We start from the raw sequence: 41,244 nt of genomic DNA, 5'->3' as shown, positions 1-41,244 counted from the left end.
TGAGTTTTTGTTAGAAAGCGAAGTCCCTTCAGCGTAAGGGTACCTACGGTATAGGCTAGGACTGGGATTGCGATAAGGCCCCAAAGAAATTGCAGATAGTAGATGGCCATAGGGAATGAATGGTTAGAAGAACTGAAAGAAACAAAGATCCCGTATCCTACGCAAAAATCTGACGAGATCCATTCCGAGTGAAAAAGCGCCTACACCCCGGGCATGTGCCCAACCAAGTATCCACCAGGTATACCAGAGCCAGGTGACAGGCGGCCAGTACCGCTGGCTCCGCTTACCGGTGCATGGGTACTTTTATCTTCATCGACAGGCAGCTTCAGACTGAGGCAAGATAGGCAAAAGTATGCGCAAGAATGGTGATTTATGTTGTTAGAGGCCTCTCTAGCTGGAAGCATTCTCCAGAACAGGGGCTTAATGCCGCGAAACAGTGCCTCATGTTTCGGCCCATGCAGATGACATACAAAGCAGCCAATCGCATCCGAGCTGGCGCTCCCACTTGCCGTTGGTTAGAGGGAGTAAGATCTGGACGAAAGCATACGCACGTACAGAAATCGAATTCTGGAATCGAGTTTATCAGCTCATTGGGGCTCTTCCGGCGGTGTCGGTCCCTACATGTTCGCCCTCATCGGGCTGGGCTGTCTGCATCCGGGGTTTCATCGGGCTGGGTTTCAGGGCTCTCGTCTTCGGCCCCTTGTTCGTAGGCCGAGCTGCGCTCGCAGGCCGAGGGAGAATACTTTAGGCTAAAGCGGTTGAAAAACAGGGTCTTATCATCTTCCTTGCCTATCACCAGCTGGTAGGGATAGTCGTCGGGTTTTTTCTGCATCTTCAGCAGCTGCTCCTCCAGCACCTGGGTGGTGCCTATGTGGCTGCTTACCGCCTTTATGTAGCCCTCGGTTACCTCCAGGTATAGGTACTCAAAATCGTTAGCCCAGCCAATGTAGAGGAAAAGGGTATCGGCCCGTTGGTTTCCACGCGCGTCGGGGCGACCAAACACGTATGCTGCTCGAGCAGATACCTGCTTGTTCAGCGTTTCGCCAGCCATTGCCAGCAGGTTGGCATCTTCTGCGGTGTAGAAGGCATTGGCAGCCGGGCAGTAGCGCAGCTTCAGCCCGCTTATCACCAGGTCGTTTTCCATATACTGGCCTAGCTTCAGCTGTGCGAGGTCGTCCAGCTTTGGGGCTTGTTCCAGCCATACCTGGCTAGGTAGCTCATCGGGCTTCTCGGTTTCCTTGCCTGCTACCATCAGCTCCGACAGGTACTCCTGGGTGTGCCGTGCAGACAGGTCTGCAGGAAACTGGTTGAAGCCATCTCGCACCATACGACTGCCATATTTGTAGAAGGCGCTTCGCAGGTCCTTGGGAAAGTCCAGGGTAATGCTTACCTGCCCATCCATCTTTTCGGGGTCGCCATGCTGGGTCATTGCGCCCGCTACGCGCATCTTCAGGGTGTTGGCCAGTGGGTTATCCGGCACGGGCCAGGCCATCAGGCCCCGGGCGGTCTTCACCTCCAGTCTGTCGTCGGTCTCCATCACATTGCCCAAAAAGCTCTTGCCTAGTAGCTTATCCGTAGGGCCTATCCGAAACTTTCCTACGCTCTTGTCATAGGTTAGGGCGCCATAGGCTGTCAATATATCTCGATCCTTGGCCTGGCTGGCGCTCTTCTGCTCCAGGAATAGCTGGTAGAAGTACCGGTTGCGCAGCGAGGCATAGTAGCTCATCCCTACCGACTTTCCGCGTAGTTTCTGGGCATCTATCTTCACAATTACCGTATCCGGGTTTACAAATCCATCCTTGAAGGCGATCCATTCATCAAAGGTGGGGTTATCAAACTCTACTTTCACCTCTCCCTCAAAAGCCAGGAAGCGCTGATTGGCCGTTATGGTGGCGGTGTTGCGGAAGAGTATTTTTTCGGATAAGTAAAACTTGTCTGCCTCCAGTATTTCGCCATAGCCCACGCTCAGGCTATCTCCTAGCACCTTGATGGTATTGAAGTAGATCTCCTGTGGCTGGCCCAATACATTGGCATACAGGTACCTGGCCTTGGCCTTATAGTTGTAGGCATCCTGGATATCGGCTACGGCGCTATACAACTGGTGGTAGCGGGTGCTGTCATCAAAGACAATGCGTGCATTATTCAGGGTATTCATCTTACCACTAGGCAGGATGGTTACCTGTGCACTATCCGGGTAGAGGATGGCATCGGCCACGTGTATGCTATCTGCCTCCTTGATTTCCAGTCGCTGGTTCAGGGTATCAAATAGGGCAACCTGGCCCTCAAAACGGAGGCCCCGCATGGCCGGATTCGTACTCTCAAAGAAATTCAGCTGGGGATTGGTAGTGTTGCTTGCCAGGCTGATCTCGGCAGTTTTATGATTGTAGTGGCCCTTGCCCAGCGAGGTGCGGTACTGCAGGCCTGGGAAGCTATTGTTTGCCACGCCTGGCTCGCGGCTATAGAAGTTGGCTTGTCCCTCCTTTACATCATATTCGAGAACCGAATTCTCAGCCTGGAAGTACAGGCGTGTGGGCAGCTTTGGGTCGGCCACACGCAGGGTACCAGCAGCAGCCGTCAGCTTGCTATCGCTCATGTCGATCGAATCACTCTCCAGCTGCATATCTCCCATGGTCAGCACCCCGTCGCCATAGGCACCCCGGGGCGTTATCACAATTCTTCCCAGAAACTCCGCGGTTCCGTTGTAAAAAACAAACGGTTCCTTGTACGCACTCTCCAGCACCAGTCTTTCTGCCTTGGGGTACCAGGTATACTTGCAGTGCGCCACAGAGATATCCGGATAGCTAGCCCCTCCGTGGGCTCCGTCCTGTAGCCGCAGGTTTCTCGTCTTGGCCATTACGCTATCAAAGTGGAACGTGAAGGTATCGCTCTCGGCTTGGCAGGCCAGGTATTCTATCTTCCCATTTCCCCACAGGCCATAGCTGTCCATGGTCAGCTCGTTATAAAACCGTCCCTTGCCCTGGTAGGCCTGCCAGCCCGCTGGCGGCGTTAGCTGGTGCACGCCATAGGTGTCGTCTGCCACGGGCTTTAGCGTATCTCGAAAAGGCTCAAATATCTCGGCACATTCAAACTCGCCCAGAAACTCCAGCCCTCGGAGGTCGCAAGTTTCCAGGCTGTCTATCACAAAGGGATCGAGGATAAAATGTAGCTTGTCTCGGCTATACTGCCGGGCCTGTACGTCCTCCTCGTCCCAGTACACAAAGGCTTCGGTATGGCTATCGAACACCGGGTACATACCATGCGGCTTGTAAGCACTCTTATTGTTGGGCTGGGTAATGTAGATGGCGCCGGTAATGTCCTCTATGCGCAGGCGCTTCAGCGCACGCAGTACGCGGCTACTTAGCTGGTCTGGCTGGTAGAATTTGTCTCGCTCGGGTACAAAACGTATGTAGTCTATAGAGTCGCAGTCAATCTTGTTATCGGCATAGGAGTATCGAAAAGCCGAATGCCCCTTAGCCTCCAGGTTTGCCTTCCCAGCTTTTACCCCACCAGCCCAGTCCAGTGTTCGGTTTTCATACACGCTCACTTTATAGCTCTCCGGGTAGGCCGATACGAGCACGCTATCGTTTAGGTAAAAGAGCTCTACCCCACGCATGTTTATCTCTTTGCTAGGGTACAGCAGGTAGGCATTGTCTCCACCCTCCACATAGGTCTGTAGCACCAGCTTATCATAGTCTCGCCAGTGGTTTATGCTGGCACCCCAGCGGATCAGCTTGGGGCGTATGGTGATAATCTCGGTCTGTCGGTTGAAGTCCACAAAACCGGCACCCGACAGGATGCGCAGCTGCTCCAGAAAACTCGCCTTGCTCTTCTCGTGGCCAAAGCGCCGCAGGACTTCATCCACGCTATAGTCGTAGTGGGGCCGTACCTCCAGGGTCTGCGTCTTGGCATCGGGAGCCTGCTTAACTTCTGTGGGATTCGACTTGGCGGGCAAAACCTCTACCGACCCATAGCTTTCGTCCTGCTCCTCTTGCGCTTCTTGCTCATATTCCTCCGCTATCTCCTCGTCTTCCTGGCTGCCCACATTCCATTCCGACCCAAAGTCGGCAAAATCCAGGCTGCCCGGGTTTTCCTGCGTGTTTTCGTTGCTTCTGTCATTCCACTCAAAGCCACTCAGTTGGTCTTCGGCCTCGGCCTGGCGCTGCTGTATCTGCTTCTGGCGCACTTGGCTGGCTCTCTTTGCTTCGCGCTGGCGCTTTAGGTCCTCCAGATACACTTTGTAAATCATCCCGATGGGATTGAAGTACTGAGTTCCGTTTAGCTTCATGTAGGTCTGCGCATCGAACCAGTCCTGGCTCTGGAGGGCAAATTTCTTCCACTCCTGTGCAATGGCCGACCCAAAGTGCAGGGTATCATTGGCCAGGTTCCAGCTCACCTCATCTATGTAGAACTCCATGCGGTGGTGGCTGCTGTAGATGGGCTGCCAGCTGGCCGGCGAGTCGCGGTCTATGAGGAGGCGTAGCTGGCGGGTTCCGGTATCGAAAAACAGGTCGATCATGGGGTGATACAGCGAGTCTCCGCCGGGTAGCAGGAGTGATGCGCGTACAAACTTCTGGTTGATCTGTGGATCCTCCAGGCTTACCTCTCTTAGCTGGGCGCGCAGCACCAGGGTGTCGGCGCGCTTGATCCGCAGCTCAGCCGCATGCCGGTCATCGCTGCTGCCATATCGATGTTTCCCCTTCAGCGCAAAACCGCCCACATAGTCTACCCCTGGCAGGATATTGGGAATCTCTACGCGTTCGCCCTGGCTGTAGAACTGGGGGTACTGTAGCCTTTCCGGGTCCCCACCTTGGGCAAAATCCTCGACCAGCCTACCGGCCAGCTTAGCAGCCGGCCCACCCGCATAGGTCAGTGTTACCGAGTCTGCCGTCCAGGCGGTCTCGGCACAGTTTATCCGATAGCTCTTCAGGCTACAGTATACGGCCCCGCCGTCCAGGCCGGCACGCGTCCAGGCATAGGTGCCTCCCTGCCCCTCCCACAGCCAGCGCAGGGGGTGGTACAGCGCATTTGTTTCGGCCAGGGTGCCGCGGGTATAGGCATCCTCGTAGTGGAGAAAAGCACGATCCAGCCGGAGGAGCGGCTCTATAACCTCTATCTTGCGCTTGGCGTCGTACTGCTTCTGTGCTACCAGCCTGGCAGAGTCTGCCTCCACGGTCCAGCGAGATTTTTGCGTATCGTACAGCAGGCCCTGGCCTAGTACCTGGGCCAGGCGGTCGTTATAGCGCTGAAACTGCCCCTCTGCCGCCAGCCCGCCACGGGCCACATAAATGACCTTGAGGTAGTTATCCAGCGGTAGGCGGATGGAAAGCACACTATCCTTCAGCAAGTGGGTCATGTCCAGCAGCAGCAGGCCATGTGGCACCAGCTTGTAGCCCGGCTCCCGGAGTAGCAGGCCCAGGGTCTTGGCTATCAGGGTGCGTTCGCTGTCGCTCAGCGTGTCGCTCTCGTAGAAGGCCAGGTAATGGCCCAACCACTGGTTGTGTCCGTCGCTTCGCAGTTTTACCACCTCAGTGGCCAGCTCTTGGCCAAAGGTGTCGGCCTTACCTGTCAGCTGCGCCATCACCAGGCCCGGCAGCCAGCACAGTAGAAATACAATTGAATAGCGCATGGAGAGAGGAGCTGGTGCTTGTGTTCGTTTCTCTTGTCAACCCTTATCAAACCGCAGACACGCCCACTCCCCCTCAGCCCACTGATCCGCCAGCGCCAGGCCCAAGGCCTGAACGTGCCGGGAAAGTAGGGGCACATCATAGGTGTAGAATCCACTAAGATATAAACTTCCGCCGGGCTGTAGCAACTGTGCATAGGCCGGGGCATGCTGTAGCAGAATGTTTCGGTTAATATTGGCGAGGATGGTATGATAGAATGTGCCGTCCGGTATGGCCGCAGGCTCGCCCACCTGCACACAGTGGGCCTGCTGGCCATTCAGTGCCAGGTTATCGCGGGTGTTTTCTACACACTGGGGGTCTATGTCGTAGAAATCGCAGCGCTCGGCGCCATTGGCCAGGGCGTATATGCCCAGTATGCCCGTGCCGCAGCCCATGTCTAGCACGCGGCCATAGGGCTGCTGCTGCCGGGCCAGGGCCTGTATCACCAGGCGGGTGGTGGCATGGTGGCCAGTGCCAAAGCTCATCTGGGGCTGGATGCACAGCACGGTGGGATAGCCCTGGGCCGGGGGATGAAAGCGCGCATGGATGTAGCACACCCCGGGTATGGCAATGGGTTCATAGTGCTGCTCCCACGCCTGGTTCCAGTTCTGCTCGGGCATCTCCTCCCTACAATACTGCACGCCGGGGTAATGGGCCAGCACCGCCTGCAGGGCTGCTTCGTCAAAGTCTGTCTCGGCTATATAAGCCACCATCTGGTGGGGCTGCTGCCAGTAGCTGTCGTAGGCCAGGTCATCCAGCTCGGCTATCAGCAGCTCCTGCTGGGGTTCGGGGCATGGGCTCAGGGTTACTTGTAGCATCGCGAATCGTGGTATCGGCAGGTAAGGGGGCCGCAAGTAGCGACTTCAGGTTCAAGTAATGTATACAAAATCCGGTTTTAGGATCGCACACTTTACTTCTTCGATGGGGTTTCAGGTAAGATGGCAAAGCCATGCCCGGGTCTGTTACCACCCAATCCAGTTTATACTCTTGAACTAGCTTGAAGCGAACCTGATCTCTGGTAAGCCCTTTGTTCTCCGGGCGCTGCTTGTAGTTCAGGTAGAACAGTATGTTTCGAGTGGCATTCTGCCCGGCATCTGTGGAATCCCAGTTTATCTCATCATCAAAAAGACTTACAAAACCATAATAATTTGGGAGAACAGTCAATTCAAAAATAAAGTCCGTATAATAGGAGGTGGTAAAAATGTCTATATACCTATTGGATGAAGTATCCTGAATGTAGCCGCCTACTTTGCTCTTATGGTCTTGTAGTGCTACCTCCTCAAAAAAAGAATCTGAGAATGTACTATCGGGCGGCATTGAACTTATCGATCTATGTGTATTGAGCGAAACCAACGAATGATACAGATCTAATATAACAACGACGTAGCATAAAAATCTTAATGGAATCGAAAATCTATGAAAATGAACAGCAATCAATACTAGAAGAATCAAATAAAGCGAAAGGAAACTAAATCTCGTTAGTTGATCGGAATCTCCAAACAAAATTCCCTTAACGAGAAAGGAGCTTACACTACCCAATAGAAACAGAATAACAAAAAGTATCAACCCAATCTTAATTGTAATCGGGAATAGATCCCTAAATCTAGTTTTGTTCTGAAGGGCAAATAAAAGAACCAAAATAACCCATGGAAGTGTAGAAAAAAACAGAAAGCCCAGATAAATAATTTCTCTTCTCAAAAACTCAAAGGTCGCGATAGATTTTATAGTAATATAAAAATCTAAACTTTCTATGCTTTTATGACTACCACCTTGAATAGTTGTAATATTATAGAAAATATAGTAGAATAAAGACACAGAAATGACCGAAAAAGTTACATAAAATAACTTGTCCCATGGTTTTCCTTTATTCGTAAAATTTTTCTTAAATAGCAGAAATGAAGTGAGATAGAAACAAGAAAAAGTCCAGACAACTAAGGCGCCAGATATAAAAACAAGCCCTGTACTGATGCACACAGATAGAACCCTCATCTTCCTCTTCCATAGCAAGAGAATCAAAGAAAAGAATGCAGCTAAATAAGATACTTTTGTGAGATAAGATGGTCTCAGAAACAAGGCATAATCATGTAGGCCGGCATGGTGCTTTGGAGGAAGAAAATCATAGAATACAGGTGATGTTTGGCCAATAATGGAGAGCGAAATAAAGAGAAGAACCCAGTATGAAAGTGCGCTATACCATTGTACAACCGAGCAAACCCCAAGCAGGGTGATAAACAGAAACCAGGCCCGTTCATAGGTTTGTATGGTTTCGAGACCGGGAAGCCCTGTAAGATCCGAAAATGCAGCCGAAGTCCACGAATCAAAATAGTGATACATGGCATTTCCGTACTGACTGGGCTCAAGTAACGTGTAGACCGGAAGCCTGTTTTCTGCTAAACCTTCAGACAGGTTCTTGCCTATCTGCGCATAAAAGCCATGGTCGCTTTGCGAGCTAATAAATGGCAGATCGGGATGTCCGTTTAGATTTGAGAGGAAATAAATCCCCATATACAGGAGGTAGACGCCTCCCAATAAAATTGCAGGGCCTGCCTGAATAGGCTTAGGCTTGCCTTCTCCATGCCCAATTACAGGTTTGTCATACCGACGAAAGCCAATAAGTGCAAGGCCAAACGTAAGTAATAGCCCGCTCAGGATTGTATTGAAGCCGCTCTTGTACAGGGCGTATAGCAGCACGCCCAGCACCGTGCCCAGTAGCAGGCGGTAAAAAAGCCCCGGCAGCGTGTTGGGTGCGGCGGGCGTTGTTTGGGTAAGGAGGCCGGCGAGCCTGAGGCCGAATGTGCCCAACATAAATGCCAGTAGCGGAATAGCTACCAGCCCCCAGGCAAACTGCAAGTAGTAAATGGTCATAACAACAGTGCGCGGCGACCTTTCAGTCTAAAGCGAATCTATTTTAGATCAGTGCACTTAGGGGCATTTTCCTCGGCTCTGTGTAACCCTTGCCGAGACCAGGCAAAAGAAAAGTAAAAAGATGTACCACTGCCCCGCGGCAGCATGGCTACAACCGGGGTGGGTTGTAACGGATTCGAACCGTTGACCCCTGCCCTGTCAAGGCAGTGCTCTGAACCAGCTGAGCTAACAACCCATGGATTGGCACAAAAATAGAAGAAATGAGCGAAATGCTAATCGCTATCGGGGCGACCTGCCAGCGATACCGCGTAGTAGCGAACCCCGGCCAGGGGCGCGGGGGCATAGGCCAGCCGGGCCAAGGTATACTGAGCCAGGTAGGCAAACAGGGCTTCCAGGTCTGGCTGGTTCGAAAGATCCTTGGGTGCCTCGTCCTTCCGCAGCTGTGCCTGCAGGTCGCGCACGGCCATCAGCTGTAGTACCTCCAGCTGCTGCTGCGTAGCCGGGGCGGTCTCCGGCTCCAGGGCCTGCACATGGTAGCGGCTATACATCAGGTCGGCCTCTGGGCGCTGTAGCTGCCAGTCGCTATGGTGGCCACAGGCAGGGCACTCCACCCGTCCGCTCAGCTGTAGCACCGCTGTGTCTTCCACATCATAGTCTCCGGCGGCCAGTAGCTGGTCTAGCTTCAGCCTCAGCTGGCCGTCCAGCCGGATGGTCTGGTCGCCCAGCTGTAGCATCTCCACCAGCTGCGCACCCCGGATGTACAGGGGCAAATCTGTAGCACCCAGGAAGCGGGTATCGCAGGCGGGGCAGGCCAGCGTGTCCGGGCCGGGGGCGGCATATAGGGGTTTCATTGGGCAAAGGTACGGCTTCTGCCTGCAACCCCAAAAAGTGCGATAACAAGCCGTGGTAGCACCTGGCCGCATACCTACCTTTTGGTACACTTCTTGCTTATCTTTACCACACATTAAAAACTGAAATCCATGAAGACATCGCTGTTTCTATTTGCCTTGCTGTTTGTTTCTATGCTCACTGGCAGGGGCTATGCGCAAGAGGCCCCGGCAGAGACCTATGAGTTTCGCCGCCCGGTGGTGATGCTGGATGGCAAGGAAATTCTGGATCCGGATTTTGGGAAAGGCAAAAACCCACACCAGCTCACACTAAAGAACCTGAAGCCCGGATCGGAGGTGAAACTACGCTACATGAACCCGGTTCAGGAAAAAATAAAGGTAGTAAGCCTGGTGCCCGAAAGCGGCGAGCTAAGCCAGAGCCTAAACCTGCACCCCAAGCTGTACCTGAAAATGAAATACCGGAATATGGAAAACAAGCGGCAGAAAACCGAGATCCGGCGGTAGCGGGAGCAAGCAGCAGCCAGCGGACGATGCCACGGAAGGGACTAAAACCCGAACTGGCAGCAGCACCTGTACTGAGAGAGGACACGTGGAATACTGCCATAAGTTCTGGAAATCTGGCAAAAAAGACTAGCCGGGCAGCGTTTGGCTTTATCTTTGCAGATCAATAGAGAACCCTAGCCAAGTTATGCCACAGATATCTCAACGTGGGCTTGCCATGCCCCCATCGCCGATCCGTAAACTGGTGCCCTATGCCGAGGCTGCCAAAGCCCGGGGTGTGCACGTATATCACCTGAACATCGGGCAGCCCGACCTGCCCACACCCCAGCCATTCTGGGATGCTGTGCGCAGCTACTGCGACACACCCGTGCTGGAATATAGCCACTCGGCAGGCCTCATCAGCTATCGGCGGGCACTGGGCACCTACTACCAGCAGCGCCACGGGCTACACATACAGGCCGACGAGATACTGGTAACCACCGGGGGCAGCGAGGCACTCCGCTTCGCCCTGGCAGCCTGCCTCAATCCGGGAGATGAAATCATCATCCCTGAGCCCTTCTATGCCAACTACAATGGCTTTGCACTGGAAAACGGCGTGAAAGTGGTACCCATTACCACCCGCGTGGAGGATAACTTTGATCTGCCGGATATCCGTCAGTTTGAGGCACTGATTACCCCCCGGACCAAAGCCATCCTGCTGTGCAACCCCAGCAATCCCACGGGCAAGCTGTACAACCCACAGGACCTGGAGAAGCTGCGGGCACTGGTGCTGGCGCACGATTTGTTCCTGATCAGCGACGAAGCCTACCAGGAGTTTGCCTACGATGGCGAATCCTTTGTAAGTGCCCTGAGCCTGCCGGGCCTGGAGCAGCAGGTAGTGGTGGTAGACACCGTAAGCAAGCGCTGGAGCGCCTGCGGGGCGCGTATCGGTGCCCTCATCACGCGGAATAAAGCCGTGTACGATGCCACCATCCGCATGGCACAGGCCCGCCTAAGCCCCCCCACCCTGGGCCAGGTGGGCAGCGAGGCCCTATGCCGACTGCCCGACAGCTACTACGACGAAGTACGCCGCGAATATGTGGCTCGCCGAAACACGGTGCTCAGTGCCCTGCAGCAGATGCCCGGTGTAACCTGCCCCCATGTGAGCGGCGCCTTCTACGTAATGCCCCGGCTGCCGATTGACGACTCAGACACTTTCTGCCGGTGGCTGCTGGAGGAATTTGAGCAGGAAAAGAGCACCGTGATGCTGGCACCCGGCACCGGCTTCTACGCTACCCCAGGCCTGGGTAAGCAGGAGGTGCGCATTGCCTATGTGCTGGAGCGCCCCCAGCTGGAGCAGGCCATGCGCGTGCTGGCCCTGGCCCTGCAGCAGTACCCGGGCCGCACGCAGCAGGCCCACCTGGCCGACAGGGCTGCACAGTAGGCCACAGGTGCATTTGCACACAAGGGCATACTGCACCGACCGCGCGGGCTAAGCACGCTAGCTGCCATACCCCAGGCCCTACCGGGCTGCTGCCAAAATGCTGTATATTCGCGGCGAACTAGCCTGTGCATCATTAACTATTGAAAGAAATGGGATTACTAGACGGAAAAAAAGGGATTATCACCGGCGCATTGGATGAGCAATCCATAGCCTGGAAAGTAGCCGAAAAGGCACATGCCGAGGGTGCGCAGATCCTGCTGACCAATGCACCTGTAGCCCTGCGCATGGGCAAGCTGAATGAGCTGGCCGAAAAGACAGGCAGCCAGATAGTGGGGGCAGATGCCACCAGCCTGGAGGACCTGAACAAGCTATATGATGTGGCAAGTGAGCAGTTTGGCAAAGTCGACTTTCTGCTGCACAGCATAGGCATGAGTGTAAACGTGCGAAAGGGCAAGGCCTACACCGACCTGAACTATGACTGGCTGCAGAAGACGTATGACATTTCATCCATCAGCTTCCACAAGATGATGCAGCTGGCCTACCAGCGCGATCTATTCAACGAATGGGGCAGCATAGTGGCCCTTAGCTATGTGGCTGCTCAGCGCACCTTCCCAGACTATAGCGATATGAGCGAGGCCAAGGCCCTGCTGGAGAGCTATGCCCGCACCTTTGGCTACTACTATGGCAAGAAGGCCAAGGTACGGGTAAACACCATCAGCCAAAGCCCCACCCCCACCACAGCGGGCAGTGGCGTAAAGGGATTCCAGGAGATGCTGGACTTTGCCGAGAAGATGAGCCCCCTGGGCAACGCCACGGCAGACGACTGTGCAAACCTGTGCATCATGCTGTTTAGCAACTATACCCGCCGCATCACCATGCAGAACCTGTACAGCGATGGCGGCTTCAGCAGCATGGGGGTAAGCCCCGAGCTGCTGGGTGCCTAGGCCACCCCAATACCTCATCTACGCCCGAAGGAGGCATGAGCCCAGTGCTTGTGCCTCCTTCTTGTTTTGTACTGCAGCCTGGCCCAATGCTGCAGGCCATGGCGCAAATCACATGTAAATCAAAATTTTATTTTAATAATAAGATGTAAATAAGATATATTAAAAACTAAAAATTGATTAAAATAAAAATATAGAATTTTATTTCAAAAAACACTTGCATCCAGTAGCCTGGTGCCGTAGTTTTGTAGCGTAATCACAAAAAAGAAAATAAAATGAGCCATCACTTCGAAACCCTACAGCTGCATGCCGGGCATGCACCCCAGGAAGACCCCACCCGTAGCCGGGCCGTGCCTATCTACCAGACCACCAGCTATGTGTTTGATGACCATACCCACGGGGCCAACCTTTTTGGCCTGAAGGAGTTTGGCAACATCTACACGCGCCTGATGAACCCCACCACCGATGTGCTGGAGAAACGCATAGCCGCCCTGGAGGGGGGCGTGGCAGCCCTGGCCGTAAGCAGCGGGCAGGCAGCCCAGTTCCTGGCACTCACCAACCTGGTAACCGCTGGCCAAAACATCGTAAGCACCAGCTACCTGTATGGCGGCACGTACAATCAGTTTAAGGTACAATTCCCCCGCCTGGGCATCACCGTGAAGTTTGCCGACGGAGACAAGGCCGAGAGTTTTGAGGCCCTGATAGACGAAAACACCCGTGCCCTCTACCTGGAGACCATTGGCAACCCGGGCTTCAACATTCCGGACTTTGAGGCCATAGCTGCCGTGGCCCGCAAGCACGACCTGCCCCTGGTGGTAGACAACACCTTTGGTGCGGCAGGCTACCTCTTCCGCCCCCTGGAGCATGGAGCCCACGTAGTAGTGGCCAGCGCCACCAAGTGGATTGGCGGGCATGGCAACAGCCTGGGGGGCATCATTGTAGACGGGGGAAACTACAACTGGGGCAACGGCAAATACCCAGTGTTCAGCGAGCCTAGCCCCGGCTACCATGGTCTGAACTTCTGGGACACCTTTGGCACCGATGGCCCCTTTGGCAACATTGCCTTTATCATCCGCGCACGGGTAGAGGGTCTGCGCGACTACGGTTCGGCCCTCAGCCCCTTCAACGCCTTCCTGCTGCTGCAGGGGCTGGAAACGCTGAGCCTGCGTGTACAGCGGCACGTGGAGAATGCCCAGGCTCTGGCCGAATGGCTGGCACGCCACCCGGCTGTGGAGGCCGTAAACTACCCGGGCCTGCCCAGCAGCCCCTACCACGCACTGGCACAGAAGTACCTGAAGCGTGGCTATGGGGGCGTACTGAGCTTCCGGCTGAAGGGCGGGTATGACCACGCCGTATCCTTTATCAACGAGGTGAAACTGGCAAGCCACCTGGCCAATGTGGGCGATGCCAAAACCCTGGTCATCCACCCCGCCAGCACCACCCACCAGCAGCTGGCCGAGGCGGAACAGCGTGCTGCTGGCGTACTGCCAGACCAGATTCGGGTATCTGTGGGCATAGAACACATAGAGGACCTGAAGGCCGACTTTGAGCAGGCTCTGCAAAAAGTGGCCGTACGCGCCTAAAAAGTGCTGGTAGCACCAATCTGATTGAAAGAAAAAAGTGGCCCCAGACTTCGTTTGGGGCCACTTTGTGTATCCACATACTAGCAGCTAAATCCCTACTTTTGTGCAGAACCCCCTATCTCTGCACATGTCCTCTCCCGAGATTGATCAGCTACTTGCCCAGGCACATGCACTGCGTTATGAAAACCCGCTGGAGACCTGTAGGCTGGCCCGGCAGGCCCTGGCGCTGGCAGAGCAGGCCGAAGACCCAAAGGCCCGGGCACAAGCGCTGCGAATCCTGGGGGCAGGCAACGTTATTCTGTGCGACTTCCGAGAGGCTGTACAATTTCTGAGCGCGGCTTACGAGCTCTTCAAGGCACAGGACGAAGAGGAGGGAAAAATACACACGGCCAGCAACCTGGCAGCCGCTTTTCAGAAAATGGGGAACTATACCCTGGCCCTGCGCTGGAACCTGGAGGCCCTGCGCCAGCGAAACAGCACCCGGATAGACCCCATAACAGCCAATACCCTGATAAACCTGGCCACGGTGTACTACAAGCTGGGGCAGCTGGACCCCTGCGAAGAGTATGCCGAGCAGAGCAAAGAAGCCTTTCATGCCCTGAATGACCTGCACGGCCTGGCCATAGCCTACACCACCCTGGGCAATGTGGCCGAAAAGCGTGGCGACACAGATAAAGCCCTGAAATACCTCCAGATAGCAGAGGTGAATGCCCGAAAACACGACAACCCCGCCACACTGGCACCGGTGCTGCAGAGCATGGGCCTGCTATACCAAAAGACTGGAAAGGAAGGCAAAGCCCTGCTAAACTTCTGGGAAGCGCTGAACATACAAGAGGAGATAGGAGACAAGCAGGCCATGGGCAGCCTGTATGTAGACATGAGCCATGTGCACAATGCCGCAGGTGCCTATGCCGATGCCCTGGAGTATGGAGAGAAGGCACTAAGCCTGGCCCGGGAGATAGGCAACAAGGAAAATGAGTACCAGGCGCACAAGGCACTAAGCCAGCTGTATGAAAAGATAAACGAACACCATGAGGCCCTGTACCACTACAAGCAGTACCACAAGCTGCAGCGCGAAGTAATAGGGGTGCAAACCAGCATGCACCTGAACGTGAACACGGAGATGCAGGGCAGCCTGGACACCCGAGAGCAGCTGGAGCAGCTACGCTACCAGGTGCTGCAGGCCGAGCAGCTCTTCTACGAAAAAACACTGGAGGCAGAGAACCTGGCTGACCAGAAAGACCGCCTGGAGGCCGCCATGCGCCAGAGCCTGCGCATGCAGGAAGGTGCCTTTGCTACCGAAGAAGACCTGCTGGACTTTTTTCCGGACAGCTTCATGTACTATAGGCCCATGCAGGTGGTGCCCCAGACGGTGATGTGGCTGCACAAAACGGAAGACCGCAAGCTACTGGGCCTGCTAGAGTACCCCAATGATGAAGCCGCTACCTACGCCCTGGTAGCCATGCTGACGCACATGACGCGCCACATACTGAATGGAGCCCCCCTGCTAAGCAGTGGCGAGATGCTGCACAAGCTGAACGAAGAGGTAATGAACAATCCCATCTGGCAGCAGCAACTGGTAGCCAACCCGGTAAACGCTGCCTTTGTAGTAATAGACCCCGGGCTGGAGGAGCTGCAGTTCAGTGGAGTAAACCTGCCCCTGCATCTCTTCAGCGGGGGCAAGCACATTGTACTGCAGGGCGACAAACACCCCATAGGGGGTGGGGCCGAAAAATTCAACACCCGCAGCCTGCCGCTGGAGGACGTGGACCGGATCTACCTATGGAACGATGCGCTTGGCCACATTGGCACCGGCAAAAATGCCCTCACACATCAGCTGATCCTGCAGCTGCTAACTAGCCTGCACGGCCGCACCATGCAGAAACAGCGGGTGGAGCTGGAGGAAAGACTGGATGTGCTGCTGGCCGAGCATAGCCCCAGCCACGACCTGGCACTGGTGGGCATACGGCTAAATGGAGCTGGCGGCTAGCAGCTGCGGTCCGAAACTGTATCTTTAGCAGATGCGCACGCTGCTGCTCTCCGCCCTGGCCCTGCGGCTGGCCCTGGGCCTGCTATACTGGGCTGCCACCCCCTGGGAGGTGGTGCCGCTGGCGGGCATACACCGGCCCTATGCCGGTACCGACGGCTACCTGCAGCTGTCTCGCACCGTCTGGGAGGCGGGCCGATGGGCCTACACCCCCACCGGACCTGCCGTGCACAACCGGCCACCCCTGCCCAGCCTGCTTATGCTGCTGGCCAGCTGGGACGCGCAGCACTGGTATGGCTGGTGGCTACTGCTTACTACCGGCCTGCACGTGCTGGGGCTGTGGGCACTGTGCCAGGCTGCCCGCACAGCGGGCAGTACCCGCAGGCAGATCCGCTGGCTGGGCTGGGCCTTTGCCCTGCACCCCCTGCTGCTGGCGGCTGTGCGGGCCAGCACCTTTGTGCCCCTGGCCACGGCCCTGCTCTGCCTGCTCATCTGGGCCTGGGTGGTGTACTGCAAACAGCCGAAGAGGAGGGGGGCGGTGCTACTGGGCCTGCTGTGTGGGCTGCTAGCCCTCACCCATGCTACCCTGCTGGTGGCCGCCCCACTGGTGGCCCTGGGCCTGCTGCCCCGCTGGCGGGCCAGCCTGTGTGTACTGCTGCTGTGCACGGCCTGCCTGCTACCCTGGACCCTGAGAAATGCCTGGGTGTTCCACCGCTTCATACCCGTGGCCACCGGCGCAGGCATCCAGTATTGGAAAGGGGAGAGCGCACTATATGGCCCCACAGACCTGGAGCACCGGGTGTATACCCAGGCCACTGGCCAGCCACTGCACCAGGTATACTATGGCACAGCTACCCTGGCCGAGGAAGACACCCTACTAGCCCTAGCCCGGGCAGACGTACGGGCACGCCCGGGCCACTACCTGGCGCGTACGCTGCACAGCTACCTACTGTTCTGGCTACCCCTGTACGAGCCGTTCTGGAAATGGATAGCTATTCTGTGTAGTGTGGGGCCCCTGTGGGTATTGGCCGTGTGGCGGGGCATGCGGGCACCGCGCTTGTTCTGGGCGCTGCTTCTGCTTGTTCCGCTCCCCTTTGCCCTGCTGGCCGCCCTTACCGGCTACTACCTGATGCTACTGCCCCTGCTACTCTACCTGGCCCTGGGGCCCAGGCTAGGGCGGGCTGTGGGCGGCTAGCACGGGCTAAACTGGCTGGTATCTATCCATCCCCATACACCCTTATGCACACGTAAAACAAGAAGCCCACCGAAGTGGGCACTTGTATTGTATTGGGTATACGCGCAATACGCGATTAGGAAGGGAGGGCAGCCTCTACAGCTTGCTCTACATCTTCTTCCTCCGTATGGGGGGTACTTCGGCCCAGCTTTCGGCGGAAGAACTCGCGCCAGCCATGCAGGATCTTGTACACCACGGGCACTACAATGAGGGTGAGGAACATGGAGCTGGTAAGCCCGCCGATAAGCGCCCAGGCCAGCCCGCGCTTCCATTCGGCCCCGGCCCCGGCCGCCAGGGCTATGGGCAGCATGCCAAACACCATGGCAAAGGTGGTCATAAAGATGGGCCGCAGGCGCTCGCGGCCTGCCTCTACCAGGGCATCCAGCACACTCATACCTTTTTCAATTCCGGCGTTGGCAAAATCTACCAGTAGAATGGCATTTTTGGCCACCAGGCCCATCAGCATGATGAGGCCCAGCATGGTGAAGATACTCAGGCTATCCTTGGCCAGGCCCACAGCCAGGAAGGCACCAATGAGGGCCAGTGGCAGGCTGAACATGACGACAAAGGGTGTGAAATAGCTGTTGTACAGTGCCACCATAATCAGGTACATAAAGGTGATGCCCACCAGCAGGGCCAGGCCCATGCTGCTGCCGGCATCGGCCCCATTTTTCAGGTTGCCATACACATCTAGTTTGATGCCGGGGGGCACGCCGCCAGCTTCGGCCAGCTGGGCCCGCACCTGTGTGTCCACATCCCCCTCGGTTACCCCCATTACCTGGCTCTTGACCGTTACAGAGGGGATCCGGCCATAGCGCTCCAGCTTGGCTGGACCCTCGGTGCGGCTGATGCGGGCTATATCTTTCAGTTTCACGGCCTCGCCGGTGGCAGATAGTACCGTTAGGTTGCCCAGGTCTTCCTCGCTCTGCCGGTCGAAGGCATCCACCATCACCCGGATGTCGTATTCCGTGTCTCTATCACGAAACTTCACTTCATCAAAACCGGTGAGGGCTGTTTGCAGCACCGTGCCTACATCGGCGGTGGTGATGCCCAGCTCTGACATCTTCTGCTTGTCTACATCCACATTCAGCTCGGGGCTGCCGCGCTTCGTGCTGATATCCACGTCTACGGCACCACGGCTCTTGCGCACCATCTCGGCCAATCGGTTGGCAAAGGCAGCAACGGAGTCGCGATTGGCACCGGATACGATGTACTGCACCGGATCCTCATCTGCGGTGCCGAATATGCCAATCTGGCGTACCTTGAAGTCCACCCCCGGGTACTGCCGCGCCAGCTCATTTTTCAGGCGCTGGCTTACCTTCAGGGTTTTATCTTTTCGCTTATCCTGGTCTACCAGCTGCACGGTCATATCCACGTAGTAGCTGGTGCCCTGCAGGAAGTCGAAGCCCTCGTCGCTGGCGCCCACCTTTGCGATCACTTTGGTTACCAAGCTATCTCGTAGCAGGGCCTGCTCTACCTGCTGGCTCAGCAGGTTGGTGCGGGCCAGGGGGGTGCCATTGGGCAGCTCTACCAGCAGGGAGAACTGGCCCCGGTCGGCCTGCTTGATAAACTCGAAACCAATATAGCGGCCTGCAATAAAAAAGCTGAGGAAGAACAGGGCAGAGGCCACCAGCACTACATAGCGCTTTCGGCGCAGGCTGAGGCGCAGGAAGCGGTCGTACAGATCGACCAGCCGGCCAAACTGTGCCTCAAACCACCGGCCAAAGGCATTCATCAAGCCCGGCCCTTGCAGGTTGGGGGCCTTGGAAAAGCGGCTGGCCAGCACAGGTGTTACGGTAAACGACACAAAGAGCGACATCAGGGTACTGAATACCACCACGATGGAAAACTCGCGCATAATGTTGCCAATCATGCCCCCCACCAGGGCCAGTGGCAAGAAGACCACCACGTCTACCAGGGTAATGCTCATGGCCGTAAAACCGATCTCGTTTCGGCCATCCACGGCTGCCCTGCGGCGGGTCTTGCCCATCTCCATGTGGCGGTGTATGTTCTCCAGCACCACAATGCTGTCATCCACCAGGATGCCTACCACCAGGCTGAGGGCCAGCAGGGTCATCAGGTTCAGGCTAAAGTCCAGCACATACATGACAAGGAAGACCGAGATGATGGAGCTGGGTAGCGAAACCATGACAATAAAGCTGTCTCGGATGCTGTGCAGAAAGAGGAACATGACCAGCGCTACGAGCAGGATGGCCATCATCAGGTCGTGCTCCACGGCATCTGCGGCCTCTATGGTAAACTCGGTTCCATCCTGGGCAATGTCAAACTTCAGGCCGATTTGGGCATACTCGGTCTCCAGCCGGGCCATTTCCTGGCGCAGCATTTTGGCCGTTTCCACTGCATTGGCATCACTCTGCTTCTGTATTTGCATCCCTATGCTGTTCAGGCCATTGATGCGGTTAATGTTCTGGTAGTCGCGGGTTCCATCTACCACCTCGGCCAGGTCTCGCACATACACCTCGCCCGCATAGCCCGGGGGGGTTACCACACGCAGGTCGCCCAGCCGGCTTACCTGGGGCTCCTTGCCAGCCACCCGCACTACCAGCTGGTTATCCCGGGTCTTTACATCCCCGGTGGGGAAGTCCAGGTTTCCGGTCTGTAGGGTTTGTACCACATTTGCCAGGCTTAGGCCATAGGCCTTTAGCTTGTCGGTATCCACATTTACGCGTATCTCGCGCTCATCTCCCCCTATGAGGGTAATCTGGCCCGTACCGGATATTTTGTTCAGTTGTGGGGCTATCTGGTCCTTTACCAGTTGGTACAGTTCTTTATCCGTCAGCGTTTTACGCGCCTTTCCGGCAACCTTACTACTGTCATACACCCCCTGGGATACGCCCAGGCGCAGGATGGGCATCTCGTTGAAGGCAAACTTGATCACCAGGGGTTCCTCGGCCTGGTCGGGCAGTTGGTCCTTTATTTCATTTATCTTTCGCTGCACGTCCTGGGTAACCACGTCTATGTCTGCCGTGTAGTCAAACTCCAGCTGCACAAAGCTGAAGCCCTGGAGGCTCTGGCTTTTTACGAAGTTGAGGTCGGAGATGGTGGAGGTAGCATCTTCTATCTTCCGGGTCAGGTTGTTCTCCACCTCACTCGGGCTGGCACCCGGATATACAGTTACCACCGAAATGGCCGGAAAGGACACATCGGGCAGCAGCTCATACTTCAATAGGCGGTAGCCAAAGAAACCCAGTATGCCCAGCACCGTGAAGATGACCACCACGAGGGTGGGCCTTTTTACAACGAGTTCGGTAAACGACATGTCTCTTGATGATAAATGGGTAACAGATGCCTTACTGAATGCTTATCTGGGCGCCATCGGTCAGTCCATACTGCCCGGCTGTTACTACCTGCTCGCCCGGTTTCAGGCCGCTGAGTACCTCCAGCCGGTCCTCCTGCTGCAGGCCCAGCTGTATGGGCCGCTTCCTGGCCACTCCGCCCTCTATCACATACACATAGGGGTCCTTTACACTGCCAGCCAGGGCCTCGCGTGGTATAACCGCGCTGGTTTCTTTCTGCTGCTGGGTGAAGTTCACTTTGGCAAACATACCTGCCTTTAGCTGCCGTTGCGGGTTGTTCACCAGGCTTACTTCTATCGGGTAGGTGTGGGCCTTGTCTGCCTGCACCCCGATGTAGGTGATAGAACCCCGAAAGGTAGTGCCCGGAAACACCTCGGTGGTGATGGCTACCGATTCTCCCATTTTTAGGCGGAAGGCCTCCTGCTCGCCCACACGCACCTTTACCTTCAGCCTGCTGATGTCCGTAATTTCGGCCACCGGGCTACCGGGGTTGGCTAGCTCGCCCTGCTCAATCAGCTGCTGGGTTACCACCCCATAGGTAGGGCTGTATATTTCTGTGTCCTTTTGCTGCTTTTGGGCTATCTCATACTGGCTTTGGGCCGTTGCCAGCATCAGCCGGGCATTATCCAGCTGCTGGCCGGTAGCCACATTCTCTTTGGCCAGGGCCTCAAAGCGCTCCCAGTCCTTGCGGGCCTTCTCATAGTTTGCCTTGGCAGCCACCAGGTTAGCACGTATCTGCTCATCATTCAGCTTTAGCAGGGGGGTGCCTACGGCCACATAGGTGCCTTCGTCAAAGAAGATACGCTCCACTTTGCCTGTGGCTTCACTGCTTATGCGTACGGTGCGGTTGGCCTCCACCGTGCCCACCAGCTGCAGGGTGTTACTCATTTTCTCTTCGGTCACCCGGGCCATCTTTACCGGTATCTTTTCCAATACCTCTATCCGAGCCTCGGCCTCCATTTCGGCCTTATTACTCTCCAGGCGGGCGTAGATCAGGATGGATGCGCCTACTAGCGCAACAATCAGGAGGGAGATACGGAGCCACTTTTTCATAGTACGACAGAAATAAACGTAGGGAAGAATAGGAACGAGGAAACTTTCAAGACATTCATAGTTTCCAAGCCGAACGCGTTTCCATTCTGTTTGGTGCCCGCCGATCTACTTTTTTTCAGAAAAAGTACAAGCCCTATCTTTGTGCGATGAAACAGAACCTACTGGTGGGCACTACGGTGCTTGTTTTGGCCTTTTTTATAGCCCTGATGGTGGCACGTAGCGGCAGCAAAGCCAACTACTGCCCCTGCCCTACCCACACGGCCTGCGCGGCCGGCACCTGCGCCCTGTGCCAGGCAGGCATGTGCCAGATGAAGAAGTGCCACCAGGGTAGCTGCCAGAAACAGGCATGCTGCAGGGGAGTGGGCAAAAAGCAGGCATGCTGCAGGAGCAACCACCCCACACAAGAACAGGGTGCCCACGGCACACACAGCCCCAGCCCGCAGCAGGGGCAGCACGCACACTAGGCAGCAGGCGGCGTAGTAGCCGCATTCAGCCGGCTGTGCCTGCGGCCGTAGCCGAAGTAGATAACCAGCCCCACTGCCAGCCAGAGGAGGAAGCGCAGCCAGTTGCTCACATGCAGCTGGCTCATCAGGTACAGGCAGCATATCAGGCCCAGCAGGGGGATCAGGCTCAGGCTACGGAGGAAAGCCCAGACCGTAAGCCCGGTTACTACCAGTACAAACAGGTAGGTGGGCAGCATCTCGTACAGGCTGGTGGGGGCAAAGAAATGCTCGATGGCCTGGGGGGCCTGTAGGGCCACCACATACCAGCCAACCATGTACAGCAGGGGCATGGGTGCCCGGGCCGATATATAAGGCAGCCGGAAGCGGCGGTTTGGATGCTTGCGGTAGGCCTCATCCTGGTGCAGGCGCAGGATGCCACCACACACCAGCACAAAGGCGAAGAGGGTACCAATGGAGCTGAGGTTAAGCATCTCCTCCAGGTTTACAAACAGGAGCGGAAGACCCACCAGTAGCCCCGTCATGATGGTGCTGAAGCCCGGGGTGCGAAAACGGGGATGTAGTCGTCCAAAGCGGGGGGGCAGTAGACCATCGCGGCTCATGCTCATCCAGATGCGCGGCTGCCCTACCTGAAAAACCAGCAGCACACTGGCAATGGCAAAAACGGCGCTCACCGCTATAATGCCGCTCATCCACCCCAGGCCCACGTATTCGAACACGTAGGCCAGTGGATCGCCCACCTTTAGCTCGGTAAAGGGCACCATGCCCGTGAGTACCAGCACCACCAGAACGTAGAGTAGGGTGCTGATGCCCAGGCTGTAGAGTGTAGCCCGTGGCAGGTCTCGCTGGGGGTTTTTGGCCTCCTCGGCTGTGGTGCTGATGGCATCGAAGCCGATGTAGGCAAAGAAGACGGCAGCCACGCCCCCCATCACCCCGGCCCAGCCACGCGGGGCAAAGGGTTGCCAGTTTTGGGTATCGATAAAGAAGGCTCCCAGCACCACCACCACCAGCAGTACCAGCAGCTTTACGGCCACCATCAGGTTTCCGGCCCGCTTGCTCTCGCGGATGCCGATGTAGGCAATGTAGGTTATCAGGGCCACAATCAGCAGGGCAGGCAGGTCCAGTATAAGCGGCAGGCCCAGCAGTACAGGGGCCTGCTGCCAGGCCGCACGGGCCTCGGCCAGGTAGGCTGGCAGGGGCTGGCCCGCGGCAAGCAACGCCTCGGCCTTTTCATGTCCGTTCGCGGCGCTCAGGGCATCCATGCCGAGCCACGCAGGCCAGTGCAGGCCGGGTACACTGCTCCACAGCTGGGTGAAGTAGTCGCTCCAGCTGATGGCTACCGCAATGTTGCCAATCCCGTATTCGATGATCAAATCCCAGCCGATGATCCAGGCAAACAGCTCGCCAAAGGCTGCATAGCTATACGTGTAGGCCGACCCGCTGATGGGGATGAGGCTGGCAAACTCGGCATAGCACAGGGCTGCCAACCCACAGGCCAGGGCGGTGAATACATACAGCAGGCTGGTGGCCGGCCCGCCCTGAAATACGGCCTCGCCAATGGCGCTGTAAATGCCCGAGCCAATGATGGCAGCAAGGCCAAAGGCCGTAAGGTCGCGCACAGTCATGCGCCGGTGCATGCGCTCGCCCTCGGGCCGGGTGGCCTCTTGCTCCAGAATGCGGTCCAGGGTTTTGCGACGTAGGAGGGTTTGCGTCCATTTCATACGCCTAGTTTACACAAAGTTTTGGCAAGTAGCCTGCATCACCGTTTATGTTTATCTTGAGCCTATGCGGCCCTGAACTGTGCCGCTTGCAGGTTGTGTAGTATATGCCCCAGCTGTATCGAAACTTTCCGCACTACCCCATAGGGCCCTTCGTCCATCAGCCCCATGCCGATGTTCCCTTTGCCCTCACCCGCTTTGAGCAGATGGCCGAGCCCGAAGTGGAAGACCCGCACACCCATGCTTTTTACGAGATCCTGTGGGTGGAGCAGGGGCACAGCATGCAGGCTATAGACGGGCGGCGCTACCAGCTGGGGCCAGGCTCGCTCTTCTTTATCTCGCCCGGCCAGCTGCATGCCTTCGAGTGGTGGCAGCACCTCCGGGGAGGTACACTGATGTTTACCGAAGCGTTTTTTCTAAGTGGCCGGCGCGATACCAACCTGCTGCTGGGGCTGAGCTATCTGGACAACCCCAGCACAGAGCCACTCTTCGTGCCTGGCACGGCAGACTGGCAACGGCTGCTACTGCTCCTACAGGCCCTGGAGGCCGAAACAGCGCCCGCCCTGCAACGCGCCTACCTGGAGGTGATCCTGCTGCTGATTGAACGAGCGCGGCCTGGTGCGGCCTATGCCACCCCCCAGCTAATCGCATACAAACGCTTCCGCAGCCTACTGGAGCAGCATTTCACCGCCGAAGTGGGCACCACCTACTACGCCGACCAACTGGGGCTGAGCACCCAGCACCTAAGCCGATGCTGTGTGGCTGTAAGCGGCCAGCCTACCCGCTGGCACATAGAGCAGCGCCGCCTGACCGAGGCCAGGCGCCTGCTGGCCTATACGACGCTGACCATAAGCGAAATTGCCTTCCAACTGGCCTACCACGATACCTCTCACTTTGCCAAAGCCTTCCGCAAACACCTGGGCATAGCCCCCCTGGCCTACCGGGCACAGTTTGCGGCTACGCACCCACAGCCCCACTCGTAGACTCGGGCCCGCCCAGGCCTCTAGTTCGAAATATACCCAAGCTTGCATCCCGGCTACCCGGCACCCTGGGCGAGGCTTGAGATATTTGTGCATGAAATCAAACGCCATGGAAAAATGGCTAGTAACCGGTGCCTCCTCGGGCCTCGGGCTAGCCATAGCCAAAGAAGCCCTGGAGCAGGGCGCGTATGTATACGCTACCTTTCGTCAGCTGGCACAGGCAGCAGCCTACAGCCAGCAGTATGCGGGCCGTGGCCTGGGGCTGGTAATGAACCTGAGCGACGCGGCGAGCATACAGGAGGCCGTGGCGCAGGTGGGCGAACTGGATGTACTGGTGAATAACGCCGGGCTGGGCATGGCAGGCGCCATAGAGGAAACCAGCATGGCCGAAGCCCGACGACTGTTCGAGGTCAACTTCTTTGGCACCCTGCGGCTTACCCAGCTGCTGCTACCGCAGCTGCGGGCCCAGCGGCGGGGACATATTGTTCAAATCTCCTCGCATGGGGGGATCAAGGCTTTTGCAGGCTTTGGCCTATACAATGCCAGCAAGTTTGCGCTAGAGGGGATGAGTGAGGCTATGGCGCAGGAGCTAGCCCCCCTGGGCATCCGGGTAAGCCTGGTAGAGCCTGGGCCCTTCCGCACCCAGTTTGCAGGCCCCGGCTTTGTGCAAGCCGAAAACCGGATAGCCGACTACCAGGCAACAGCCGGGACGTTTCGTGAGAAAATAGCTGCCGTGCACGGCCAGCAAGAGGGAGACCCGGCCAAGGCCGCCAAGGCCATCGGGCAGCTGGTGCATCGGGCAGACCCACCCCTGCGACTGCCCCTGGGCAAAACCGCCCTGATGACCATACAGACCAAGCTAGACCAGGTGCAGACAGACCTGGATGCTGCCAGGGAGCTAGCCAGCCAGGCCATCTTCGGCCCATAGGCCGTAAATCGCCCAAATGGCAACGTACGGTACGCCTCGCGCAAGGATGCGCTGGCAAAACCGCCCCAAAAGGACATGCCCGAGAAGCAGAAAGAAAAACCGGGAACAGCCCACACGCGCTGAGCCAAAGATTTACTTTGTGTGCCTTTACGAAATTTTTATAAGTTTGCGTAGTTGTCAAAAGCTTTCCTAATTCCTGCCATGTCCAAAAAAACAATCCTGCTGGGCTTCTTGTTGCTGTTCACACTGGGATATGCCCACGCACAGCCACCCTGCACCGGTTTGAGCAAAGAAGAGCTGAGGATATTCAGCGAGGGGTTGAAAGCGTATAAAAATCGCGAACTGGCCAAGGCGAAATGTACTTGGGAGGGCATAAAAACCCCATGCTTTGAGCTTAGCTACCTGCTGGGACGTACCAACTGGTACCTGAACAACTACGAGCAAGCCAAAAAGTACATGGAGGATGCTCTGCTGCAGAATGCAAACGGCAACGACACCCTGTACTACGACCTGGCACAGGTACTGAAGACACTGGGGCAGTATGACAACGCCAAGAAGACTTTTGAGGACTTTCTGAGCCGTTATCCGGTTACCGACCCCAATGACTATTACCTGAAGCAAACCCGGTACGAGCTGGCTGGCATCGAGTATGCCAAGGTAGAAATGGAGACCAATAAGGACTGCCCTGGCTGGCGTGTAACCCGAGATGCCGGGATGAAAACGATAAATCAAACGGTGTACGACGAGGGCTTCCCGGCAATCTTTGCCGTGGAGGCAGACAGCTTCCTGATATTCACGGCCGAGAGCCCGCAGAACCGCGGCTACAAGCCAAAGAAGAAACCGAAAGATCGCTGCGAGGTGCCCCGTGGAGCCTATCCGGAGGATGGAAAGCCCTACAGGGATCTGTGGATCGCGAGCATGAAAAATGACAGCACTTTTGGTCAGCCAGAAAACTTGGGCACCCTGATTAATACCAAGTCTAATGACGGGAACGCCGTAATAGACCCCACAGGCAAGGTAATGTACTACACCATCTGTGGAGAAGGTCGCTTCAAAAAGAAATGGGGCTGCAGCATCTACGAATCCAAGTACGATGCCGAAACTGCCAGCTGGGGCCTATTCGAAAAAGTGCCCGGAATAGCAGGAACCCAAAAAGTGGTGATAAACAGCAAGGGCAAAACCAAGGATGTGCCTACGGTAGACATGCACCCCACCCTGGCCGATGGCGGAAACACCATGTACTTTGCCTCCACGCGCGAGGGCGGAAAAGGGGGCATGGACATCTGGGTCTCCAGCAAGGCGGGCACCAGCTGGAGTACGCCCGTAAATGCGGGATCCATTAATACGCCCGGCAATGAAATGAGCCCACACATGGGGGCCGACGGAAAGAAAATCTATTTTGCCAGTGCCGGGGGCTTTGCCGGCTTTGGCGGCTACGACCTGTACGAGGCCGAGGGTAGTACCTCCACCTGGTCTGCACCCAAAAACCTGGGAGCGGGCATAAACACCAGCTACGACGACTTTGCCCTGATCTGGACCGAGCAAGACAGCATAGGCTACCTGACCAGCAACCGGGCCGGAAAAGGCGATGATGACATTTACCGTATTGTGAAGCAGTACTGCCCACCCCTATCGCTCACGGTGCAGGGCTTGGTGCGCAACGAAAACACCAAGCAGGTTATCCCCTTTGCCACGGTTACCCTCTTCCGCTACGAAAAGGACGGAAGCCTAACGCCGCTGGACACGATGAAAACCCAGCAGGACGGACGCTACAGCATGAGCATCGAGCGAGGATATCGCTACAAACTGGTGGGTACAGCCCCCGAATACTTGTCCAAGGACATGACCGTGGATGCGCGGGAGGTAAAAGGCAAGGGTGCGCAAAGGCTGGAGGCCAATATAGACATCCTGCTACCGCCGATCGAAATCGACATGATTGTCTTCCTGGACAATATCTACTACGACTTTGACAAGGCCGACCTGCGCCCCGAGAGCATTCGCACCCTGGAGAAGCTGGTCAAGCTGCTGAAAGACAACCCCAGCATCACGATCCAGATCAATTCTCACACAGACACAAATGGATCTGAGCGCTACAACGTGCGCCTGAGCAACCGCAGGGCCAAGAGTGTAGTAACCTACCTGGTAGAAGCAGGCATAGACGAAAAGCGCCTGTCCAGCTTTGGCTTCGGCGAAACACGCCCCTTCAAATACCCGGAGCTGTCTGACGCAGATGAGCAGGCCAACCGCCGTACGGAATTCCGGATCCGCAGCATGGACTTTACACCCAAGGCCCGGTAACAAAAACTGTGTAATCATAAGGGCGGACTCTCCGCCCTTTTTTATTGCCACAATTTCTCATACAAAAAGATGAGTGACCTGTATGCCCGCAGGGGTGTTTCCTCCGGAAAAGAGGACGTACACGCTGCCATTTCGCACCTGGATAAGGGTCTGTACCCAAATGCGTTTTGCAAAATCCTGCCCGACTACTTTGCCCACAGCTCGGCCCATGCCTGCCTGCTGCATACTGATACGGCAGGCACCAAGCCCATCCTGGCCTATCTCTATTGGCGCGAGACGGGGGACCTGGACGTATGGAAGGGCATTGTAGAGGATGCGCTGGTAATGAACCTGGACGACATGGCCTGCGCGGGCATGACAACGGGTTTCGTTGTTTCGTCCAACATTGCACGAAACAAGGCACGCATACCCGGCGAGGTGCTGGGCGTGCTGATAGCCCATGCCGATGCCTACCTGAACAGCCTGAGAAAGTATGGCATAGAGGCCTGGCTAGCCGGAGGCGAAACTGCCGACGTGGGCGACCTGGTACGCACCCTGGATGTGGGCTATACCGTAGCGGGCCGCATGGCCCGGGACGAGGTAATGGAGATAAACATACAGCCCGGCCAGGTGATCGTGGGGGTGGCCAGCAGTGGCCAGGCCAGCTATGAGCAGAGCTGGAATAGTGGCATAGGCAGCAATGGACTCACCAGTGCGCGGCACGACCTGCTGGCCAGCTACTACAAGGTGCACTACCCCGAAACCCTGGAGCCTAGCCTGGAAGAGGCCGTAACCTATGCCGGCAAGTACCGGCTGACCGACCCTATAGCCGGCGTGCCGGTAGATGTGGGGCACATGATCCTGAGCCCTACACGCACGTACCTGCCCCTGCTAAGGCCCCTGCTGGCCGAGTATCGCTCAAAGATTGGCGGCCTGATCCACTGCACGGGCGGCGGACAAACCAAGTGCCTGCACTTTGCACCCCAGGGGGTGCACATCGTTAAGGATAACCTGATGGAGATTCCCGTTATCTTCCGGGAGATACAGGCGGCCATGCATACGCCCTGGAAGGAGATGTACCGCACCTTCAACATGGGGCACCGGCTGGAGATCTACACGGATGCCGATACCGCTCAGGTAATTATCGAGCAGGCTGCTAGCCTGCACCTACAGGCGCAGGTGGTGGGGCGTGTAGAGCCCGGGGCTGGGCCAAAGGCTACGCTGGCGGTGCACCATGCGGGCCAGGTGCTACAGTACCCCTGATCTTGGGTGTTCTCGGCCTGCCCACTACCCGTCATTCCGTCCCCCCCACCCTTGAGAGAGGGGGGGCGGAATGAGGGGGAATTGGGGAATAAAATCTAGTACAGCCGCACCATATCTCCGCCACCCACGCCATTCTTGGTTTGGGCATCTACGGGTTTGCTGACGTAGTATACGTAACCGGCACCCTCCACATTTGCGTACAGCTTTCCGTGTGGCTGGATAAATACATCGCCCTTACCCATCAGGTCCACCTGCACATCCTGGGCATGCAGGGTGCGTGCCTCAACATGGCCCTTTCCGCCATTCCATATATATAGCGCATCGGTATGGCCATGTACGGATACATCGCCTTCGCTGGCATTGTAGACGCGCAACTGCTGGCCGGCGGGTAGCTCGGCATGCAGGTAGGTCGAGGCATTGCCCTCGCAGTAGAGCGCAAATCGTTCCTGTATAGGCACATTGCTGGCCAGGCGGGCATAGCCTCCCACCCAAACGCTGTCTATACCCCGTATGGAGACGATTATGTTAGCACGGCCGCTTATCTCAGCCATCTCTTCCACGTACAGCACCCCATTCATAACGGAGAACCGAACCTTGGCCGAGTCTGCGGGGGTGGCCAGCACCAGATGGTCATTCAAGGGGCCATCCAGCAGGGTGAGGGTCTGTGTACCCTCGTACACCACGGTGTGAAAACGGGCACCTTGTAAACTCTGGGCCTGCACGTAGCTCAGCGCTGATAGGTATGCCATGGCCAGGCAGGCAAGCGTCAATTTCTTTTTCATAAAGCTTCAATTTGGGTTCCGTAAAGCTAGAAAATATCTTCACAAGCCACACAGAGCCGGAATCTTTGCTAGTTTTAGGTTCGCCTGCAACGGGTGGCCTATTTTGTACGTTTTAGCCCTATGGTGCACCTCCTGTCTCGCCCCACACGCCCACACACCTGCTGCCTGCTCTGGCTGTGCCTACTGCTGTGTAGCCTGCCAGTGCGGGCGGCCGTGCTACTGCTGCCCATGGATGAGCAGCAGGCCGAACACCTGAAGGCCTATGGCGTGGCATACTGGGTGCTGGCGCATGAGCAGCCGGTAGACTGGCTGCTGAACTACCGGGGGGGCAGCTTTGCTTTTCCGGCCTACGAGAAGTTTGAGCAGGAACTGCTGATCCGCAATGTGAACTACGAGAAGATATCGGACAACGCCTATGCCCAAATTCTGCAATCAATTGGCAGCGAGAGCAGCAACCAGGATGCAGTGAAACTGGAAAAAGTGCCCAAAATTGCTGTCTATTCTCCCAAGAGTGCCCAGCCCTGGGATGATGCCGTTACCCTGGTGCTCACATATGCCGAGATTCCATACGACGTGATATACGACCCCGAGGTAATGGACGGCAAGCTGAAGGAGTACGACTGGCTGCACCTGCATCACGAGGACTTTACCGGCCAGTATGGCAAGTTCTGGGCCAGCTATGGCAGCCAGCCCTGGTACAGGGAACAGGTGCAGGAGAATGAGACCATTGCCCGTCAATATGGATTTGGCAAGGTGAGCCAGCTGAAGCTGGCCGTAGCCATGCGCATACGCGACTACCTGGAGCAGGGGGGGTTCCTCTTTGCCATGTGCAGTGCTACCGACAGTTACGACATTGCCCTGGCAGCCATGCACACGGACATCTGCGACCGTATGTACGATGGAGACGGTGTAGACCCCGACTATCAGGACAAACTGGTATTTGACCAGTGCCTGGCCTTTCAGGGTTTCCACGTAGAGCGAAACCCCCAGGTATATGAGTACTCGGATATAGATGCCTCGCCCAGCGTAGGCCGGCAGGTGCCGCAGAGCCTGGACTACTTCACCCTATTCGAGTTCTCGGCCAAGTGGGACCCCGTGCCCACCATGCTTACCCAAAACCACACCCGCACCGTAAAGGGATTTATGGGGCAAACCACGGCCTTTCGCAGTCAGTTTCTGAAACCCGATGTACTGGTAATGGGCCAGCTGAAAAGCGCCGGCGAAGCACGCTACATACACGGCAACTTTGGCCGGGGCATGTGGACCTTCTACGGCGGGCACGACCCCGAAGACTACCAGCACATGGTGGGCGAACCCCCTACAGACCTGACCCTGCACCCCAATAGCGCAGGCTACCGCCTTATCCTGAACAATGTGCTGTTCCCTGCCGCAAAAAAACAAAAGAAGAAGACCTGATAACGCCACACACCTACGCCACGCAGATGCGCATGGCACCAGTGCCCTATACCGAAACAGAAATCCACCACCGGCTGGAAGAGGTGCCCGGCTGGCAGTACCGCGCGGGCAGCCTGTGCCGAACCTTTGCCTTTGCCGACTTTGCACAGGCCTTCGCCTTCATGGCGGCGGTAGCAGCCGAGGCCGAGAAGGCTAACCACCACCCGATGTGGAAAAACCGCTATGGCAGGGTGGAGATCTGGCTACGCACGCACGAGGTGGATGGAATTACCGCCAAAGACTTTGACCTGGCTGCCGCGTGTAGCCGCCATGGCCATATAGCACAAATAGAGCCCACGGGCCCCTACCCTATGAGAGTAAAAGTACGCAACACTGCCGGGCACAGCCTGCCCGCCTACGAGAGCATGCACGCTGCGGGCATGGATGTACGCGCCTGCCTGGCCCAGCCGCTTAGCCTGGCACCCGGAGCCTTTCAGGCCATCGGCACTGGCCTGTATCTGGAGATACCCGAGGGCTACGAAATTCAACTGCGCCCCCGCAGCGGGCTGGCGGCCAAGCATGGCATTACCCTGCTAAACAGCCCGGGCACCCTGGATGCCGACTACCGGGGCGAGGTGAAGGTGATCCTCATCAACCACGGTACCAGCCCTTTTTTGGTGGAGGATGGCATGCGTATTGCCCAGATGCTGCTGGCCCCCGTTACGTACATCGAGTGGGAGCCGGTGGAGGCCCTGGAAGCCACCGAGCGGGGCGAGGGGGGCTTTGGACATACGGGGGTTTAGGGCTAATTTTGACCTCCCTTATACTGGTCGCATGAAAATCATCATCCCCATGGCCGGCCGAGGCTCACGCCTCCGGCCCCACACCCTCACCACCCCTAAGCCCCTGCTGCCCATAGCAGGCAAGCCTATTGTGCAGCGACTGGTAGAGGACATAGCCGCCACCTATACGGGCAAAATCGAGGAGATTGCCTTCGTTATCGGAGATTTTGGGCCACAGGTGGAGGCAGACCTGAAAGCCGTAGCAGCCAGGCTGGGCGCAAAGGGCACAATTTATTATCAGGATAAGCCCCTGGGCACAGCCCACGCCATACAATGCGCACAAGAGAGCCTGGATGGCGAGGTAATCATTGGCTTTGCCGACACCCTCTTCCGGGCCGACTTTGTGCTGAACCGCGAGATGGATGGCGTTATCTGGGTAAAATCCGTTGAAGATCCCCGTTCCTTCGGGGTGGTAAAGGTGAATGCGCAGGGTGTGATAGAGGACCTGGTGGAGAAGCCCGATCAGTTTGTGAGCGACCTGGCCATCATCGGCATCTATTACGTAAAGGATGGTGCCCGGCTACGCGATGAAATTCAGTACCTGCTGGACAATGACCTGCGGAGCAAGGGCGAATACCAGCTAACCGATGCCCTGGCTAACATGAAAGACAAGGGCATGCGCTTTGCCGCCGGTGAGGTGCTGGAATGGATGGACTGTGGCAACAAAGACAATGTACTGGAAACCAATGCACGCATCCTGGACCTGAGCCAGGCTGAAAGCCAAGTGAGTAGCCAGGCAAAGATTGTGGACAGCATCGTTATTCAGCCCTGCTACATCGGCCCGGGTACAGAGGTGCGGCAGTCTGTAGTGGGGCCTTATGTATCAATCGGGGCCAACTCTGTCGTTCATAACAGTATACTGTCCGACACCATCATACAGACTGATAGCCAGATCCGGTACGCCAACCTGTCGCACGCCATGATAGGCAGCCACACCCAGGTGCTACGCACACCCGAGGTGCTGAACATCGGCGACTATTCGGCTGTATAGTTTTTTCGTATATTACCGTATGTTACGTATCTCCGTTCTGGTGCTGTGCACCCTGCTGCTGGCGGGCTGCCGCACCCAGCAGGCTACCCAGCGCACACCAGACGGCCGGGGCACTAAGCTCTCTGAAGAACAACAGCAGCGCCTGGCCGCCCTGTTCATAGACGGAGCCACGAAGCAAGCACAAGAGTACCCCAAAGAAGCCCTGGCGCTCTATGAGCAGGTGCTGGAGATAGACCCACAGCACGGTGCCGCGCACTACCTGGTGGCCGAACTCTTGTATTCTGAACGCCAGTTTCAGGCAGCCCTGCCACACGCCCAGGCGGCCATGAAGTCGGACAAAGGCAATGTGTACTACCACGTACAGCTAGCCCGGATCCAACAAGCCAACAACGACCGGGAGGCAAGCAGAAAAACCCTGGAGGCTGCACGCAAGCAGTTTCCGCAGGACATAGACCTGCTCATTGAGCTGGGCCAAAACTATCTGCATGCCAAGGAATATCGCGCTGCCCTTGGCCTATACGACACCCTGCTGGCACGAAAAGGCGTAGACCCCGATATAATCCGGCAGAAAAAAGAAATCTACCTGTACCTGAATGAACCCCAGCAGGCCATAGCCGAGATGCTGAGACTGGTGCAGTTTTACCCCAGTGTGCGCAGCTATCAGTACGAGCTGTACGACCTGTACCTGCAGACCGAGCAGGCCGACAAAGCCCGCGACCTGCTAGCCCGCCTATATGCCGAGGATGCCACCGATGCCTTTGTGCTCTTCCGCATGATAGAGGCTGCAGAGCAGGCCGGAGATACAGCACAGAGCTACGAGCTGCTGGAAAAAGCCGTAGGCTTGGAAGAGATAGAGCTAGACAAAAAAGTACAACTGCTGATACGGGCCGATACAGACGTGAATAACCAGGCCCAGCAACGGCGGATCTGGCACCTGCTGCGCAGCCTGGAGGCACAGCACCCAAACAATTCGCTGCTAGCCAGCTACCTGGGCGAAAAGTACCTGAACCTGGACCAGCAGCAAGACAGTGCCCGCTACTACATTCGCAAGGCGGTGCGGCTAGACGATACGGACCTGAACCTGTGGAAGCAGCTTATCAGCCTGGATATACAGCTGCGCAGCTGGGATAGCCTGCAGGCCGATGCTGCCCGTGCCCTGGAGGTGTACCCCAACAACCTGGACCTGCTGTTCTGGCAGGCCCAGGGCAGTTATCAAAACAAAGACTATGCCACTGCCGCCGCCGCCGCCGAACGCTTTGTACAGCTAGCCGAAGACCAACGGGTGCAGCACATGCTGGTACTGATGGGCGATGCCCTGCACTATCTGGGCGACTATCCGGCCTCCAACGCGGCCTACGAAAAAGCCTTGGCAGCAAATCCGAACGATGCCACGGCACTAAACAACTACGCCTACTTCCTGTCGCTACGTGGCACAGACCTGGACCGCGCGCAGGAAATGATCGAGCAGGCCCTAAGAATACGGCCAGACGATGCAAATTTTCACGATACCTACGGCTGGGTGCTATACAAGCAGGGCAAGATGGAGAAGGCCCTGGAATGGGTAAAAAAAGCCTATGAGGCCGCGCCCAGTGCCGATGCTGCCACACATCTGGCAGCCATATACGAGGCCATGGGAAACCTGCACGAGGCAAAACAATACCGAAAAAAGGCAGAGGAGCTGGGTGGACCCAAAAGCAACCCGGAAAACACAAACGATAGCCTACCCAGATGATGTCGCACCGTTCTCTATTTGGCCTGATGCTGGTGCTGCTCGCTACCGTAGGCTGCAAGGCGCATGAATATGGCACGCGCGCCCAGCGCAGGGCTGCAAAGGAGCAGGCCGCAGCCCTGGAGCGGATCCACCAGGCTGCCTATACCTACACCCGCCTGGAAGTAAGGGGCAAGGCCGAGCTGACTATGGAAGGCCAGGAGGTGGGGTTTACCTACCGGCTGCGCATGACGCGTGGCGAGAGCATCTGGCTAACAGCGCAGAAGTTTGGCCTGGAAGGCATACGCCTACTAGCCACGCCGGATAGCGTGTGGGTACTGAACCGAATGGCGCGGCAGGCGTTCGTGCTCGACTACCCCTGCCTGAGCCAGCGGCTGGGCATGCCCGTCAGCTTCTCCACGCTCGAGGCACTCCTGCTTGGCAACTTCCCCCTACCCGATAGCCTGGTACGCGGCTATAGCCCCGGGCCGCCCACCACCTTTGTCTTCGAGAATCATTTGACCAAAGGGCAGATTTTTATCCACAAGGATGAAGATCGTCCAGAAAAAATCATAGCTGGGCTGCTGTCGGGAGATCAGCAATCCACAGTTACCTATGGCCACTACCAAGATGCTGGCCTGTCGCAGCTCCCTTTTTCGCTAAATTTGCAGGTAACGGGCCGGTATATCCTGGAGGCAAACCTGGAGCACAAAAAGGTGAGCTACGATCCGGAGGAGCTGCGCCTATCCTTCTCGGTGCCCGATGAGTATAAAAAGATCAACCCCTGCTAAGCCCATTCTCACACTCGCCCTGCTGGCAGTGCTGGGGCTAGTGGGCAGCTACTACCGCCTGTATGCCCAGCAGGCTGGCAGTAGCCAGATAAATAACCTGAAAAGCCGAGAAGAGCTACTGCGCCGACAGGTGAAGCAGACCGAGCTACTGCTGCGCCAAACGCAAGGCATCAAGCGCAAATCGTTCAACGAACTGGTGCTGCTAAAAGAACAGATCAACCTGCGCGAGCGCTTGGTAAAGGTCATCAATGATGAAATAGACGGCATTAGCCGCGATATAGACCAGATAGATGGCATCATCGGGTCTCTGGTAGCGGATGTAGCCACTTTCCAGAAAAGCTACGGCCAGGCTGCCCGCTTGGCCTATCTGGGCGAGGATGATATGTCGATGATGCTCTGGCTCATGAGCAGCGAAAGCTTTGCCCAGGCCTACGACCGGCTGGTCTACTTTCGCGAGGCTGCCAAGTACCGCAAGCAGCAGATAGAACTGATCCGGCGGACAAGCGCCTACCTGGCCCGGAAAAAGGGCGAAAAGGAAGCCAAGCTGGCGCGGCAAAAGAAACTGCGCGGCGACCGGCAAGAGGAAACTGGCAAGCTATCCCGGGCAAAAGAGGAAAAGGACCAACTGTATAACCAGCTGCGGGGTAAGCAGAAAAACTACGAGGACCGGATACAGGAGTACAAGCGCGAGCTGGCCCTTATCCGTGCCCGAATCCGCAAAATGGTGGAAGCCAATGCCACCGTGGCGAACAAAGATGTGGTAAACCAGCTAAATGGTGTGTTTGAGAAAAACCGCCACAAGCTGCCTTGGCCCATCCCGATGAACCAGGGTGTGGTAACCGGCTATTTTGGCCGTAGCCGCACCGCTACCGGGGGCGAGGTAATCAACGACGGAATCTACATCTCCACCCGCCAGGGGCAGGCGGTGCGCACCGTATTTGATGGTAAGGTAACCCTCGTTAGCCGGATACCGAACTACGGGCAGGTGGTCATCGTGCAGCATGGCAGCTACCGCAGCGTGTATGCCAACCTGGAGCAGGTGTCGGTAAAAGTAGGCGACCAGCTGGCCGTGCTGCAAGAGATCGGCACCGTGCGGGCCAATAGCGATACGGGTGAGATTCAGCTCTATTTTCAGATTTACAAGGGCTTTAACCCCGTAAACCCCATCAGTTGGCTAGCCCAAAAGTAGCCATGCGGGGGTTCTATTTACTTGCCGGATTACTATTGAGCCTGCTAGCCGCTGCCATCCTGTGGTGGGGGAATGCAGGCCTGTATGAGGCCCTGTACGCCTATCCGCCGCCGCATTTTTGGCAGCTGCTTACCTGGGTGGGAGACTCGGCTGTTGTAGTGGCCCTCCTGCTGCTGGCACTGCCGCGCCGCGCTGCAGGCCAGATGCTGGTATTTACGCTCTGTGTGGTGCTCACGGGCCTGGTAGCCCAGCTGCTGAAGCAGCTGGTGTTTGCCGACTGGGTACGCCCGGCGCATTTCTTCCCGCAGGGGGCCTTTCTGCCCGGCACGCCCAGGGCACACAGCTTCCCCTCTGGCCACAGCGTTACGGCCTATACAGCGGCCGTGCTGCTGGCGCTACGCTATCCGCGCTTGGGCTGGCTATGGGCGGGCCTGGCCTTTGCCGTAGCCATCAGCCGCGTGTATGTGGGTGCGCACTTTCCGCTGGATGTGGCGGCAGGCAGCCTGCTGGGCCTGCTGCTTACCCCCCTCTGCTACCTGCCGCTACAGGCGCGGCTGGGGCACTGGGTATCCGCGTGCTGGGGCAGAGTCTTCCGGCTGCTGGCTGTCGCCGCAGCCCTCCTGGTGCTGGGGCTGGCGTTGCTATAGGCTGGCGTGCCTCCCGGCATTTGCGTACTGGTCTCGCAGGCCATTTGCAGGCGCTCCCTATATCATGTTGATTGCATCCAGCAGCTGCTTCTTATAGCTTTTGCCAATGGGGATGAACTTGCCTACAATGACGATGGTGCCGTCTTCTATCTCCTCAATCTGGTCTATGCGGACAATGTAGCTGCGGTGCACGCGGATGAAGTCTGGGCGGCCCAGTTTCTTCTCCATCACCTTCATGGTGGCGTGTATCACATACTGCTTCTGCCCTACTGTATGGATTTCCACATAGTCGCCAATGGCTTCTACCCACTTGATGTCGGCTGTCCGGATCTTTACGTGCCGCCCATTGTGCTTGACGAAGAGGAAATCCGGATTCTCTCCGGCCAGGGCATTCAGGTCGGCTTCCACTTCTTCTCGGATATGGGTAGCGGCCTTCAGGAAGCGGGTGTACTCAGAGGGCTTGAGCAGGTAGTCCGTTACATGGTGTTCAAAGGCCTCCAGGGCATATTCCCGGTTGCTGGTAATCAGTACAACATGCGGTCTGATCTTTAGCGACTTCAGCATCTCCATGCCCGATATTTTGGGCATCTCAACGTCCAGAAACAGCAGGTCTATGTCTTCCTGCTGCAGGGCCACCAGTGCCTCTTCTGCGTTGGAAAAGGACCCCTTTAGCTCGAGAAAATCAGTTTGTGCAACAAATTTTTCAATCAGGATGCGCGAGACCTTGTCATCATCGACGACAAAAGCGGATAGAACACGATTCATATAACGGGTGCGGGGTTAAATCTGATAGTGTGCTGAGGGGTAGGCAGGGTGCCAATATGTTGATTGGGTGCCGCAAATTCCTATAGTTTGTTTTCCATATTGTTCAGCGCTCCATACAGCAGCTCTCTGGCCCGGTGTAGCTGGGCCTTTACGGTGCCAAGGGGGATCTGTAGCTCCAGGGCCACTTCCTCGTACGAAAGTTCCTCGAAGTAGCGCAGGATAACCAGCTGGCGGTATCGGGTAGGTAGCTGCCCGATGGCCACCTGCAGATACTCCTTGCGCTGCTGCTTCAGCAGCTTCTCATCCGGCACCAGGTTTCCATCTTTCAGTTGTAGCACCGGGTTACCGGTTTCATCATTTGCGCCTCCTTGGTTGATGGAGAGGGTTTGCATCTTCTTCCGCCGGATGAAGTCGATGGCTGAGTTCGATCCGATCTTGAACAACCAGGTGCTGAATGCAAACTTGGGATCGAAGGACACCAGGCTACCAAAAGCCTTGGCAAAAGTCTCCTGTGTTAGGTCCTCCGCATCCTCCGGGTTGCGGATCATCTTGTATATCAGGTAGTATACAGACTTCTGATACTTCTTTAGCAGGACCTCATAGGCTTTTTCATCGCCCTGTTTTGCCCGGTCTATCAGCAGCCCATCTTCTTCTTTATTTCGACTCTTTCTTGCCATTTAGGTAGTACCACATAGCCGGACAGGGCCGTGGCCCAGCCGTAAATATACCAGAATAATCCGAGCAGTGACAATTTTAGGGGGTTTATCCCCAGGGCTATGCGCTTTTGTGTCGGGCTAGTAGGGCTGTCTCTTGGTAGTGTCCTGCGAGCTAGGAAGTGGAGCGTCCAAGGTTAAATCTCAAATTCTAGGGGTCCGGATAAGCGCTTGACCTACCTGATATTTATGCTTACTTTTACATTCAGGGTTCTCAATAGAAGAATACACCCCACTCTATTACTAGTTTATGGTTAGTAATACCAATTTTCTTAAAAACGTGAAAATAGATATATTAAGAGTTATACTTATCGGCGTCTGCTTAGTTTTGGTATTTCCATTTACCAGCACCGCTCAGCCATTTACCTTGGCTACTGGCGGTTGCCCCATGGTACATTGTGATCCTGCGATGTCCGATGTTTCCCCCTCTCTCCCCCCTAGCGGAGAGATCTCTCTGCTTTGGAAAAGATACGAGGACGCAAGGGTGTGCGCCTGGTGTGCTACCGCCAATGATCGAGTCGCGTGTTCGTTTCAGAATACTGATAACCCTGATCTGGATAATCTGGTCGTTTACGACTTTGATGGGAATCTGCTTTTTACAGACTCCGGTATTTTGGGCAGCACGGCCGGTCTTTCTGGACATTTAATGGGCAATGATGGAGGTCTTATTGTTGCCGATAAAGACAAGGTGGTTCGGTTCGACCCCTTGGGCCAGGTGGTCTGGATGACTCCTACAAATGGGCAAGGAGGGGATCAACCGCTTAGTTTGAATTTAACGGAGAGTGGACAAATTGTTATTGCCAGCCGAAACGGTCCCATTGCAGCCTATGATAAAGAAACAGGCGTACAAACTTCTGTTCTTTCTCCCAATTTAAATTTATCCATTGGAAGTTATGGATCTCTCAATACCGTAGGGGCGGCAGGAAATAGGATTTACTTTTTGGGGTCTAGGTTCCCCAACAAGGGTGCTTTGGTTGCAATTGATGTATCGCCAACTGCTATGACGCAAGTTTGGAGCTTCCCCTTTCGCTCCGAATCAGGTGCCAGCCCATATGTTTCTGGTGATACTATTTTTTTGATGGTGAAGGGTTGGATGGTGGAGAGAGAGCACCCAAAGTGTTTGCGGTAAAAGATCTGGGAACCTCAGGGCAATTGCTTTGGACATACGATATTCCGACAAACGAGCGGTTAATCTCTTCAATAAACAAAGACCCTCGCGGGGGCATATGGTTTTATCCCAGGCCGATTTATGGAAGATTGACTAGATTAGACGAGCATAACGGAAATTTGATAGAAGAAATAGACTACAGTGCGCTGGTCAATGCAGCAAACCCCGTGGGCATCAATACTTCTACTACCATATTCTCAAAAAATGGGCAGACCTATATGTCGTTTGGGGTTACACCATCTCCTCCAACAGCAACAGGCCAATCTTTTCTTGTTGTACTAAATCTTGATACCCGAAGCATCCATTTTAAGTACAAGCTTTCAGATAACGCATTGAATTTCCTAAACGCAGGCAGTGCGCCGCGGCTTACTGTCGAAAAAAATGCAAAGACACGTCTTGTGGCAGGGACTACAAATTTTGGGGTCATGTGTTTTGGAAATATTTCTGAGGATCCAAACGATCCGGATCCCCCTACTCCGGATCCCCCTACCTCTCGCGCTAAGGCAAAGGGAGAGACCCTGCTGCGCCTGTATGTGAGCCCAGGCACCTTGAGCTATCCAACTGGTAGCACGCTACAGCTGTACAACCTGCAGGGCAGAAGGCTGCTAGATGTACGGTTAGACGGTGCCCCACAGGTGGCCGTAGACACACTGATACCCTCTGTCTACCTGGCCCGGGTGCTGTCTCCTGGCGGCACACTGCTGCACACTCAGTGTCTGTGGCTGTATAACTAGGGGCTTGACTTACAAGGCACAACAAATAGCCTTGTAAGTCAAGGAATAACAGAAGGTTAAGCAGGTATAAGCAGAAAAATCCTGCAGGCATTCGCCCTGGAGCTAACAGCCACCCAGGCCTCGAGTCTTTTGCAGATTAATCGAAACACAATAAATCGTTACTATCGCTTTTTTCTTGAGCAGACCTTAGTCCATCAAACCAAAGAATTTGAGCAACAGGTAGGAGAGATGGAGCCGGATGAAAGCTACTTTGGAGGCGTTTGGAAGGAATTGAGAGGCCGATCAACTGGCCTGTATTTGGACTACTCAAGCGAGGAAGAAAAGTGTATGTAGAGGTGGTGCCAGACGTAACAGCCAGAACACTTCATAGCATCATACGAGACCACGTAGATCCGTCAAGTGTTTTATTTACAGATAGTTACAGAAGTTATGATGGGCTTGTGCTGGATGGCTTTGAGCACCATAGGATTAACCATT

Annotated in this window: 31 protein-coding genes, 1 tRNA gene and 1 pseudogene; 22 read left to right on the top strand and 11 right to left on the bottom strand. The window is 56.1% G+C overall.

The window, feature by feature from the left end:
- Nucleotides 1–631 precede the first annotated feature (631 nt).
- The 5 genes from LW884_06900 to LW884_06880 form a co-directional block, all read right to left on the bottom strand.
- Nucleotides 632–5,626: a hypothetical protein gene (locus LW884_06900; protein MCE3008054.1), complete on the bottom strand. Its 4,995-nt coding sequence runs from the start codon at nt 5,624–5,626 to the stop codon at nt 632–634.
- Between the two features lie 36 nt (nt 5,627–5,662).
- Nucleotides 5,663–6,481 (bottom strand): 50S ribosomal protein L11 methyltransferase, encoded by an 819-nt coding sequence (prmA, locus tag LW884_06895; protein MCE3008053.1) that lies wholly within the window; start codon nt 6,479–6,481, stop codon nt 5,663–5,665.
- On the bottom strand, nt 6,414–8,528 hold the full coding sequence (locus tag LW884_06890) for a hypothetical protein (GenBank protein MCE3008052.1): 2,115 nt from the start codon (nt 8,526–8,528) through the stop codon (nt 6,414–6,416). The genes prmA and LW884_06890 overlap by 68 nt, the downstream gene beginning before the upstream one ends.
- Before the next feature lie 160 nt (nt 8,529–8,688).
- A tRNA-Val gene (locus LW884_06885) sits at nt 8,689–8,763 on the bottom strand.
- A gap of 37 nt (nt 8,764–8,800) precedes the next feature.
- A complete protein-coding gene (locus LW884_06880) occupies nt 8,801–9,379 on the bottom strand; it encodes a hypothetical protein (GenBank protein ID MCE3008051.1) in 579 nt (192 codons plus the stop codon).
- A 129-nt stretch (nt 9,380–9,508) separates the two neighbouring features.
- On the opposite strand from LW884_06880, the gene LW884_06875 reads away from it, so the two are divergent.
- From LW884_06875 to LW884_06850, 6 genes are all read left to right on the top strand, one after another.
- Nucleotides 9,509–9,880, top strand: coding sequence for a hypothetical protein (locus LW884_06875; protein MCE3008050.1), 372 nt, complete (start codon nt 9,509–9,511; stop codon nt 9,878–9,880).
- A 214-nt stretch (nt 9,881–10,094) separates the two neighbouring features.
- Nucleotides 10,095–11,300: a pyridoxal phosphate-dependent aminotransferase gene (locus LW884_06870; protein MCE3008049.1), complete on the top strand. Its 1,206-nt coding sequence runs from the start codon at nt 10,095–10,097 to the stop codon at nt 11,298–11,300.
- 149 nt (nt 11,301–11,449) lie between these two features.
- Entirely contained in the window at nt 11,450–12,244 is a 795-nt protein-coding gene (locus LW884_06865; GenBank protein MCE3008048.1) for an SDR family oxidoreductase, read from the top strand.
- Nucleotides 12,245–12,516: 272 nt separating this feature from the next.
- The gene (locus tag LW884_06860; GenBank protein ID MCE3008047.1) at nt 12,517–13,824 is read left to right on the top strand and encodes an O-acetylhomoserine aminocarboxypropyltransferase/cysteine synthase; all 1,308 of its coding nucleotides are present in this window, start codon (nt 12,517–12,519) and stop codon (nt 13,822–13,824) included.
- 127 nt (nt 13,825–13,951) lie between these two features.
- Complete coding sequence (locus LW884_06855; protein MCE3008046.1) at nt 13,952–15,814, top strand: tetratricopeptide repeat protein; 1,863 nt, start codon at nt 13,952–13,954, stop codon at nt 15,812–15,814.
- 31 nt (nt 15,815–15,845) lie between these two features.
- Entirely contained in the window at nt 15,846–17,006 is a 1,161-nt protein-coding gene (locus tag LW884_06850; GenBank protein MCE3008045.1) for a hypothetical protein, read from the top strand.
- Between the two features lie 115 nt (nt 17,007–17,121).
- Here the strand turns inward: LW884_06850 and LW884_06845 are convergent, their stop codons facing one another.
- Together LW884_06845 and LW884_06840 are read right to left on the bottom strand one after the other, a co-directional pair.
- Nucleotides 17,122–20,325, bottom strand: a complete 3,204-nt coding sequence (locus tag LW884_06845; GenBank protein MCE3008044.1) for an efflux RND transporter permease subunit — start codon at nt 20,323–20,325, stop codon at nt 17,122–17,124.
- A 31-nt stretch (nt 20,326–20,356) separates the two neighbouring features.
- Nucleotides 20,357–21,415, bottom strand: coding sequence for an efflux RND transporter periplasmic adaptor subunit (locus LW884_06840; GenBank protein MCE3008043.1), 1,059 nt, complete (start codon nt 21,413–21,415; stop codon nt 20,357–20,359).
- 146 nt (nt 21,416–21,561) lie between these two features.
- On the opposite strand from LW884_06840, the gene LW884_06835 reads away from it, so the two are divergent.
- Nucleotides 21,562–21,879: a hypothetical protein gene (locus tag LW884_06835; GenBank protein ID MCE3008042.1), complete on the top strand. Its 318-nt coding sequence runs from the start codon at nt 21,562–21,564 to the stop codon at nt 21,877–21,879.
- On the opposite strand, the gene LW884_06830 is transcribed toward LW884_06835, so the two are convergent.
- Nucleotides 21,876–23,597 carry an amino acid permease gene (locus LW884_06830; protein MCE3008041.1) on the bottom strand — a complete coding sequence of 574 codons (1,722 nt, stop codon included), beginning with the start codon at nt 23,595–23,597 and terminating at the stop codon, nt 21,876–21,878. The genes LW884_06835 and LW884_06830 overlap by 4 nt on opposite strands.
- A gap of 104 nt (nt 23,598–23,701) precedes the next feature.
- Between LW884_06830 and LW884_06825 the strand changes: the two genes are divergently transcribed.
- The 4 genes from LW884_06825 (at nt 23,702) to LW884_06810 (ending at nt 29,042) form a co-directional block, all read left to right on the top strand.
- Complete coding sequence (locus LW884_06825; protein ID MCE3008040.1) at nt 23,702–24,577, top strand: helix-turn-helix transcriptional regulator; 876 nt, start codon at nt 23,702–23,704, stop codon at nt 24,575–24,577.
- 106 nt (nt 24,578–24,683) lie between these two features.
- The gene (locus tag LW884_06820; GenBank protein ID MCE3008039.1) at nt 24,684–25,502 is read left to right on the top strand and encodes an oxidoreductase; all 819 of its coding nucleotides are present in this window, start codon (nt 24,684–24,686) and stop codon (nt 25,500–25,502) included.
- Nucleotides 25,503–25,703: 201 nt separating this feature from the next.
- Nucleotides 25,704–27,800 (top strand): OmpA family protein, encoded by a 2,097-nt coding sequence (locus tag LW884_06815; GenBank protein MCE3008038.1) that lies wholly within the window; start codon nt 25,704–25,706, stop codon nt 27,798–27,800.
- Nucleotides 27,801–27,869: 69 nt separating this feature from the next.
- The gene (locus LW884_06810; protein ID MCE3008037.1) at nt 27,870–29,042 is read left to right on the top strand and encodes a phosphoribosylformylglycinamidine cyclo-ligase; all 1,173 of its coding nucleotides are present in this window, start codon (nt 27,870–27,872) and stop codon (nt 29,040–29,042) included.
- A 95-nt stretch (nt 29,043–29,137) separates the two neighbouring features.
- Here the strand turns inward: LW884_06810 and LW884_06805 are convergent, their stop codons facing one another.
- A complete protein-coding gene (locus tag LW884_06805; GenBank protein ID MCE3008036.1) occupies nt 29,138–29,824 on the bottom strand; it encodes a DUF2807 domain-containing protein in 687 nt (228 codons plus the stop codon).
- Between the two features lie 120 nt (nt 29,825–29,944).
- On the opposite strand from LW884_06805, the gene LW884_06800 reads away from it, so the two are divergent.
- The 8 genes and pseudogenes from LW884_06800 to LW884_06765 all read left to right on the top strand — a co-directional run bounded on the left by LW884_06800 (nt 29,945) and on the right by LW884_06765 (nt 37,387).
- Complete coding sequence (locus LW884_06800) at nt 29,945–31,240, top strand: asparagine synthetase B (protein MCE3008035.1); 1,296 nt, start codon at nt 29,945–29,947, stop codon at nt 31,238–31,240.
- 32 nt (nt 31,241–31,272) lie between these two features.
- Nucleotides 31,273–31,485: pseudogene (locus tag LW884_06795) on the top strand (4a-hydroxytetrahydrobiopterin dehydratase).
- Nucleotides 31,486–31,590: 105 nt separating this feature from the next.
- Nucleotides 31,591–32,022, top strand: coding sequence for a dUTP diphosphatase (dut, locus tag LW884_06790; GenBank protein ID MCE3008034.1), 432 nt, complete (start codon nt 31,591–31,593; stop codon nt 32,020–32,022).
- A 31-nt stretch (nt 32,023–32,053) separates the two neighbouring features.
- Nucleotides 32,054–33,052, top strand: a complete 999-nt coding sequence (locus tag LW884_06785; protein MCE3008033.1) for an NTP transferase domain-containing protein — start codon at nt 32,054–32,056, stop codon at nt 33,050–33,052.
- Between the two features lie 19 nt (nt 33,053–33,071).
- Nucleotides 33,072–34,784 (top strand): tetratricopeptide repeat protein, encoded by a 1,713-nt coding sequence (locus LW884_06780; protein MCE3008032.1) that lies wholly within the window; start codon nt 33,072–33,074, stop codon nt 34,782–34,784.
- A complete protein-coding gene (locus tag LW884_06775) occupies nt 34,781–35,551 on the top strand; it encodes a DUF4292 domain-containing protein (GenBank protein ID MCE3008031.1) in 771 nt (256 codons plus the stop codon). The genes LW884_06780 and LW884_06775 overlap by 4 nt, the downstream gene beginning before the upstream one ends.
- Entirely contained in the window at nt 35,523–36,740 is a 1,218-nt protein-coding gene (locus LW884_06770) for a peptidoglycan DD-metalloendopeptidase family protein (protein MCE3008030.1), read from the top strand. The genes LW884_06775 and LW884_06770 overlap by 29 nt, the downstream gene beginning before the upstream one ends.
- A 35-nt stretch (nt 36,741–36,775) precedes the next feature.
- A complete protein-coding gene (locus LW884_06765) occupies nt 36,776–37,387 on the top strand; it encodes a phosphatase PAP2 family protein (GenBank protein MCE3008029.1) in 612 nt (203 codons plus the stop codon).
- Between the two features lie 57 nt (nt 37,388–37,444).
- Here LW884_06765 and LW884_06760 read toward each other — a convergent pair whose 3' ends face one another.
- Nucleotides 37,445–38,152 (bottom strand): LytTR family DNA-binding domain-containing protein, encoded by a 708-nt coding sequence (locus tag LW884_06760; GenBank protein ID MCE3008028.1) that lies wholly within the window; start codon nt 38,150–38,152, stop codon nt 37,445–37,447.
- Between the two features lie 80 nt (nt 38,153–38,232).
- Nucleotides 38,233–38,829: a sigma-70 family RNA polymerase sigma factor gene (locus LW884_06755; protein ID MCE3008027.1), complete on the bottom strand. Its 597-nt coding sequence runs from the start codon at nt 38,827–38,829 to the stop codon at nt 38,233–38,235.
- A 316-nt stretch (nt 38,830–39,145) separates the two neighbouring features.
- Between LW884_06755 and LW884_06750 the strand changes: the two genes are divergently transcribed.
- From LW884_06750 to LW884_06740, 3 genes are all read left to right on the top strand, one after another.
- Nucleotides 39,146–39,994, top strand: coding sequence for a PQQ-binding-like beta-propeller repeat protein (locus LW884_06750; protein ID MCE3008026.1), 849 nt, complete (start codon nt 39,146–39,148; stop codon nt 39,992–39,994).
- Nucleotides 39,995–40,458: 464 nt separating this feature from the next.
- Nucleotides 40,459–40,767 carry a T9SS type A sorting domain-containing protein gene (locus tag LW884_06745; protein ID MCE3008025.1) on the top strand — a complete coding sequence of 103 codons (309 nt, stop codon included), beginning with the start codon at nt 40,459–40,461 and terminating at the stop codon, nt 40,765–40,767.
- A gap of 260 nt (nt 40,768–41,027) precedes the next feature.
- Nucleotides 41,028–41,244: transposase (locus LW884_06740; GenBank protein ID MCE3008024.1), on the top strand; the 217-nt coding region annotated here is incomplete at its 3' end.

The sequence above is a fragment of the Bacteroidota bacterium genome, assembly GCA_021300195.1.
Lineage (GTDB): Bacteria > Bacteroidota > Bacteroidia > J057 > JAJTIE01 > JAJTIE01.
Note: the sequence above shows the minus strand (reverse complement) of the source record. Positions and strands in the feature narration are given on the sequence as shown.

What these genes read in the sequence shown, in the direction of transcription:
- LW884_06830 (MCE3008041.1), bottom strand. Translation starts at nt 23,597, where the DNA reads ATGAAATGGACGCAAACCCTCCTACGTCGCAAAACCCTGGACCGCATT.
- LW884_06880 (MCE3008051.1), bottom strand. Translation starts at nt 9,379, where the DNA reads ATGAAACCCCTATATGCCGCCCCCGGCCCGGACACGCTGGCCTGCCCC.
- LW884_06860 (MCE3008047.1), top strand. Translation starts at nt 12,517, where the DNA reads ATGAGCCATCACTTCGAAACCCTACAGCTGCATGCCGGGCATGCACCC.
- LW884_06890 (MCE3008052.1), bottom strand. Translation starts at nt 8,528, where the DNA reads ATGACCATTTACTACTTGCAGTTTGCCTGGGGGCTGGTAGCTATTCCG.
- LW884_06745 (MCE3008025.1), top strand. Translation starts at nt 40,459, where the DNA reads ATGTGTTTTGGAAATATTTCTGAGGATCCAAACGATCCGGATCCCCCT.
- LW884_06815 (MCE3008038.1), top strand. Translation starts at nt 25,704, where the DNA reads ATGTCCAAAAAAACAATCCTGCTGGGCTTCTTGTTGCTGTTCACACTG.
- LW884_06900 (MCE3008054.1), bottom strand. Translation starts at nt 5,626, where the DNA reads ATGCGCTATTCAATTGTATTTCTACTGTGCTGGCTGCCGGGCCTGGTG.
- LW884_06865 (MCE3008048.1), top strand. Translation starts at nt 11,450, where the DNA reads ATGGGATTACTAGACGGAAAAAAAGGGATTATCACCGGCGCATTGGAT.
- LW884_06805 (MCE3008036.1), bottom strand. Translation starts at nt 29,824, where the DNA reads ATGAAAAAGAAATTGACGCTTGCCTGCCTGGCCATGGCATACCTATCA.
- LW884_06855 (MCE3008046.1), top strand. Translation starts at nt 13,952, where the DNA reads ATGTCCTCTCCCGAGATTGATCAGCTACTTGCCCAGGCACATGCACTG.
- LW884_06760 (MCE3008028.1), bottom strand. Translation starts at nt 38,152, where the DNA reads ATGAATCGTGTTCTATCCGCTTTTGTCGTCGATGATGACAAGGTCTCG.
- LW884_06770 (MCE3008030.1), top strand. Translation starts at nt 35,523, where the DNA reads ATGAGTATAAAAAGATCAACCCCTGCTAAGCCCATTCTCACACTCGCC.
- LW884_06820 (MCE3008039.1), top strand. Translation starts at nt 24,684, where the DNA reads ATGGAAAAATGGCTAGTAACCGGTGCCTCCTCGGGCCTCGGGCTAGCC.
- LW884_06775 (MCE3008031.1), top strand. Translation starts at nt 34,781, where the DNA reads ATGATGTCGCACCGTTCTCTATTTGGCCTGATGCTGGTGCTGCTCGCT.
- LW884_06800 (MCE3008035.1), top strand. Translation starts at nt 29,945, where the DNA reads ATGGTGCACCTCCTGTCTCGCCCCACACGCCCACACACCTGCTGCCTG.
- LW884_06845 (MCE3008044.1), bottom strand. Translation starts at nt 20,325, where the DNA reads ATGTCGTTTACCGAACTCGTTGTAAAAAGGCCCACCCTCGTGGTGGTC.
- LW884_06835 (MCE3008042.1), top strand. Translation starts at nt 21,562, where the DNA reads ATGAAACAGAACCTACTGGTGGGCACTACGGTGCTTGTTTTGGCCTTT.
- dut (MCE3008034.1), top strand. Translation starts at nt 31,591, where the DNA reads ATGAGAGTAAAAGTACGCAACACTGCCGGGCACAGCCTGCCCGCCTAC.
- LW884_06840 (MCE3008043.1), bottom strand. Translation starts at nt 21,415, where the DNA reads ATGAAAAAGTGGCTCCGTATCTCCCTCCTGATTGTTGCGCTAGTAGGC.
- LW884_06825 (MCE3008040.1), top strand. Translation starts at nt 23,702, where the DNA reads ATGCCCCAGCTGTATCGAAACTTTCCGCACTACCCCATAGGGCCCTTC.
- LW884_06780 (MCE3008032.1), top strand. Translation starts at nt 33,072, where the DNA reads ATGTTACGTATCTCCGTTCTGGTGCTGTGCACCCTGCTGCTGGCGGGC.
- LW884_06810 (MCE3008037.1), top strand. Translation starts at nt 27,870, where the DNA reads ATGAGTGACCTGTATGCCCGCAGGGGTGTTTCCTCCGGAAAAGAGGAC.
- prmA (MCE3008053.1), bottom strand. Translation starts at nt 6,481, where the DNA reads ATGCTACAAGTAACCCTGAGCCCATGCCCCGAACCCCAGCAGGAGCTG.
- LW884_06785 (MCE3008033.1), top strand. Translation starts at nt 32,054, where the DNA reads ATGAAAATCATCATCCCCATGGCCGGCCGAGGCTCACGCCTCCGGCCC.
- LW884_06850 (MCE3008045.1), top strand. Translation starts at nt 15,846, where the DNA reads ATGCGCACGCTGCTGCTCTCCGCCCTGGCCCTGCGGCTGGCCCTGGGC.
- LW884_06870 (MCE3008049.1), top strand. Translation starts at nt 10,095, where the DNA reads ATGCCCCCATCGCCGATCCGTAAACTGGTGCCCTATGCCGAGGCTGCC.
- LW884_06875 (MCE3008050.1), top strand. Translation starts at nt 9,509, where the DNA reads ATGAAGACATCGCTGTTTCTATTTGCCTTGCTGTTTGTTTCTATGCTC.
- LW884_06755 (MCE3008027.1), bottom strand. Translation starts at nt 38,829, where the DNA reads ATGGCAAGAAAGAGTCGAAATAAAGAAGAAGATGGGCTGCTGATAGAC.